The organism is Segeticoccus rhizosphaerae, from assembly GCF_005222685.1.
Lineage (GTDB): Bacteria > Actinomycetota > Actinomycetes > Actinomycetales > Dermatophilaceae > Segeticoccus > Segeticoccus rhizosphaerae.
Genome location: NZ_SWMA01000010.1, coordinates 1 through 54,636 on the forward strand (window position 1 = coordinate 1; position 54,636 = coordinate 54,636).

Annotated in this window: 62 protein-coding genes, 2 pseudogenes and 1 riboswitch (1 of these 65 only partly in view); of the genes and pseudogenes, 39 read left to right on the top strand and 25 right to left on the bottom strand. The window is 70.0% G+C overall.

Annotation, left to right across the window (positions count from 1 at the left end):
- Positions 1-75: 75 nt before the first annotated feature.
- A pseudogene (locus FCN22_RS09100) lies at positions 76-1,132 on the top strand (IS630 family transposase).
- Positions 1,133-1,416: 284 nt separating this feature from the next.
- On the top strand, positions 1,417-2,538 hold the full coding sequence (locus tag FCN22_RS09105; protein ID WP_137121238.1) for a tyrosine-type recombinase/integrase: 1,122 nt from the start codon (positions 1,417-1,419) through the stop codon (positions 2,536-2,538).
- 346 nt (positions 2,539-2,884) lie between these two features.
- Here FCN22_RS09105 and FCN22_RS09110 read toward each other — a convergent pair whose 3' ends face one another.
- The 7 genes and pseudogenes from FCN22_RS09110 to FCN22_RS09135 all read right to left on the bottom strand — a co-directional run bounded on the left by FCN22_RS09110 (position 2,885) and on the right by FCN22_RS09135 (position 8,145).
- Complete coding sequence (locus FCN22_RS09110) at positions 2,885-3,871, bottom strand: alkaline phosphatase family protein (RefSeq protein WP_137121239.1); 987 nt, start codon at positions 3,869-3,871, stop codon at positions 2,885-2,887.
- Between the two features lie 191 nt (positions 3,872-4,062).
- Complete coding sequence (locus FCN22_RS09115; RefSeq protein WP_137121240.1) at positions 4,063-4,590, bottom strand: hypothetical protein; 528 nt, start codon at positions 4,588-4,590, stop codon at positions 4,063-4,065.
- Positions 4,578-5,840 (bottom strand): DUF58 domain-containing protein, encoded by a 1,263-nt coding sequence (locus FCN22_RS09120; protein ID WP_137121241.1) that lies wholly within the window; start codon positions 5,838-5,840, stop codon positions 4,578-4,580. Before FCN22_RS09120 ends, FCN22_RS09115 begins: the two co-directional genes overlap by 13 nt.
- Positions 5,837-6,247 carry an AAA family ATPase gene (locus tag FCN22_RS22680; protein WP_338016643.1) on the bottom strand — a complete coding sequence of 137 codons (411 nt, stop codon included), beginning with the start codon at positions 6,245-6,247 and terminating at the stop codon, positions 5,837-5,839. The genes FCN22_RS09120 and FCN22_RS22680 overlap by 4 nt, the downstream gene beginning before the upstream one ends.
- Positions 6,248-6,350: 103 nt before the next feature.
- Positions 6,351-6,629 (bottom strand): annotated as a pseudogene (locus tag FCN22_RS22685) (AAA family ATPase); the annotation flags it as partial.
- Between the two features lie 173 nt (positions 6,630-6,802).
- On the bottom strand, positions 6,803-7,273 hold the full coding sequence (locus tag FCN22_RS09130; RefSeq protein WP_137121242.1) for a hypothetical protein: 471 nt from the start codon (positions 7,271-7,273) through the stop codon (positions 6,803-6,805).
- The gene (locus tag FCN22_RS09135; protein ID WP_137121243.1) at positions 7,270-8,145 is read right to left on the bottom strand and encodes a DUF4129 domain-containing protein; all 876 of its coding nucleotides are present in this window, start codon (positions 8,143-8,145) and stop codon (positions 7,270-7,272) included. The genes FCN22_RS09130 and FCN22_RS09135 overlap by 4 nt, the downstream gene beginning before the upstream one ends.
- A 246-nt stretch (positions 8,146-8,391) precedes the next feature.
- Between FCN22_RS09135 and FCN22_RS09140 the strand changes: the two genes are divergently transcribed.
- The 3 genes from FCN22_RS09140 (at position 8,392) to eno (ending at position 10,795) form a co-directional block, all read left to right on the top strand.
- The gene (locus FCN22_RS09140) at positions 8,392-8,973 is read left to right on the top strand and encodes a phosphatase PAP2 family protein (protein ID WP_162308171.1); all 582 of its coding nucleotides are present in this window, start codon (positions 8,392-8,394) and stop codon (positions 8,971-8,973) included.
- Positions 8,974-9,119: 146 nt separating this feature from the next.
- Complete coding sequence (locus FCN22_RS09145) at positions 9,120-9,509, top strand: hypothetical protein (protein ID WP_137121245.1); 390 nt, start codon at positions 9,120-9,122, stop codon at positions 9,507-9,509.
- Entirely contained in the window at positions 9,506-10,795 is a 1,290-nt protein-coding gene (gene eno / locus FCN22_RS09150) for a phosphopyruvate hydratase (RefSeq protein WP_137121246.1), read from the top strand. Before FCN22_RS09145 ends, eno begins: the two co-directional genes overlap by 4 nt.
- Positions 10,796-10,814: 19 nt before the next feature.
- On the opposite strand, the gene FCN22_RS09155 is transcribed toward eno, so the two are convergent.
- Positions 10,815-12,521: a dynamin family protein gene (locus FCN22_RS09155; RefSeq protein WP_162308172.1), complete on the bottom strand. Its 1,707-nt coding sequence runs from the start codon at positions 12,519-12,521 to the stop codon at positions 10,815-10,817.
- A 154-nt stretch (positions 12,522-12,675) separates the two neighbouring features.
- Positions 12,676-12,735: riboswitch (Fluoride riboswitch) on the top strand.
- A 16-nt stretch (positions 12,736-12,751) separates the two neighbouring features.
- Here FCN22_RS09155 and FCN22_RS09160 point away from each other — a divergent pair.
- The 16 genes from FCN22_RS09160 to FCN22_RS09235 all read left to right on the top strand — a co-directional run bounded on the left by FCN22_RS09160 (position 12,752) and on the right by FCN22_RS09235 (position 28,726).
- Positions 12,752-14,323: a MutS-related protein gene (locus FCN22_RS09160; protein ID WP_202911490.1), complete on the top strand. Its 1,572-nt coding sequence runs from the start codon at positions 12,752-12,754 to the stop codon at positions 14,321-14,323.
- Entirely contained in the window at positions 14,320-15,888 is a 1,569-nt protein-coding gene (locus tag FCN22_RS09165) for a MutS-related protein (protein WP_137121248.1), read from the top strand. The genes FCN22_RS09160 and FCN22_RS09165 overlap by 4 nt, the downstream gene beginning before the upstream one ends.
- 237 nt (positions 15,889-16,125) lie before the next feature.
- A complete protein-coding gene (gene crcB, locus FCN22_RS09170) occupies positions 16,126-16,608 on the top strand; it encodes a fluoride efflux transporter CrcB (RefSeq protein ID WP_202911491.1) in 483 nt (160 codons plus the stop codon).
- Positions 16,605-16,979 carry a DUF190 domain-containing protein gene (locus tag FCN22_RS09175; protein ID WP_137121249.1) on the top strand — a complete coding sequence of 125 codons (375 nt, stop codon included), beginning with the start codon at positions 16,605-16,607 and terminating at the stop codon, positions 16,977-16,979. Before crcB (FCN22_RS09170) ends, FCN22_RS09175 begins: the two co-directional genes overlap by 4 nt.
- Positions 16,976-17,350: a fluoride efflux transporter CrcB gene (gene crcB / locus FCN22_RS09180; RefSeq protein WP_137121250.1), complete on the top strand. Its 375-nt coding sequence runs from the start codon at positions 16,976-16,978 to the stop codon at positions 17,348-17,350. Before FCN22_RS09175 ends, crcB (FCN22_RS09180) begins: the two co-directional genes overlap by 4 nt.
- Complete coding sequence (locus tag FCN22_RS09185) at positions 17,347-18,663, top strand: MFS transporter (protein WP_137121251.1); 1,317 nt, start codon at positions 17,347-17,349, stop codon at positions 18,661-18,663. The genes crcB (FCN22_RS09180) and FCN22_RS09185 overlap by 4 nt, the downstream gene beginning before the upstream one ends.
- 127 nt (positions 18,664-18,790) lie before the next feature.
- Entirely contained in the window at positions 18,791-19,744 is a 954-nt protein-coding gene (locus FCN22_RS09190) for a respiratory chain complex I subunit 1 family protein (protein WP_137121252.1), read from the top strand.
- Between the two features lies 1 nt (position 19,745).
- A complete protein-coding gene (locus tag FCN22_RS09195) occupies positions 19,746-20,420 on the top strand; it encodes a hypothetical protein (protein ID WP_137121253.1) in 675 nt (224 codons plus the stop codon).
- A complete protein-coding gene (locus FCN22_RS09200) occupies positions 20,417-21,889 on the top strand; it encodes a proton-conducting transporter transmembrane domain-containing protein (protein ID WP_137121254.1) in 1,473 nt (490 codons plus the stop codon). The genes FCN22_RS09195 and FCN22_RS09200 overlap by 4 nt, the downstream gene beginning before the upstream one ends.
- Positions 21,890-21,968: 79 nt before the next feature.
- Positions 21,969-23,531 carry a hydrogenase large subunit gene (locus FCN22_RS09205; RefSeq protein WP_137121255.1) on the top strand — a complete coding sequence of 521 codons (1,563 nt, stop codon included), beginning with the start codon at positions 21,969-21,971 and terminating at the stop codon, positions 23,529-23,531.
- Complete coding sequence (locus FCN22_RS09210; protein WP_137121256.1) at positions 23,531-23,872, top strand: hypothetical protein; 342 nt, start codon at positions 23,531-23,533, stop codon at positions 23,870-23,872. Before FCN22_RS09205 ends, FCN22_RS09210 begins: the two co-directional genes overlap by 1 nt.
- A complete protein-coding gene (locus FCN22_RS09215; RefSeq protein WP_137121257.1) occupies positions 23,869-24,390 on the top strand; it encodes an NADH-quinone oxidoreductase subunit B family protein in 522 nt (173 codons plus the stop codon). Before FCN22_RS09210 ends, FCN22_RS09215 begins: the two co-directional genes overlap by 4 nt.
- The gene (locus FCN22_RS09220; protein WP_137121258.1) at positions 24,387-26,399 is read left to right on the top strand and encodes a proton-conducting transporter transmembrane domain-containing protein; all 2,013 of its coding nucleotides are present in this window, start codon (positions 24,387-24,389) and stop codon (positions 26,397-26,399) included. The genes FCN22_RS09215 and FCN22_RS09220 overlap by 4 nt, the downstream gene beginning before the upstream one ends.
- 96 nt (positions 26,400-26,495) lie before the next feature.
- Positions 26,496-26,840 (top strand): hypothetical protein, encoded by a 345-nt coding sequence (locus tag FCN22_RS09225; RefSeq protein ID WP_137121259.1) that lies wholly within the window; start codon positions 26,496-26,498, stop codon positions 26,838-26,840.
- Between the two features lie 107 nt (positions 26,841-26,947).
- Complete coding sequence (locus FCN22_RS09230) at positions 26,948-28,207, top strand: IS256 family transposase (RefSeq protein ID WP_137121260.1); 1,260 nt, start codon at positions 26,948-26,950, stop codon at positions 28,205-28,207.
- A 111-nt stretch (positions 28,208-28,318) separates the two neighbouring features.
- Positions 28,319-28,726, top strand: a complete 408-nt coding sequence (locus FCN22_RS09235) for a hypothetical protein (RefSeq protein ID WP_137121261.1) — start codon at positions 28,319-28,321, stop codon at positions 28,724-28,726.
- 243 nt (positions 28,727-28,969) lie between these two features.
- Here the strand turns inward: FCN22_RS09235 and FCN22_RS09240 are convergent, their stop codons facing one another.
- Both FCN22_RS09240 and FCN22_RS09245 read right to left on the bottom strand, forming a co-directional pair.
- Positions 28,970-29,170 carry a hypothetical protein gene (locus tag FCN22_RS09240; protein WP_137121262.1) on the bottom strand — a complete coding sequence of 67 codons (201 nt, stop codon included), beginning with the start codon at positions 29,168-29,170 and terminating at the stop codon, positions 28,970-28,972.
- 35 nt (positions 29,171-29,205) lie between these two features.
- On the bottom strand, positions 29,206-29,643 hold the full coding sequence (locus tag FCN22_RS09245; protein WP_137121263.1) for an ArsI/CadI family heavy metal resistance metalloenzyme: 438 nt from the start codon (positions 29,641-29,643) through the stop codon (positions 29,206-29,208).
- 79 nt (positions 29,644-29,722) lie between these two features.
- On the opposite strand from FCN22_RS09245, the gene FCN22_RS09250 reads away from it, so the two are divergent.
- The 4 genes from FCN22_RS09250 (at position 29,723) to FCN22_RS09265 (ending at position 32,543) form a co-directional block, all read left to right on the top strand.
- Complete coding sequence (locus tag FCN22_RS09250) at positions 29,723-30,094, top strand: ArsR/SmtB family transcription factor (RefSeq protein ID WP_137121264.1); 372 nt, start codon at positions 29,723-29,725, stop codon at positions 30,092-30,094.
- Positions 30,091-31,224 (top strand): ACR3 family arsenite efflux transporter, encoded by a 1,134-nt coding sequence (gene arsB, locus FCN22_RS09255; protein WP_137121265.1) that lies wholly within the window; start codon positions 30,091-30,093, stop codon positions 31,222-31,224. Before FCN22_RS09250 ends, arsB begins: the two co-directional genes overlap by 4 nt.
- A complete protein-coding gene (locus FCN22_RS09260) occupies positions 31,221-31,661 on the top strand; it encodes an arsenate reductase ArsC (protein WP_137121266.1) in 441 nt (146 codons plus the stop codon). The genes arsB and FCN22_RS09260 overlap by 4 nt, the downstream gene beginning before the upstream one ends.
- A 330-nt stretch (positions 31,662-31,991) precedes the next feature.
- Positions 31,992-32,543 (top strand): DinB family protein, encoded by a 552-nt coding sequence (locus FCN22_RS09265; protein WP_137121267.1) that lies wholly within the window; start codon positions 31,992-31,994, stop codon positions 32,541-32,543.
- Positions 32,544-32,763: 220 nt separating this feature from the next.
- On the opposite strand, the gene FCN22_RS09270 is transcribed toward FCN22_RS09265, so the two are convergent.
- The 4 genes from FCN22_RS09270 to FCN22_RS09285 all read right to left on the bottom strand — a co-directional run bounded on the left by FCN22_RS09270 (position 32,764) and on the right by FCN22_RS09285 (position 35,219).
- A complete protein-coding gene (locus FCN22_RS09270; protein WP_137121268.1) occupies positions 32,764-33,513 on the bottom strand; it encodes a cation efflux transmembrane domain-containing protein in 750 nt (249 codons plus the stop codon).
- Positions 33,510-33,842, bottom strand: a complete 333-nt coding sequence (locus FCN22_RS09275; RefSeq protein ID WP_137121269.1) for an ArsR/SmtB family transcription factor — start codon at positions 33,840-33,842, stop codon at positions 33,510-33,512. The genes FCN22_RS09270 and FCN22_RS09275 overlap by 4 nt, the downstream gene beginning before the upstream one ends.
- 112 nt (positions 33,843-33,954) lie before the next feature.
- Entirely contained in the window at positions 33,955-34,212 is a 258-nt protein-coding gene (locus FCN22_RS09280) for an SHOCT domain-containing protein (RefSeq protein WP_202911493.1), read from the bottom strand.
- Between the two features lie 299 nt (positions 34,213-34,511).
- A complete protein-coding gene (locus FCN22_RS09285) occupies positions 34,512-35,219 on the bottom strand; it encodes a class I SAM-dependent methyltransferase (protein ID WP_162308173.1) in 708 nt (235 codons plus the stop codon).
- 79 nt (positions 35,220-35,298) lie between these two features.
- Between FCN22_RS09285 and FCN22_RS09290 the strand changes: the two genes are divergently transcribed.
- Genes FCN22_RS09290 through FCN22_RS09305 form a run of 4 tightly spaced genes read left to right on the top strand, consistent with a single transcriptional unit; the run spans position 35,299 to position 37,742 of the window.
- The gene (locus FCN22_RS09290; RefSeq protein WP_162308174.1) at positions 35,299-35,808 is read left to right on the top strand and encodes an iron transporter; all 510 of its coding nucleotides are present in this window, start codon (positions 35,299-35,301) and stop codon (positions 35,806-35,808) included.
- Positions 35,801-36,124 carry an Rv3488 family transcriptional regulator gene (locus FCN22_RS09295; protein WP_137121342.1) on the top strand — a complete coding sequence of 108 codons (324 nt, stop codon included), beginning with the start codon at positions 35,801-35,803 and terminating at the stop codon, positions 36,122-36,124. Before FCN22_RS09290 ends, FCN22_RS09295 begins: the two co-directional genes overlap by 8 nt.
- Positions 36,121-37,392, top strand: a complete 1,272-nt coding sequence (locus tag FCN22_RS09300) for an APC family permease (protein ID WP_137121273.1) — start codon at positions 36,121-36,123, stop codon at positions 37,390-37,392. Before FCN22_RS09295 ends, FCN22_RS09300 begins: the two co-directional genes overlap by 4 nt.
- 11 nt (positions 37,393-37,403) lie before the next feature.
- On the top strand, positions 37,404-37,742 hold the full coding sequence (locus FCN22_RS09305) for a YnfA family protein (RefSeq protein WP_137121274.1): 339 nt from the start codon (positions 37,404-37,406) through the stop codon (positions 37,740-37,742).
- Positions 37,743-38,302: 560 nt separating this feature from the next.
- Here the strand turns inward: FCN22_RS09305 and FCN22_RS09310 are convergent.
- The gene (locus tag FCN22_RS09310) at positions 38,303-38,746 is read right to left on the bottom strand and encodes a MerR family DNA-binding transcriptional regulator (RefSeq protein WP_202911494.1); all 444 of its coding nucleotides are present in this window, start codon (positions 38,744-38,746) and stop codon (positions 38,303-38,305) included.
- Positions 38,721-39,200: a heavy metal-responsive transcriptional regulator gene (locus FCN22_RS09315; protein WP_137121275.1), complete on the bottom strand. Its 480-nt coding sequence runs from the start codon at positions 39,198-39,200 to the stop codon at positions 38,721-38,723. The genes FCN22_RS09310 and FCN22_RS09315 overlap by 26 nt, the downstream gene beginning before the upstream one ends.
- 82 nt (positions 39,201-39,282) lie before the next feature.
- Between FCN22_RS09315 and merA the strand changes: the two genes are divergently transcribed.
- On the top strand, positions 39,283-40,653 hold the full coding sequence (gene merA / locus FCN22_RS09320) for a mercury(II) reductase (RefSeq protein WP_137121276.1): 1,371 nt from the start codon (positions 39,283-39,285) through the stop codon (positions 40,651-40,653).
- Between the two features lie 142 nt (positions 40,654-40,795).
- Here merA and FCN22_RS09325 read toward each other — a convergent pair whose 3' ends face one another.
- The gene (locus tag FCN22_RS09325; protein ID WP_238384631.1) at positions 40,796-41,881 is read right to left on the bottom strand and encodes a cation diffusion facilitator family transporter; all 1,086 of its coding nucleotides are present in this window, start codon (positions 41,879-41,881) and stop codon (positions 40,796-40,798) included.
- Positions 41,882-41,937: 56 nt separating this feature from the next.
- Between FCN22_RS09325 and FCN22_RS09330 the strand changes: the two genes are divergently transcribed.
- Positions 41,938-42,306 (top strand): ArsR/SmtB family transcription factor, encoded by a 369-nt coding sequence (locus FCN22_RS09330; RefSeq protein WP_137121278.1) that lies wholly within the window; start codon positions 41,938-41,940, stop codon positions 42,304-42,306.
- Positions 42,303-43,397: a flavin-containing monooxygenase gene (locus tag FCN22_RS09335; RefSeq protein WP_137121279.1), complete on the top strand. Its 1,095-nt coding sequence runs from the start codon at positions 42,303-42,305 to the stop codon at positions 43,395-43,397. Before FCN22_RS09330 ends, FCN22_RS09335 begins: the two co-directional genes overlap by 4 nt.
- Positions 43,398-43,418: 21 nt before the next feature.
- Here the strand turns inward: FCN22_RS09335 and FCN22_RS09340 are convergent, their stop codons facing one another.
- The 4 genes from FCN22_RS09340 to FCN22_RS09355 all read right to left on the bottom strand — a co-directional run bounded on the left by FCN22_RS09340 (position 43,419) and on the right by FCN22_RS09355 (position 45,409).
- A complete protein-coding gene (locus FCN22_RS09340) occupies positions 43,419-44,081 on the bottom strand; it encodes a class I SAM-dependent methyltransferase (protein ID WP_202911495.1) in 663 nt (220 codons plus the stop codon).
- 60 nt (positions 44,082-44,141) lie between these two features.
- Positions 44,142-44,390 carry an SHOCT domain-containing protein gene (locus FCN22_RS09345; protein ID WP_137121281.1) on the bottom strand — a complete coding sequence of 83 codons (249 nt, stop codon included), beginning with the start codon at positions 44,388-44,390 and terminating at the stop codon, positions 44,142-44,144.
- A 268-nt stretch (positions 44,391-44,658) separates the two neighbouring features.
- The gene (locus tag FCN22_RS09350) at positions 44,659-44,859 is read right to left on the bottom strand and encodes a hypothetical protein (RefSeq protein WP_137121282.1); all 201 of its coding nucleotides are present in this window, start codon (positions 44,857-44,859) and stop codon (positions 44,659-44,661) included.
- Positions 44,860-45,115: 256 nt separating this feature from the next.
- Positions 45,116-45,409, bottom strand: coding sequence for a TFIIB-type zinc ribbon-containing protein (locus FCN22_RS09355; RefSeq protein WP_137121283.1), 294 nt, complete (start codon positions 45,407-45,409; stop codon positions 45,116-45,118).
- Between the two features lie 84 nt (positions 45,410-45,493).
- On the opposite strand from FCN22_RS09355, the gene FCN22_RS09360 reads away from it, so the two are divergent.
- Genes FCN22_RS09360 through FCN22_RS09385 form a run of 6 tightly spaced genes read left to right on the top strand, consistent with a single transcriptional unit; the run spans position 45,494 to position 49,789 of the window.
- Positions 45,494-45,895, top strand: coding sequence for an ArsR/SmtB family transcription factor (locus FCN22_RS09360; RefSeq protein WP_137121284.1), 402 nt, complete (start codon positions 45,494-45,496; stop codon positions 45,893-45,895).
- Positions 45,895-46,803, top strand: coding sequence for a cation diffusion facilitator family transporter (locus FCN22_RS09365; RefSeq protein WP_137121285.1), 909 nt, complete (start codon positions 45,895-45,897; stop codon positions 46,801-46,803). The genes FCN22_RS09360 and FCN22_RS09365 overlap by 1 nt, the downstream gene beginning before the upstream one ends.
- 42 nt (positions 46,804-46,845) lie before the next feature.
- Positions 46,846-47,616, top strand: coding sequence for a ZIP family metal transporter (locus tag FCN22_RS09370; protein ID WP_137121286.1), 771 nt, complete (start codon positions 46,846-46,848; stop codon positions 47,614-47,616).
- A gap of 58 nt (positions 47,617-47,674) precedes the next feature.
- Positions 47,675-48,301 carry a thioredoxin-like domain-containing protein gene (locus FCN22_RS09375; protein ID WP_137121287.1) on the top strand — a complete coding sequence of 209 codons (627 nt, stop codon included), beginning with the start codon at positions 47,675-47,677 and terminating at the stop codon, positions 48,299-48,301.
- Positions 48,298-49,029 (top strand): DUF305 domain-containing protein, encoded by a 732-nt coding sequence (locus FCN22_RS09380; protein ID WP_137121288.1) that lies wholly within the window; start codon positions 48,298-48,300, stop codon positions 49,027-49,029. The genes FCN22_RS09375 and FCN22_RS09380 overlap by 4 nt, the downstream gene beginning before the upstream one ends.
- A 40-nt stretch (positions 49,030-49,069) precedes the next feature.
- Positions 49,070-49,789: a copper resistance CopC family protein gene (locus FCN22_RS09385; RefSeq protein WP_137121289.1), complete on the top strand. Its 720-nt coding sequence runs from the start codon at positions 49,070-49,072 to the stop codon at positions 49,787-49,789.
- 49 nt (positions 49,790-49,838) lie between these two features.
- Here FCN22_RS09385 and ccsB read toward each other — a convergent pair whose 3' ends face one another.
- The 4 genes from ccsB to FCN22_RS09405 all read right to left on the bottom strand — a co-directional run bounded on the left by ccsB (position 49,839) and on the right by FCN22_RS09405 (position 53,763).
- The gene (ccsB, locus tag FCN22_RS09390) at positions 49,839-50,819 is read right to left on the bottom strand and encodes a c-type cytochrome biogenesis protein CcsB (RefSeq protein ID WP_137121290.1); all 981 of its coding nucleotides are present in this window, start codon (positions 50,817-50,819) and stop codon (positions 49,839-49,841) included.
- 90 nt (positions 50,820-50,909) lie between these two features.
- Positions 50,910-51,413 carry a signal peptidase II gene (locus FCN22_RS09395; RefSeq protein WP_137121291.1) on the bottom strand — a complete coding sequence of 168 codons (504 nt, stop codon included), beginning with the start codon at positions 51,411-51,413 and terminating at the stop codon, positions 50,910-50,912.
- On the bottom strand, positions 51,410-53,365 hold the full coding sequence (locus FCN22_RS09400) for a heavy metal translocating P-type ATPase (RefSeq protein ID WP_137121292.1): 1,956 nt from the start codon (positions 53,363-53,365) through the stop codon (positions 51,410-51,412). Before FCN22_RS09400 ends, FCN22_RS09395 begins: the two co-directional genes overlap by 4 nt.
- A complete protein-coding gene (locus tag FCN22_RS09405; RefSeq protein WP_137121293.1) occupies positions 53,362-53,763 on the bottom strand; it encodes an ArsR/SmtB family transcription factor in 402 nt (133 codons plus the stop codon). Before FCN22_RS09405 ends, FCN22_RS09400 begins: the two co-directional genes overlap by 4 nt.
- Positions 53,764-53,965: 202 nt before the next feature.
- Between FCN22_RS09405 and FCN22_RS09410 the strand changes: the two genes are divergently transcribed.
- A protein-coding gene (locus tag FCN22_RS09410; protein ID WP_137121294.1) for a cytochrome ubiquinol oxidase subunit I crosses the window boundary here: on the top strand, positions 53,966-54,636 show its 5' portion. The gene runs 766 nt beyond the window's last position; 671 of the gene's 1,437 nt are visible here — the first part of the coding sequence; it begins with the start codon at positions 53,966-53,968; its stop codon lies off the right edge, out of view.

Sequence of the window (54,636 nt, forward strand, 5' to 3'; positions counted from 1 at the left end):
AGATCCCGCCGATGGCCGCCTACTTCACGAAGCCCCGCCGTTGGACCTCAAACCCCACCACCCCAAGGGACTCTCCTGTCATCTGCACTGGAACTGAGCGATGAAGACCGCGCGACTTTGACGTCGTGGACCAGGTCCCGCACGCTTGCGGCCGGTAGTGCCGAGCGGGCCCGGATCGTGCTGGCCGTCGCCGACGGCGCCGGCACCTCGGCGGTGGCTCGGCAGGTCGGGGTCTCGCGGCCCACGGTGATCAAGTGGCGCGACCGGTTCGTCGCCCATGGCCTGGCCGGCCTGGAGGACGAGGAACGCTCGGGGCGACCCAAGACCGTCGATGATGCCGCGATCATCGCGGCCACGCTGGAACCGCCGCCGAAGCAGCTGGGCGTGACGCATTGGTCCTCCCGTCTGCTGGGCAAACAGCTGGGCATCGGCGATGCGACCGTCGCCCGGGCCTGGCGCAAGTACGCGGTCAAACCCTGGCGGCGCGAGACCTTCAAGTTCTCCACCGACCCCGAGCTGGAGGGCAAGGTCCGCGACGTGGTCGGGCTCTACCTCAACCCGCCGGAGAAGGCCGTGGTGCTGTGCGTCGATGAGAAGTCCCAGATCCAAGCCCTCAACCGCACCGCGCCGATCCTGCCGCTGCGCCCCGGGCTGCCGGAGAAAGCGACCCACGACTACAAACGCAACGGCACCACCACCCTGTTCGCCGCCCTCGAGGTCGCCACCGGCAAGGTGACCGACCAGTGCTACCACAGGCACGGCAAGGCCGAGTTCCTCGACTTCCTCAAGAAGGTCGCCAAGACCTACCCGCGCCGGGAACTGCACGTGGTGCTGGACAACTACCACACCCACAAGCACGACGACATCAACCGCTGGCTCGCCAAGAACCCGCAAATCACGCTGCACTTCACCCCGACCAGCGGCTCCTGGCTGAACCTGGTCGAAGTCTTCTTCGGGATCATCACCCGCCAGGCCATCAGGCGTGGATCCTTCGACAGCGTCAAACAGCTCGTCGGCGCGATCAGCACCTTCATCGACGGCTGGAACGACCGCTGCCACCCATTCACCTGGACCAAGACCGCCGACGAAGATCCTGCCCCACGCAACCCGTAAACCAACTTCAGACGCGTGACACTAGTTACTCAGTTTGTTACTCAGGGGCGCCCGACGGCGTCCCGTGGCGGCGAAAGGGAAGGCCCCGGACCGTGCGTTTGCGCGGGTCAGGGGCCCTATTCGAACTGGTGGGCGATACTGGGATCGAACCAGTTTCCATCGAATCGACCGATACTGGAACTACCTGCCCAAATGCCCTCTCACCTGCGCGAATTCGGCACAGTATCGCGTGCCAAGGATAGACATGACAAGACATATATGTACGATGGGATCGCACGCAGATAGCACGAAGAGAGGCGCCACATGGCAGGCAGGACGGGTCGACGTGGGTTCGGCTACCTCCGCAAGCTCCCCTCCAAGCGGTGGCAGGCGAGTTACATCGGTCCTGACACCCAGCGGTACACGGCACCGCACACATTTCCAGCCAAGATCGACGCCGAGGCGTGGCTCACCCGTGAACACGATCTCATGGCCGCTGACACCTGGACCTCACCCGCTGTTCGCGCAGAAGCGGCTCGCGACCCCCGGGCACTGTTCGGTGCCTACTCCGAGCGGTGGCTACAGGCCCGAGACCTCAAACCCCGTACCCAGGCCCACTACCGCTCGCTACTCGACAAGCAGATCCTCCCGACCTTCGCCGGCCTGCGGCTAAAGGCAATCACACCCGAGGTGATCGGCGACTGGTACGACAAGCTCGACCGCTCTCGCCCGACGCTGCGGGCTCACGCATACGCGCTACTACGCACCATCCTCGGGGCCGCGGTGCACGATCGGCGGATCGAGACGAACCCGTGCCACATCCGGGGCGCCGGCAGCACCAAGCGTGCGCGAAGGATTGAACCCGCCACCCTCCCCCAGCTCGAGACGCTAGTGAGTGCGATGCCGCAGAGGTATCGCCTCATGCCGTTGCTGGCAGGTTGGTGCGCGCTGCGGTTCGGAGAGCTCATCGAACTGCGCCGACGTGATGTGGATCTGGCCAACGGCGTAATCCACATCCGACGCGCTGCTGTACGCGCTGGGGGCCAGGTCCTGATCGGAGACCCCAAGAGTGACGCTGGCAGTCGCGACGTGGCAATCCCGCCACACCTGCTGCCGCTGGTCAAGGAACATCTGTCTCAGCCGATCACCGGCGGCAGGGACGGCCTGCTCTTCCCCGCCGCGGACGGCAAGAGCACACTGGCGCCGTCGACGTTTTACCGCGTGTTCTACCCCGCGCGCGAGGCGGCGGGGAGACCAGATCTGCGGTTCCACGACCTGCGGCACACAGGCGCGGTCCTGGCTGCTCACACCGGTGCCACGCTCGCCGAGCTCATGGCCAGGCTCGGTCACTCGACACCCGCCGCCGCGATGAGATACCAGCATGCCGCCGAGGGCAGGGACGCCGAGATCGCCCGGCGCCTGTCGGAATTGGCAGGCAAGTCCTAAGTTCCTCACTGCCCGAGGCCCCGTTGCAGGGACAGCCCGGTCAAGATTCACATGCCGCCGCCCGAGCTCTCGTGTCCCACTCCTACGACCGTCTCCGTCTGCCGTCTCCTCCGAAACCCACCGGGCGAACCCAGCACATCCACCGCAGCAAAGCGTCGGCGAGCCCAGGGCGGCCCGGCCAACTGTGTGACCAGACATCCCCACGGGGCCGTGACTCAGGCGCACCGACCCGATGGATTGCTCTCGTCGGCTCGACGATCGACCTGCTGAGCAGCGCTCGACAAATCGTCCTTCATCGAGAACCTCCCGTCGTCAGCACGAGCGATCGCCTTGGCAGGTCGCAGCCTCAGAATCCGAGGCCGGGCCTGAGGCTGACCTGGTCAACGGCGTGGCCCAGTCGGGGATAGCCCAGGATGTCCTCAAGATCGCCGAGAAGTCCGTAGAGGTTGTGGTCCGCGCCGTCCTTGGCGCCGGGCGACACGTACGGCGACACGACGTACGTCGGGATATGACACGACGGTTGAGCGCGGTAGACGGCCGGCGCAGTGCAGGCGGAGCCATTGATCTCTTTGCCGTCCCCTTCGTCCCAGGTGACGAAGATCAGCGTCTGGCCGGCTTGGTAGCTCGACATCGCGGTGAGCTGGGGGACGAGCTGGGCGAGCCAGTCGTCGCCGTCCGCGATCCGCTGGCTCTTGGCGTGTGGACAGCTCGCGAGCCAATGCATGTCGTTACAGGCGTTGGGCGTGATCCAGGCCAACGTCGGCAACGTGTCGTTCGCGATGGTGTCATCGAGAGCCGGCTTGAGTGCCACGTCATACCTCTTGCAGGTGTTCGTGGGCGTCTTGAGGTCGGTATACCAGAACGGCGGGTTGTGCCCGCTCTGGTAGACACCGGAGTTGGGCGAGCATGGCCTGGGCGCCGATTCCTCGTAGGCGCGCCACGTGTCGCCGTGCACCTGGACCTGATGGAACACGTTGTCGTTGGTAGTATGCACGCCGACTCCGGTGGCGTACCCGCTGGTTGCCGCCATGTAGTCGGTCTGTGAGGGATGGGTGGCCGCGTGCATAGAGAGCTCGGAGCCGCACTGCTCCGCGAGGGTGTGCAGGTACCTCGCCTGGCTCGACTTGATGAGCGTGGAGTAGCCGACGTTCTCGTCCATGATCACCACGACGTGCTGGTAGCGAGGAGTTCCGGTGAGCGTGCCGCAGGGCCCGGATGCTGCCGCTCCGCGCAGGGGGGTGGCCCCACCAGACGCCGAGGCGGCGACCGTGAGCGAGATGGACATCGCCGCGACGAGTCCGGCCAAGAGGAGCCGTCCTCGGGTGCGCGCCATCTCGGCCTCCTCAGCGGACGTACGGCCTCTTCCGAGCAGTAAAGCACCGCCCTCGCGACGGCGAGACCGTTTCCCCGTTCCGACGGCGGCCCGCCCTGTCCCGCGACGGTTGGCGTTTCAGGATGACCGCCAACGCCCACAGATCCACTCACCTGCAGGGTGCTACGTCGGCTCGCATGGTGGGCCTGGGCTCACGGTGTCTGGTGATCGACCGACGCGCCAGCGCTATCGGACATGTGCGGCGAGGAAGGTTGTACCCGGCTCCGGATCCACCAGAAGAGGATCGTGATGCTGAGGCCGCCGACAGCGACGGCGACCGTCGGCACGCGTGCCGGAAGCAGCTCGCCGAGCGGGACCATGGCCACTACGAGTGCCAGCAGTGCCGCCTGGGGCAGCTGGTGGGTCAGCCAAGCACGCAGGCTCGGCCCGTCGGGCGCGGCGCGGGCACTCAGAGAGATGAGGTACAGGCCGAGCAGCAGTCCGGCACCGGCGAGGACGACGGTGGCTGGGTTGTCTTGCAGCCCAGCGAGAGCCACCGTCACGAGGCCGAACGCGGTCGCGGCCGGCCAGCGCTCGGTGGCGATGGACATCCCGAGCGCGACGAGTGCAGTGACCAGGAGCGGCCACAGGCGGGTCGGTAGGCCGGTCGAGAGCAGTGCGAGGCATGCCAGGCCGGGCGCCGCCGGAAGGAGTCGCGCTGGGGTGGTCAGGCCGGCCATCGGGCACCTCCCGGCAGGGCCGGATGCGGTGCGAGCAGCACCTCGTCGAGCGATCGTCGCCCGTCCCACGCGAACACGGGAATCCCGCTGTCCCGCAGGCGGTAGGCGGTCGCTTGTCGGTCGAGCCGCCACATCCGCAGGGCCAGGTCGTCCTCGTCCGCGGCACGTGGGGGCTTGGTGGTCAGCACGTCGACGACAAGGACCTGCGTGCCTCGGTCGTGCAGGTCGTGAAGGAGCGTGAAGATTCGCTCGTCGAGCAGGGGCGTGAACACGACGATCAGCGCTGCGGGTGGCAGAGACCGCCGTGGCAACCGACCGACGTCGGGCGTGACCACGCTGATGTCGCGCTGGACGGTCAGGATCTCATCGGCGATCCGGTAGAGGGTCCGCTGGCCCGACTCCGGGGGAAGCCAGTGCAGGCCGCCGCCCAGCACGATCAGGCCGGCCCGGTCTCCCGAACGCAGGTAGGGCGCCGCGACGCCGGTGGCGCCGCGCACCGAGCGGGACAGCGTGCCACCGACGTCGGTGAACGCGTCAATCGCCACGATGACGTCGGCGCTCTCCTCGGCGAGGTGCTGGACCACGTGCAGGCTGCCGTGGCGCAGGGTTGAGGGCCAGTGGACGTCGCGGGGCAGGTCTCCGGGGACGTAGGGCCGGATGCGGGCGAACTCGGAGCCGTGCCCGGGTCGCCCGGACAGGTGCTGGCCCAGCCGAGCGGGCAGGTGATGGGGCACTGCTACGTGGCTGAAGGCGGCGGGCTGGGGGTAGCTGATGACCTCGCCGACCGGGCAGGCTCCCCGGCCTTCCCACAGGCCCAGGCCGTCCCGTGCCACGACGGTCAGCTCGCCGACGGTGCGCCGTCCCCACCGGTCCACCCGCACCGCCCAGGTGCCGCTGATGCGGTTGGACAGCACGGCGGTGGGCGTTTCGCGGTCGAGACGGCGCAGCTGGCGGCTCGACGTAAGCTCGAGTCGCAGCATCCCGAGCCGCTCGCGGGCCTCGACCTCGACGTCGAGGGTGATCGTCTCGCCCTCGACGCAGTGGTCGGGACTCACGCCGGCGAGGAGGCGCACCGCCCGCGGCCTGTTGGTGGAGCCGAGCGGGGCCAGCAGCAGCAGCAGTGGCGCGGCGGCCAGTGCCAGGATTCCCGTCCTTCCGGTGACCAGCAGCACGGCGACCGCGACTGCTGCCACGGTCAGCAGCCGGCGCGCGTGCGCGGACGGGCCCCAGTGCAGCTCGAGGGTGGTCACGGGCGCCGCTCCGTGCGCGGCACGGGGACTTGGTCGAGTACCTCGGCGATGATGGCCTCGGGGTCGACGCGCCGCACCCACACTTCGGGTCGCAGCCCGATGCGGTGGGCGAGCACGGCCGGTGCGAGTGCCTTGACGTCCTCGGGGATGGCGAAGCCGCGCCCATCGAGTAGCGCTGCGGCCCGGGCGAGTTGGACGAGGGCGAGGGTGCCGCGTGGGCTCGCGCCGACCGTGACCTTGGGGTGGACTCTGGTCGCGGCGACGATGGCTGCGGCATACCCGATGACCTCGTCGGAGACCTCGACCTGCTCGAGGTTCTTGCGCATCAGCAGCAGCTCGGTGACATCGCACACCTGGTTGACGGTGGGCAGGCCGGGGTCGCCGCGGGCGATCCTGCGTCGCACCATGTCCGCCTCGCCCCTCGGGCGTGAGGTAACCGAGGTGGACGCGCAGCATGAATCGGTCCAGCTGGGCCTCGGGTAGGGGGTAGGTGCCTTCGTACTCGATGGGGTTGTCGGTGGCCAGCACGATGAAGGGGTCGGGTAGTGGCATCGTCTGGCCGTCCGCGCTGACCTGTCCCTCGGCCATCGCCTCGAGCATCGCCGCCTGCGTCTTGGGTGGGGTGCGGTTGACCTCGTCGGCGAGCAGCAGGTTGGTGAAGACCGGCCCCTGGCGGAAGACGAACTCGCCGGTGCCCTGGTGGTAGATGGAGGCGCCGGTCAGGTCCGAGGGCAGCAGGTCGGGGGTGAACTGCACGCGGGTGAAGCGCAGGCCCAGGGCTGCGGCCATGCCGCGGGCTAGGAGAGTTTTGCCGACGCCCGGGAGGTCCTCGATCAGGACGTGCCCGCTGCTCAGGATGCCCAGCAGGACCAGCCGGCGGGCCGCTCGCTTGCCGACCAGTGCCTGGTCGAGCTGGTCCAGGATGCTCTGGCACCGGTCGGCTGTGGCGGTCACGGGTTGGTTCACAGTTGTTCCAGCCTGTCGATGACGCGTGCCAACTCGTCCCTGGCCAGCGGTGCGGGGTCGGGCCGCGCACCGTCCGGGTCGATGAGGTTCCACACGTGCGTGCCGAGCAGGTCGCGGGCAGACGCAGGGTCGGTTTGGAGGTCCACGCGGTGCCGCTCGGCCAACAGCGCCCCGGCTGTGGCGGCCAGGAAGGGGCGGGTGACCGACTCGTAGTAGTGATGGTTCTCGGTGGTCCAGCCGATCATCGACGAGATGCGTCGGTATGACGCGAAGGCCAGTGGTCCTTCACCGGCACCACGAGCGCGGTGACGGGCACGGTGGTGCGGCGGCAGCGAGCCCCGGGCGGCGGCCACCACCACCAGCGCGCCGCACACGCTCGCGGTCAGGACTCCCCACGCGCCCAGTGCGACGTAGCCCAGGACGTCCAGGGCGACGGCAAGAGCGGTCACGGTCAGGATCGGTCTCATTGGGTGCTCCGCATTTGTTGGCGCAACGTCTCGAGCAGACGCAGCGCGTCGGCCTGATCCTGGGCCGGGACGGGTGCGCGGCTGTAGCGGGCGCGGTGGAACAGTCGGGTGAGCTCCTGCACGTCCGCGAGAGTGGCGAGTTTGGCTCCGACGGCGCCGGCACTGATCTCCTGGGCGGTCTCGGGCGGTTCGACCGAGATGCCTCGTCGGGCGGCCTCTTGCTCGAAGGCGCGGTAGGCCGTGATGACCGCGGCACGCGCGTCGTCATCGGCCTGATGCCGGATCGAGGTACTGCTCGATGCCACCTGCGGTGCCGCTGAGCGGATCGGCTTGTCTGCCACGCGGCTTCGCCGGCGCAGCAGTGCCGTGGTCGCGGCCACCACGAGGACGAACCCGATGACACCAAGCAGGATCCAGACTCCTTGGCCACCGAGGGTCGCCGACGGGTGTGCAGCGGTCGTGGACGGCTGCCCCGATGGGGTGGCCCGGACCGTCGGGCTGGTCAGACCGGATGCCGAGCTGCCGCCGAAACGGGTCGCCAGCAACCCGACGACGACCACCGTCGCCGCGGTCACCAGCACGGCGGCCGCGACCAGCTGGAGCCGCTCCCCCGGCGACATCGGGATCTGGATGACGTGCTCGCGTTGGTCGCCCTCCTTGCTGCGTCGGCGAAGGAACCCACCGCTGAGGAGGCGCACCACCAAGGAAGCGGCGGCCAGGCACACCACCGCGAGGGCGCCGAGTTGGGCGACTGCGCTGAGGTGGAGGTGGTCCCAGCGAAGACCGGCTCGCGCTTGAGTTCCCCAGGCGGACGCGAGGATCAGCAGGCACACCGTGCCGATCCGGACCCCGCGAGACCTGGCCACGGACACGGCACCTCCCTGACTTGCTCAGTCAGGGACCGTCAGCCTGTCGCGGCGCTTCGGTGAGCCCCATCACCGTGGATCTGCCTCCAGTATGCGCTCCGCCGTAGTCCTGCCCAACCGGACCGACACAGCAGCAGGCCCTCTGCAGCGCGGAGCACAATGGCCGGAGTTGGCCAGCCGAGATCACTGGTACGCGAAACACCGTGTGCCCCGTTCACGTTCGAGGTGCGGGCCCACGACGAGGGAGACGACATGGCAGGTTCGAGGCGTCGTGACCGCTCGCTGGCAATGGGGCTGGGGCTCGCGCTGGCGGCGCTCACCGCCGACGTCGCCGCCGGGGGACGGATCGACGGTTGGGAGCGCAGCCGTCTTCGGGCGCCTGGTCGGGCACCGGCCGGTTGGCACACGGTCACGGCCGCTGGTGACGCACCGTCGTTGTTCGTCGGGGTGGCAGCCGCCAGCCTGCTGGCCGCTGCGCGGCGCCGCCCGGTGCTGCGCCCCGGCCTGACGGTGCTCGGCGGCGTGCTCGTCCGCGCCGCCCTGTGCCGTGCCGTCGCCCGGCCACGGCCACCTCGGGACTGGTGGCAGGCCGAACCGACCGGCCCGAGCTTCCCCTCGCGACACACCACCTGGGCCAGTCTCGCCGCCGGTGTGGTCGTCGACGAGCTGCCGTGCGCCGGGCGCCCCGTCGGTGGTGCCGCGGCGGCCGGCCTGGTCGCTGCCGTCGGGATGAGCCGGGTCCGGCTGGGCATGCACTGGCCCACCGACGTGGGCGGCGGCGTGCTGACGGCCCTGCTGTGCCGCGCGGTCAGCCGGCTGGTCAGCGGTGCCTGACCGGTCCGGCGGCCTACCATGGTGAGGTACGACGCTGGGCCCGGACACGATCTTGGGCGCAGCCCGGCGGTGGATCCCGCCGGGTCGGTTCGCCGACCGCATGCCGCTGGCCGATGGGTCCTACCTCGAGAAGCGGAGGTGGCATCGTGTCCTCGTCCCAGGAGCGGCCGGTGGCCGATCTGTCTGCACGAGATCGCCTGTGGTGGCTACCGGCCGACGGGTTCGGCAACGGGCTGGACTGCGACGCCTGGGCGCCCATCCTGGAGGTCGACTCCCGGATGACCTCCCCGGTGCTGAACGCCCTGCGCGAGGCGGGCGTGCCGGCATACGCCTGCCCGACCACGCCACCGGCCCACCGAGCCGCCAACTGCGAGGTGCCGCCGACCGACCGGCTCTGGGTCGGCAGCCACCGCTACGCACGCGCCGAAGACACGCTGCGGCGCGTCATCCCCACCCTGCGGTGGATCTGCACCGACCCCGAAGGCACGCCCGCAGCCCACGCCTCCACCGAACCGTCTACTGGAAGGGCCCCATGAGCTCGACCATCGCCTCGCTGGAGGCACGCGAGATCCTCGACTCCCGTTCGCGGCCCACGCTGGAGGTCACCCTCGTGCTGGACGATGGCACCCGCGCCGCCGCTGGCGTGCCGTCCGGCGCCTCCACCGGAGCCCAGGAGCCGGTTGAGCTCCGGGACGGGGACCCCGAACGTTACGCCGGTGCCGGCGTGCTGCAGGCGGCGCGGAACGTCGGCGACGTCATCGCCCCCGAGCTGCGAGGACGACCCGTGGGGAGGCTGTCCGACCTCGCGTCGATCGATCAGGCGCTGTGGGAGCTGGACGGGACCGCCAACCTGTCCCGGCTCGGCGCGAACGCGGTGGTCGGGGTGTCGATGGCGGCGGCCCGGGCCGCGGCGGCACACGCCGGAACACCCTTGTGGCGGTTCCTGTCCGAGGAGTACCAGGACGGCCGGGCCAGGATGCCGGTCCCCCACTTCAACGTGGTCAACGGTGGCGCCCACGCCAGCAACGACCTCGACTTCCAGGAATTCATGGTCGCACCGGTCGGCGCGCCGTCCTACACCGAGGCGCTGCGGGCCGGCTCGGAGATCTACGGGTCGCTGCGGGGGCTGCTGCGTGGCGCGGGCCAGAGCACCGGGCTAGGGGACGAGGGCGGGTTCGCGCCCGCGGTCAGCAAGCCGGAGCAGGTCCTGGCCCTGCTGGTCGAGGCCATCGAGGTGGCTGGCTATCACACCGGGCCCCACGGGGTGATGATCGCGATCGACCCGGCTGCCAACGGCTTCCACGATTCCAAGCAGGGCATCTACCGGGTGGCCGGGGCGGACCTGGACGCCGCGGCGCTGGTGGACCGTTATGCCCAGATGGTGGAACGCTTCCCGATCTGGAGCATCGAGGACGGCCACGCCGAGACCGACCTGTCCGGATGGTCGTTGATGACGCAGCGACTGGGTGGCCGGGTGCAGGTGGTGGGTGACGACCTGCTGGTGACCAACCCGGCCAGGATCAGCATGGGGGTACGCGACCACTGGGCCACCGCGGCGCTGATCAAGGTCAACCAGGTCGGCACGGTCACCCAGACCTTGGAGGCGTTGCGGCGCTGCCGGGACGCCGGTTGGGGCGCGATGATCTCGCACCGCTCCGGGGAGACCACCGACGACTTCATCGCCGACCTGGCGGTGGCGTCTGGGTGCGGCCAGATCAAGTCCGGCGCGCCGGCACGGGGTGAGCGGTTGGCCAAGTACAACCGGCTGCTGGCGATCGACGCGTCGGCCAGCCTGCCGTTCGGCATCCCCACCGACTGGTGACCGCTCACTCACACCCGGGTCAGGTGGCCTGGTCGAGCAGCTGCTCGATGCCGCGGACCCGGACGGCGAGCTCAGCCGCGAGGTCATCAGTCTCGGTTGACGACGGGCTGTCCTGGAGCACCTCGTCCATGACGGCCAGGAGCCGATCGATGGTGTCGTGCAGCTCCGCGTCGAGGGCGATCCCGAGCTCCTGGCCGGCCTCGACCAGGCGACGCTGCAGGTCGGAGCGGGCCCGGCCGAGCTGACGGTCGGCCATGGCCGGCACTTCGGCGAGCAGGTCGGCACGAATCTTCTGGCGTCGGTACGCCGCCGACCGCAGGTGCGACCAGGACGAGTGGAGCGGCGCCTGCCAGCCGACGGGCCGCGTGTAGTCATACCGGAACCCGGGATCGACCGCGAGCGTCGACGACGCCGACTCCAAGGTGAGGTTGAGGTCCAAGGTCTGGCGCACCGCCGCACGGGCCAGTTCCAGCTGCGCCGAGACCGCCTGCCGGGTCTGCTCGATCAGGTCTTGCAGCCCCTCCTCCAGGCGCTGGGTCGCCCGGGCTCGCCAATCCTCCACCGCCGTGGTGATGATGCTCGCCATGACCCACCTGGCCGCAGCTTCCAGCTGGTCCACCGGGACGGTGTCCAGCCGGGCCCAGCCTGCGGCCAACTGCTGCCGGCAGGAGCTGGCCAGTGCCGGACCGACCTCCTGAGCCGCGGTGTCCAGCTCTCGGCGCAGCCTGAGGATGGAGCCGCTGCAGCCGTCGCGGATGACCTCCCGGTGCGAGGCGATGCCCGCCAGTCTGGCCCGCAGCTGACGGGCCCTGTCCCGGCTGCCGGTTCGGGCCAACTGGAAAGAGCGCTGCCGGATCCTGGCGTCATCCAGCATCGCCACCAGCGTCCGGCGCAGGTGACCGGCCAGCGCCCGCCGCAGATCGGTGACGCCGTGGGTGACCAGGTAACCCTGCAGCGACTCGTGGAAGCGGGCGAACCCAGGATCGGCGCGGCCGGCGCGGGCCGAACAGGCCAGCACGTCCATGGGAGCACCGACGGTCTGCGAGCAGACCTGCTCGGTGAAGGCGACCGCCTCGGTCAGTTCGTCCCCGTCCAGCCGGTCGCTCTTGTTCAATAGCACGAACGTGTGCACCGACGTGGTCGAGATCCGTTGCAGCAGCTGTCGTTCGGCGGCCGAGATCGGCGGGTCCGCGGTCAGGACCAGGATGGCCGCGTCCAGGGTGGCCAGGGCGGCATCGGCGTCGGTGGTGTTGTGCGTGTACACCGACCCGGTGCCTGGCGTGTCGACCAGGTCGACGGCATACTCGGTGAGCAGCACCTCGTGGATCCTGACCACGACGTCGGCGACCTCGGCGACGTTGCCCGGATTGCCCGCCTCGGTCACGAACCGGGGCAGGTCCCCCAGAGCGATGTCCTGCCGGTGGCCGTCGTGGAAGACCACAGTGGCGTGCTCGTTCTCGCGGGGCCCGGCCGCGGTCACCGTGGTGGCCACCGAGGTCAGCGGGGTCACGCCGGTGGGCAGCAGCTGGCGCTGCAGCAGGGCGTTGACCAGCGTGCTCTTGCCGCGCTTGGCCTCACCGGCCACCAGCACCCGCAGCCGCTGGTCGGCCAGCCGACCGGCGAGACGGTCGAGACGCTCCCGCTCCGGGCCGGTGGCCAGCAGCCGCGCGCGCGTCAGCACCTGAGAAGCGTCGAGCCGGTCGTGTGCGGCGGTGTCGATCGACATGGGCACACCCTTCCTACGGTCATCCGTAGGAGCCATAGGCCGATGCGGTTCGGGACGCAACATCCCGGGTGGGCTCCACCACCCGATGACACCAGTCAACCGCATCAAGTCAACCGCGCCCCAAGGCCACCGGTCAAGCAGCAGGGGTGCTACCGTCAAAGGCAGGGATGGAGCTCCCTGCAACCGCCTACCGGCTGATGGCTCCTCCAGCATGCTGGAGGTGAGACGCCGTGACCCAACATCTGACCGCTGCCGCCGTCGCTGGCCGCCCGTTGGGCTTTTCAAGCATCCTGTTCCCTGGTGGCGAGGACCCCGACTCCCCCCGCCCACCCGAACCCGACTTCTTCGACGACCTCAACCTCGACCACGTCGTCGAGGCCGTGATCGCCGGCCGCGACGACTACGACCTGGCACCGCTGTTCCACCACCCCCTGGGGACGGTGGAGGAGATCACCTACCGCCACGAGGTCTTCCGCGACCTGGAGCACCCCGACCTGTTCGGCTGGGTGCGGCACTGGGCTGAGCAGTGGTCCTCGATGGGCAAGGCCCTCGCGCTGGCAGCCAAACTGCGGCACCGACACCAGAAGGCGTGGTGGTTCCTGGAGTCCGTCGACCGGTACTGCCAGACGGTGCAGGACGCGGCGGCCGGGATCGCCGAGTTGGACCCGCAGTCCGCAGGCCTGATCGCCTTCGCGGATCACCTTGCCGGGTATGCCGGCTCGGCCGAGTTCGCGCGGCTGCGGCAAGACACCGCACGGGTCCGCAAGGCCCTGTCCGAGGTCTCCTACTGCCTGCACATCCAGGCCAACCACATCCGGGTCAGTCCCGCCCGCGACGAGCCCGACTACAGCACACAGGTCCTGGCGACCTTCGAGCGGTTCAAGCGCAACGCGGCCAAGGACTACCGAGAGAGCTTCAAGAACTACGCGGAGATGAACCACGTCGAGGAGTGGATCCTCGACCTGGTGGCCAAACTCCACCCTGACACGTTCGCAGCGCTGGATGAGTTCAGCCAGCAGCACCGTGATTTCGCCGAGCCGACCCTCCTGCGGTTCGACCGCGAGATCCAGTTCTACGCCGCCTACCTGCACTACCTGGAGCCGCTGCGCGCCGCGGGTCTGTCATTCTGCTACCCGACCGTGTCGACGACCTCCAGGGCGGTGCACGCCGTGGCGACCTTCGACCTGGCCCTGGCTCACCACCTCGCCGGTCGAACCACTGTCGTGGTCAACGAATTCCACCTCGAGGGGAACGAGCGGGTCTTCGTCGTCTCCGGCCCCAACCAGGGGGGCAAGACCACCTTCGCCCGGACCTTCGGACAGCTCCACTACCTGGCCAGACTCGGGTGCCCGGTGCCCGGCAAGGCCGCGCACCTGTTCCTCTATGACTCGATGTTCACCCACTTCGAGAAGCGCGAGGACCTGGAGACTCTCAGCGGCAAACTGCAGGACGACCTGATCCGGATCAAATCGATCCTGCAGTGGGCCACCGCAGACAGCATAATCATCCTCAACGAGATCTTCACTTCGACCACCCTGGACGACGCCACCTTCCTCGGCCGCAAGGTGATGGATCAGGTCCTTGCGCTGGGCACCCTCGGCGTCTGCGTCACCTTCGTGGACGAGCTCGCCAGACTGGGCTCGGCGACGGTCAGCATGGTCAGCACTGTCGACCCCGACAACCCCGCGACCCGCACCTACAAGGTGGTGCGCAAACCCGCGGACGGGCTCGCCTACGCCGCGGCCATCGCGGCGAAGCACGGACTCACCCACGACGAGATCCGGAGGCGACTGACGTCATGAAGGTACGGTTGATGCACTCCCGCGCGGACTTCGAGATCGACGCCCCGTTGCCCGCCAACGTCGACGACCTGATCGACGACCTGGAGCTCGACCGGCTGCTGGGCACGATGGCGGCCGGCGACACGTTCCTGTTCGACGTGGCGAGGACCGGACTGTTCACCGGCCCCACCGACCCCGACGAGATCCGCTACCGGCAGGACATCGTGCAGGACTGCCTGGGCCACGCACACGTCGCGCGCGGCATCTACGCTCTCGCGGTCGAGGCCCTGGAGGGCGAGCGCAAGATCTACCGGAGCATCCTGCACCACCCCAGCTACGCTGTGAGCCGGTCGGTCGAGGTGCTCCAGCTGTTCGTCGACGTGCTGCACCGGCTGCGCGACATCGCCGACCACGAGGGCCCCGGTTTCCGATCTCGAGGATTCACCACTCTCTTCGCGACCCTGCAGGAGCAGCTGGACGACGCCTACTTCGCAACCGTCGAGGCCCACCTGAAGCGGTTGCGGTTCCAGGGCGGCATCCTGGTCAGCGCCGACCTGGGCCGCGGCAACAAAGGCAGCCACTACACCCTGCGGATGCCGGCCGACGACGACCGACACTGGTTCGAGAAGCTGTTCGGGCTGCACCACTCCACCTTCACGATCACCATCCCCGAACGCGACCAGGCCGGATTCTCCGCCTTGACCGAGCTGAAGGACCGGGGCCTGAACGACGTGGCCAACGCGCTGTCCCAGTCCACCGACCACATCCTCAGCTTCTTCGACCTGCTCCGCTGCGAACTCGGCTTCTACCTCGGCTGCCTCAACCTGCACGATGCCCTCGACCAGGCGCAGCGGCCGACCTGCTTCCCCCAAGTCCAAGGCGAAGGCCAAGTGGGGTTCTCCTGCCGGGGCCTGTATGACGTGTGCCTGGCGCTGAGCATCGACGGGCCCGTCGTCGGCAACGACGTCGACGCAAGCGGCAAGCACCTGGTCATGATCACCGGAGCCAATCAGGGCGGCAAGTCAACCTTCCTGCGCAGTCTCGGGCTGGCCCAGCTGATGATGCAAAGCGGCATGTTCGTCGCAGCCGAAACCTTCACGGCACCGGTGACCAGTGGACTCTTCACGCACTACAAGCGCGAGGAGGACAAGAGCATGTCCAGCGGCAAGCTCGACGAAGAGCTCAACCGGATGAGCACCATCGTCGACCAGCTGTCCCCCGGGTGCCTGGTCCTGTGCAACGAGTCGTTCGCCGCCACCAACGAACGCGAAGGATCCCAGATCGCCCGACAGATCCTCAGGGCGCTGCTGGAGTCCGGCGTCCGCGTCCTCTACGTCACCCACCTGTACGACCTGGCCCACGGACTCCACCAGCAAGGCAACGACCACGCACTTTTCCTGCGCGCCGAACGCCGGGAAGACGGTCAGCGCACCTACCGCCTCGTGGCAGGCGAGCCACTGCCCACCAGCTTCGGCCAGGACGTCTACCAGCGCATCTTCTCCGCACCCCCCAACGGGCGGCAGACCGCAGACTTGCGCGGCGACGTGGTTCAGGGCGGCGGGGTTCAGCCAGGACCATCTCCCTGACAGAACGCGCGCCCGAAGGATCGGAACCGAAGTTCCGCGTCCGATGGCTCCAGTGTCGCCGATCCGCAATGCGGTCCGGACACGGGTCGGCTGTGTAGACTGCGGCGCGTATCACCGGCGGTGGGGCTCGCCGGACCCGAACCGTCACCAGCGTGCTGGTGGCCAACAGTCCCTACCTGAAATGCCTCGCCCTGCCACGCGCTGGGCGAGTTCGCTCACCAGGTAGGGAGGACCTCGTTGCCCCAGCGACCCCACATCGCGGCGCGCGAACCGACCGACTCCGACGTCGACCTGCAGTCGGCGCCCCGGCCTCGGCATCGCCTCGATGACGCGCAGCTGCTCGCTGTGATCGCCCTGGGCGGAGCGCTCGGTGCGGCCGCCCGTTACCTGGCCGGGCTGGCTTGGCCCACCGCTTCCGGGGCGTTTCCCAACGCCACGTTCATGATCAATGTGGTCGGCTGCGGGCTGATCGGCGCCTTGATGGTCCTGGTCACCGACGTGTGGACCCGACACCGGCTGTTGCGGCCCTTTCTGGGCACCGGCGTGCTCGGCGGGTTCACCACGTTCTCGACCTACACGGTCGACATCCAACAGCTGACCAGAGCCGGCCACGCGGCCACCGCCCTGCTCTACCTCGCCCTCACCGTGGTCGCGGCGCTGCTCGCCGTGTGGACCACGGCCACCCTCACCCGACGCCTCATCATCAGGAGCCTGACATGACGCTCGCCGGCACCGCGCTTCGCCTGACCATCATGATCGGCGAGTCCGACCACTGGCACCACAAACCCCTGTTCACCGAGATCGTCCACCGGGCGCACAAGGCCGGTCTGGCCGGCGCCACCGTGCTGCATGGGATCGAAGGCTACGGGGCGGCCAGCCGCATCCACACCACCCGCATCCTCAGCCTGAGCGAAGACCTGCCGGTGGTCATCATCATCGTGGACACCCACGAACGCATCCACGAGTTCCTGCACGAGCTGGACGAACTGGTCACCTCCGGACTGATCATCATGGACGACTGCGAGGTCGTGCGCTACGTCGGCGACACCCCCTCTCCCCAGCCCCACGACGACGCGAGGCCACAGCAGTGACCCTGCTCCTGGTCATGGTCGGCGCCGCGATCGGAGCACCGCTGCGCTACGTCACCGACCGCAGCGTCCAGTCCAGACACGACACCGTCTTCCCGTGGGGCACCTTCACCGTCAACGTGATCGGTTCCCTGCTGCTGGGAGCCCTGACCGGCGCGGTGCTCGCGGGCGCCGTCCCGGCTACCGTGCAGTGGCTGGTCGGCACCGGCCTGTGCGGGGCGCTGACGACCTACTCGACCTTCTCCTACGAGACCATCCGCCTGATCGAGCAGGACGCCTACTTCTTCGCCGTCGCCAACGTCGCCGCCAGCATCATCGCCGGACTGGGCGCCGCATCCCTGGGCCTGGAGATCAGCCAGGCGATCTGGACATGAACCCTCCCGCCGATCCGCAACCGCCCGAGGCTCACGAGCCGGGACCGGTCCCGAGCCACCGCGACGAAACCGCCGGCCAGCCTGGCGCACCTGACCGCCAACACTGGCTGTCACCAGGGGTCGCCGGCGTCGGCGCCGCCTCCCTGTTCAGCGACTCGGGCCACGAGATGGTCACCAGCGTCCTGCCCACCTTCGTCACCTCCACCCTGCACGCAGGCCCCGCCGCCCTCGGCGCCATCGAAGGTGTCTCCGACGCGCTGATCGGACTGAGCAAACTGGCCGGCGGACCGCTGTCAAACGAGCCACGACGGCGCGCACGACTGGCCTCCAGCGGCTACCTGGGCACCGCCGTGGCCACCGCCGCCATCGGCCTGACCACCGCGATCTGGCAGGTCGCGATCCTGCGTGCCGCCGCCTGGGTCTCCCGGGGCATCCGCTCCCCCGCCCGCGACACCCTGCTGACCAGCCTGGTCCCGCCAGCCGCCTACGGCCGCGCCTTCGGCGTCGAGCGCGCCGGGGACAACGCGGGCGCCATCATCGGACCGCTGCTGGCCGCGCTGCTGGTCTCGCTGCTGGGAATTCGCCACGTCATCCTGCTCGCCATCGCGCCCGGCGTGCTCGCCGCTGCCAGCATCACCCTCGCCGCTCGTGAAGCACGCCGCACCGCCGGCACCGCACAGGGACGTCGCACGCTGACCTTCAACCTGCGCGAACTTCGGCAAGCGGGCATCGTGCGGGCCCTGACACCGGCGGCCCTGTTCGAGCTCGGCAACCTGGCCACCACACTGCTGATCCTGCGCGCCACCGACCTGCTGCACGCCAGCGGCACCGCCGGACGCAGCCTGACCGCCGCCACCACACTGGCGATCCTGCTGTATGCCGCACACAACGCCGCCGCGACCCTCGCCGCCATCGCCGGGGGCCACCTGGCCGACCGGGCCGGGCCACGCGTCGTGTTCGGCGCCGGAGCCGGCGTCTACGTCCTGGGCTACCTCGTCTTCGCGTGGCCGCAACACCACTGGGGCGTGCTGCTGGCAGGCTTCCTGCTCGCCGGGATCGGCATCGGCTTCGCCGAGACCGCGCAGTCCACGGTGGTAGCCCAACTGCTGCCGGACCGCCTGCGCGGCAACGGCTTCGGCGTCCTCGGCCTGGTCCAGTCCTTCGGGGACCTCGGCGCGACCCTGGTCGCCGGAGTCCTGTGGTCGTTCGTGTCACCGTCGGTCGCGTTCGGTTACGCCGCCGCCTGGATGGCCGCCTCGACCCTCGCGTCCGGGATGCTGCGGACGCGCGCTCCTCGTGACGTGAGCCATTGACGGACCGGGTCGGTGTCGGGCATTCTGAGGGCAGTACGCGATGAAGCTCGCGCCCGCAGCACCGTAGTTCGAGTGCCGCTGATGGCTTCTACCCCGTTGTTCTCGCGACAACCGGTAGGAGCTGGCCATGGGCGTCGGTGTCACCCTTCAGGTGCTGCAGGGCCTGGTCGTGATGGGCTTCGCGCCGCTGTATGCCGGCGTGATGACCCGTGCCGAGGCGATCGTCGCCTCCAAACGAGGACCCAGCATCCTGCAGCCCTACCGCGACCTGGCCAAGTGGTTGCGCAAGTCCACCGTCATCAGCGACCAGGCCTCGTTCATCTTCCGCGCCGCGCCCTACGTCGCGTTCGGCTGCTACCTGGCCGTGGTGGCCATCATCCCCATCATCACCAGCGAACCGCTGCCGCTCGCCTTCATGGGCGACCTGATCGGCGGCGCCTTCGTGCTCAGCCTGGCCAGCTTCGCGATGGCGCTCGCCGGTCTGGACACCGCCAGCCCCCTGGGAGGCATGGGCTCCAGCCGGGCAAGCTGGATCGGGAGCCTGGCCGAGCCGGCGCTGATCCTGGTCTTCTTCACCGTCGGATCCGTGTCGGCCTCCGACAACCCCTACCTGATGAACCACGCCGTCGCCAGCTCGCCGTACGTCATCGTCTTGCCCACCCACCTGCTCGGGTTGGTCGCCTTCTTCCTGCTCGTGCTGGTGGAAGGCGCCCGCATCCCGATCGACAACCCGACCGGGTCGATCGAGATCTCGATGATCGAGGAGACCAGGCTGCTGGAGTACTCCGGGCGCGAGTACGCCCTGGTCAAGTGGGCCAGCTGGATGAAGCTCTTCTTGTTGTCGGCGCTGCTGATGAACATCTTCGTCATCCCCTGGGGTCTGGGCGACGCGACCAGCATCGCCGGTGGGCTGCTGGCCATCCCGGTGCTGCTGGGCAAGCTCGCGATCTGCGGGCTGTTCATCGTGGTGATCGACAGCTCGTTCGCCAAGCTGCGGTTCTTCCGGATCGCCGAATTCCTCGGCGCCTCCTTCCTGCTCGCACTGGTCGGCGTCATCACCTCCTACGTGATCGGGGCCTGAGATGGAGTCCCTGACCGCGACCTCAGGCGCCGGAGTGCTGCTCGACCTGTGCGCGGTCATCATGCTGTTGTGCGCGTTCGCGTGCCTCGGCTCCAAGCTGTTCAACCGCTACGTCACCTACTACGGTCTGCAGTCGGTGGTGCTGTCCGTCGCCACCGGGGTGGTGGCCTTCCACTTCGACCGGGTCGAGTTGTGGCTGCTGTGCGTGCTCACCTTGGCCATCAAGGGAATCGGCATCCCGCTGGCGACCAGGAGGCTGTTGATCGAACGGTTGGAGCTGCGCCGGGACGCAGCAGTGTCGATTGGGTTGTCCACCACGCTGATCATTGCCGGCGGGCTGACCGCCTTCTCCTACCTGGTAACCCGCCCGCAGCTGCTGCCCCACGGCCTGGTGGCCGCCGCTGTCGTGCCGCTGTCTACGGCCATCATCTTGCTGGGCGCCTTGGAGATGGTGGTGCGCCGTCACACCGTCGCCCAGCTCATCGGCTGGTTGATCGTGGAGAACGGGGTCTTCCTGGCCGCGATCACCCTGGCCGCCACTTTCCCCTTCATCGTCGAGGCCGGCATCTTCCTGGACCTGGTCGCAGCCGTCCTGATCATGGTCGTGTTCGTGTCCGGGCTGACCCACCAGCTGGCGCACGCCAGCGCCGGTGAGCTCAAGGAGCTGAGCGGATGACAGCCCTGGTGCTGGTGCTGGTGTGCCTGCCGCTGAGCGGAACGGTGGCCGCCCTGACCGGAGCACGCGCCCGCGACTGCGGGTACGCCGCCGTCGCCGGCGCGGTCGGCGCGTTCGTCCTGGCCGTCGCCGACCTGGTCCGGGTCACCCGCTCCGGCTCGTTCACCACCGTCGGCGGCTTCGTCTACGTCGATGAGCTCAGCGCCTTCTTCCTGTTCACCGTCGCCCTGGTCGTGCTGCTTTCCTCGCTGGCCGCGGCCGCCTACCTGCAGGTCGAGGAACAGCGACGCGCGCTGACCCCCTTCCAGATCCGGCTCTTCTTCGTCTTCTTCGGCCTGTTCGCCACCTTGATGTTGGCGTCCTTGAGCACCGGGAACCTGGGCATGTTGTTCGTGCTCATCGAGGCCAGCACCCTGTCCAGCGCGGCGCTGGTGGGGCTGGAGGCCAAGTCGGCTTCCCTGGAGGCAGCATGGAAGTACGTCATCATCAGCTCGTTGGGCGTCACGGTCGCGCTGGTCGGCACGCTGTTCATCTTCTACTCCGCGACCGGGCTGAACCTGACCTCCAACCTCGGACTGACCTGGCCCTACCTGTACGCGCACGCCGCCCAGCTGTCCCACTCCAGCCTGCGGCTCGGGTTCCTGCTCGCTGTCGTCGGATACGGCACCAAGGTGGGCCTGGCGCCGATGCACACCTGGCTGCCCGATGCCCACTCCGAGGCCCCCAGCCCGGCCAGCGCGATGCTGTCCGCGGCCCTGCTCAACACCGGGATGTATGCCATCATCCGCTTCCTGGCGCTGGCGCGCGTGGGGCTGGGCCCGACATACCCACAGAACGTGATGCTCGTCTTCGGGTTCCTTTCGGTGGTCATCGGCGTGCTGTTCATGGTCCGCCGCGGCAACGTCAAGCGCCTGTTCGCCTACTCCTCGGTCGAACACATGGGAATCATCGCGATCGCGCTCGGCTTCGGCGGCACCCTAGGCCTCTACGGCGCGCTGCTGCACACCCTGACCCACGCCGTCGGCAAGACCGTGCTGTTCCTGACCAGCGGGGACGTGGTGCTGAGCCAGCACACCCGCGAGGCCGCCCAGGTGCGAGGGCTGCTGACCAGCCAACCGGTCACCGGGGCGGTCCTGCTGCTCGGCTCGCTGGCGATCCTCGGCTCGCCGCCCTTCGGCCTGTTCCTGTCCGAGCTGACCATCGTCCGCGCCGGATTCGCCACCGGCAGCTGGGCCCTGCCCGCCGCCCTGCTCGTACTCCTGGTCATCGCGTTCATCGCGTTCGCGCGGACCACCACCGGGATGGCCCTGGGCGAACCCACGCCGGCGACCGCCCCGTACCAGGGCGCCACCAAGGTGCTGGCCGCGCTGCCCCTGCTGGCGGGGATGACTGTCCTGCTGCTGCTCGGTCTGTGGATCCCCAGCGGCCTGGACACGGCCATCCTCACCTCGATCGGAGCGGTCACATGAGTCACCCCACAAGTTCTCCGCTCCCCTGCCACCCCACGAAGTTCTCCGCTTCGCTCCGATACTTCGCGGGGACCCCGACATGAGCACGCCGGTGGTCCCCGCGGTCAACGCCGACACCGCGCAACGCCTCGTTGACACCGTCGCCTCGGCGCGGCTGCTGTCGCGCGAAGCGGGCCTGATCCGGATCCGGGTCGATGTCAGCGACCTCGAGGAAGCCGTCCACCACCTCGCGACAGTCCCCGCCTCCAGGCTGGCCGACCTGTTCGGCGCGGCCGGAGCCGACGGCGGGACGGTGCTGCACCTGCTGTGGGCCCTGGACGGCGAAGGCTCCTACCTGATGCTCGAGTCCCCGGTGACCGGCCCGCGGTACCCGTCGCTGTCCGACATCGCCCCCGCGGCCTTCCTCGAGGAGTGCGAGATCTACGAACAGTTCGGGTTGCGGCCCACCGGAGACAAACCAATGAACCGCGTCGCGATCCCACCACAGACCGACCACGACGTACCACGGCTGGGGCGAGCACCCACCGCTCCCCCTCGGGAGACCCACGCGCCGCACACCGTCGCCGGGCACGCGTTCGAGTTCCCGGTCGGCCCGGTCCGCAGCACCGGCGCGGAATCCCTCTACTACGGGCTGGTCACCAGCGGCGAGGAGGTCGTCGACCTCTACCTTCTGACCTGGCACAAGCACCGCGGCCTGGAGTGGCGGATGACGGGAATGACCCCACAGCAGGCCCTGTTCCTGGTCGAACGCGTCGAGGGCCTGTCCGCCGTCGCCCAAGGATGGGCCTTCGCCGCCGCGGTCGAACACGCCCTGCACCTGACCCCGCCCGCCGCCGCGACCCGGACCCGCGCGATCGCCCTGGAGCTTGAGCGCCTCTACAACCACGCCGCCGCGATCGCCGCACTGTGCCAGTCCACCGGCCTATCCGTCGGCCAGGCCAACACCGAGGTCGCCCTCGAGCAACTGCTGCGGCTCAACGCCGCCGTCTTCGGCCACCGCTACCTGTTCGGCGTCATCGACATCGGCGGCGCCCGCCGCGCGGCCGACCTGCGCGCGCTGCGAACGGGCCTGCCGGAGGTCGTCGACGACCTCCGGCAGACCACCGAGGCACTGTCGCGCACCAACTCCTTCCTGGACCGGCTCGAGTCCACCGGCGTGCTGGACCCCCAACAAGCCCACCGTCTCGGCCTGGTGGGACCCATCGCCAAGGCGACCGGACTCGACCTGGACACCCGGGCCCAGCACCCGCAGCCACCCGACGACGGCCCGCCGCTCGACCCGGTCGTGCGCCACACCGGCGACGTCCTCGCCCGCTACGAAGTGTTCTGCGCCGAGATCGAACAGTCCACCCAACTCCTGCACCACCTGGCCGCGGCAGAGTGTGCGGCCACGACCGTCCCCGTGCCGAGCGGGCAGGCCGAACCGGGTGTCGGGTTGGGGTGGGCCGAGTCGCCGCGCGGGGAGTCGCTCGCCTTCGTACACCTGGACCAGGACGGGCTGATCTCGCGAGCCCGGATCCGGCCGGCGGCGGTGCGCAACTGGCGTGGCTTCGACGACGCGTGCCGGTCCCAGAACGTCTTCACCGATATCCCCATCATCGAGGCGAGCTTCTGGCTCACCGCTGCCGGAACGGCACGCTGATGGCCCTGTGGTTTCTGCGAGGTCTGCGCCGGGGAGTGGTCACCACCGGCTACCCCGCCACGCCCCTGGACCCGTGGGCCGCCGACCTGCCCAGCCCGCCCGAGTTTCGCACCGACCTGCTGACCGACGAGCTGGCCGAGCAGCTGACCCAGATCTGTCCCAGCCACGCGCTGCGCCACCGACTGGGGTTCCTGGGGTATGACGTCGGCGCCTGCACCGCGTGCGGCCGTTGCCTGGCCGCGGCCGGGCCGGCCGCCCGCCCCAGCGGCGAGGTCGAGCTCGCGACCCGCGAGCGGACCGACCTGGTCAAGACCATCCCGATCCGTGGAGGCCGAGCATGACTCCTTCCCCGCCCGAGGACGTGGGCCCGGTCGCCGACGAGTTGGCCGCACGGATCCGCCACCTGTTCGGCCGCAGCCTGCACATCCGCACCCTGGACACCGGGTCCTGTGCCGCCTGCGAGTCGGAGATCCGGCTCCTGTCCGCCCCGCACTACGACCTGCACCGCCTCGGTCTGTTCTTCACCCCGTCGCCCCGACACGCCGACCTGCTGCTGGTCACCGGCCCGGCCCTGCGGGTCATGGACGAGGCGGTCGCCAAGACCTGGACCGCCATGCCCGACCCCAAGGTGGTCGTCGCGGTCGGCGCCTGCGCGCTGGGCGGGGTCTACCCCCGAGACCCCTTCGCGCACGGGCAGGTCGACGACATACTGCCTGTCGACGTGTACGTACCGGGCTGCCCACCAAGCCCGCTCGCGCTGCTGCACGGTCTCCTGGTGGCCGTCGGCAAACTCTCCGACAAGGCCGGTGCCCTGACCTTCGTCAGCGACGACTCCCCCGAAGGGAGCGACCCGCGATGAACGTGCTACTCCCCCTGGGCCTGGCCGGAGCCCTGTGGATCACGGCCGCCGGATGCCCCCTCGCGGTGCGTGGCGCCGTCGGGCTGCGGTTGGGGTGCCTGGCCAGCGGCGTGGGCGGACTGGCCTGCCTGGTCGGCGGCGTGGCCCTCCTGGTTGCCGGACGGCCACGCGAAGCCGGCTGGGGTGGGTCCAGCACCGTCGGAGGTGTCACACTGCGGGCGATCCCACTGGCGGCGATCTTCATCGCGCTGCTCGGGCTGGTGGCGCTGGCCATCGGCCTCTACGGCCCGCGCTACCACCGGGCCGGGCCCGGCACCTCGAGCTACCTGGCCGTGTACAATCTCGCCCTGGTCGCCTCGCTGGGCGTGCTCGTGGCCGGCACCGTGACCACCTTCCTGGTCGCGTGGGAGTCCATGGCCCTGCTGTCCTACCTGGTGGTGCTGCGCCACCACCGCCGAGACGGGGTACCAGAGGGCGGGTTCTGGTTCCTGGCCCTGTCCGAAGCCGGATTCGCCCTCATCGTCGCCGCCTTCGTGCTGCTGGCCGTGCACACCGGCAGCATGGACCTGGCCACCATCGCCGCGCGCGCCCCGCACCTGTCCGAGGGGCTGCGCGGCACCGTCTTCGTCCTGGCCCTGGTCGGGTTCGGCTTCAAGGCCGGCGTCGTCCCACTGCACGTGTGGCTGCCCGAAGCCCACCCCGTCGCGCCGGCCGACGGCTCGGCATTCCTGTCCGGAATGATCGTCAAGCTCGGCATCTACGGCATCGTCCTGTTCGCCTTCGAGCTGCTCGGCACCGGACCGGCCTGGTGGGGACTGCTCACCGCCGGCCTCGGCGCCGCCTCGGCCGTCCTGGGCATCCTCTACGCCCTCACCGAACGCGAGCTCAAACGGTTCCTGGCCTACTCCACCATCGAGAACATCGGCGTGATCCTCATCGGCGTCGGCGTCGCGATGACCTTCCAGTCCTACGGCAAGTCGACCATCGGGACCTTCCTCCTGCTGGCCGCGCTCTACCACTGCGCCAACCACGGCACCTACAAGACGTTGCTGTTCCTGGAAGCCGGCGTGATCGAGCACGCCACCGGCACCCGCGAGATGGACCGGCTCGGGGGCCTGGCCCGGCGGATGCCGCGCACCGGGACCATCACCCTGATCGGCACTCTCGGGATCTCCGCGTTGCCGCCGCTGGGCGGCTTCGTCTCCGAATGGCTCATCTTCTCAGGCCTGTTCCAAGGCTTCCGCATCCCCAGCCATCTGGTCGGGGTCCTGATCGTGACCGCGGCCGCGTGCCTCGGCCTGACCGGCGGACTCGCGATCAACGCGTTCGTCCGCGCCTTCGGCATCCCGTTCCTGGGCATGCCCCGCACCGCGGCAGCCGCCGACGCGACCGAGACCGGCCAGCCGATCTGTGGACCGGCGCTGCTGGCGATCGCCGGGGTGTTCCTCGGCGTCGGTGCTCCCCTGGTGGTCACCGGCCTGGCTCGGGCCCTGGCTGCGACCACCGGCACCGACGTGCTGCCCCAGGTGCTGACCACGCGCCTGACCATCCTGCCCGCACACACGAACTTCTCCGCGTTCTCGCCCACCTACCTGGCCGTGTTCCTGATCGCCATCCTCACCGTGCCCGCCCTGGTCTACCTGACCGGCCGGCATGCACCCCCGACCAGACGAGCGCCTGTCTGGGACGGCGGCATCGTCAAGTTCAAACCGCGAATGCAGTACTCCGCCATGACGTTCGCCGCGCCGGTCCGGGTCACCTTCGACACTCTCTACCAACCATCCGTGACCATCAGCCGCGCCTCGGACGACCCCGCCGGGCGCACCGGACCCGTGCACTACGAGACCCACGTCACCCCCCTGTTCCACCGCTGGCTCTACCGGCCCATCGTCCGGCTCGTCGAGGCCATCGCCGACCTCATCCGCCCGATCCAGTCCGGCGACGTGAACCTCTACCTGCTCTACGTCTTCCTGACCGTCCTTGTCGCCTACCTCCTCGGCGCCCTGTGAGACTCCATGTCACCACCTCGCCCACGGACCCGCACCGATCGCCGAGCCACCGGCCCTGTGCCCGGATCCCAAGCCAGTGATCCGAACGGCCACGCGATGATCGACTCCTACCAGCAAGGGCTGTCCATCCGGCAGATCGCCGCTCAGACCCGGTTCCCGCGCGTCCGCGTCACCGACACGCTCCGACGCGCCGGCGTCAGCATCGCACCACGAGGACGAGGACGGCCTCGCCCAACCACCCGCACCACACCACCAGCAGACATCCAGGCAGTTCTCGAGCAGCTGTACCTCACCCGGCGGCTGACCCGTGCCCACATCGCCGCAGAACTGGGCGTGCCCGAACATCGAGTGCGAACCTGGCTGCGCGACTGCGGAATCCAGCCACGCACCCGCGGCCGGAGCAATCGCGAGGACCGCGACCGGCCGGAGTTGCGTCCATAGAGTTGGTGTACGACCGATCCGGTGAGCGTGTCGCATGACGTGAGCGCGGCCACCGGGTGGATCCTTCGAGAGAACTTCCACATCCCACTCGAAAGGAACACACCACGATGACCGCTTCGCCCAGTATCGACCCTGAAGAGTTTCTGCACGAGCAGCTGGCGCAGGCGAGTCCTGACCTCATGCGCGAGTTGTTGCAGATGTTCGTCAACGGCTTGTTGTCGGGCCAGGCCGACAGTGTCTGCGGCGCCGATTACGGCAGCCGCACCAGCGAGCGGACCAACCGGCGCAACGGGTACCGGCACCGCGACCTGGACACCCGGATCGGCACCCTTGATGTCGCGATCCCCAAGCTGCGTGAGGGCACCTTCTTCCCCGAGTGGCTGCTGCAACGGCGCAAGCGGGCCGAGGCGGCGCTGACCAGCGTGGTGGCCACCTGCTACCTGCTCGGCGTGTCCACCCGGCGGATGGACAAGCTGGTGCAGACGCTGGGGATCACCGGCCTGTCCAAGTCGCAGGTCTCGGTGATGGCCAAGGACCTGGACGAGCAGGTCGCGGCGTTCCGGACCCGGCCGCTGACCGAGGGGCCGTACCCGTTCGTGGCCGCCGACGCGCTGATGATGAAGGTCCGTGAGGACGGCCGGGTGGTCAAGGTCGCGGTCATGGTCGCCACCGGCGTCAACGCCGACGGACACCGCGAAGTCCTTGGCATCCAAGCCAGTTCGTCCGAGTCCGGCGCCGGCTGGCTGACGTTTTTCCGGGACCTGGTCGCCCGCGGCCTGACCGGAGTGGCGATGGTCACCTCCGACGCGCACGCCGGCCTCGTGGACGCGATCGGCGCCACCTTGCCGAACGCCTCCTGGCAGCGGTGCCGCACCCACTACTCCAAGAACCTGTCCGACACCACCCCCAAGACGTTCTGGCCGTGGGTCAAGGCGCTGCTGCACAGCGTCTACGACCAACCCAACGCCGAGGCCGTGCACGCCCAGTTCGACCGGGTCCTCGACGCGTTGGTCGAGAAGCTGCCCGCCGTGGCCGAGCACCTCGAGTCCGCCCGAGCCGACATCCTCGCGTTCGCCGCGCTCCCGCGCGAGATCTGGCGCCAGATCTGGTCCAACAACCCCAACGAACGCCTCAACCGCGAGATCAGGCGCAGGACTGACGTGGTCGGCATCTTCCCCAACCGTGACGCGGTCATTCGGCTCGTCGGCGCGGTGCTGGCCGAGCAACACGACGAATGGGCCGAACAACGCCGCTACCTCGGCCTGGAAGCCCTCACCAAGGCCCACGCCGTCCTCACCCGCACCACCCCAGACCAGGCCGAGGAGGTGACCACCCAGCCCGCCATCGCCGGCGAACTCACCGCCTAACCACAACCGAAGGATTCACCCCTTCGTACACCACGCCGAAGGACTTGACCCCGGCCGGCCAAACCAGACCTACAGGACCTCTACACCCGACAGCTGCTCCCGGCCCGCGATGTGAGCTCACATCTGTCCAGCAGCCCCGCCCGCGTCCTGTCCGGACTGCACGAGGACGGCATACCCGTGCGCGCCGGCGGCAACGCGACACCAGACTCGGCGATCTGCCTGCTCGACGCCCTCTACGCCGACCCCAGCGTGCAGGACGCCCTGGCACGACACCACGTGCCCATTGTCCGTGGGCCCGGCCCACTGGCCCAGCGCTTCCCGACGCCCCACCAGCTCACCAAGGCGCTCCTGGTCGACTTCTATACCGAATGCGGCCTGTCCACGGTCCACATCGAGCTACTCACCGGACAACCCTCCAGCACCGTCCGTCGCGCGATGATCGACGACGGCATCCCGCTGCGCGCCCCCGGAGGCCGGTCACCCTTCGTTCACCGCCTTCGAGACCCGTCCGAGCCGTGAGCGCGGAGCGATAGCCCGGCGGGACGATGGCGTGTCGATCCGGCGCCCTTGCCCGAAGCGAACCCGCCGACTACGGCGCCGATGCAGAGTGACGCGGTCGCGAGGCCCTGTGTGCGGCGAATGCGGGTGGACCAACTGCCCCGTTCCCTTCGCTCATGGACGTTCGACCGCTCAGTGTCCCGGAACTGCGCTGGCGGAGAGGGCCGCGGCCCCAGACCTGCCTGTTTGGCGGGTCAGCCGTGCTCAGCATGTGGGGCAGGGCGTGCAGGTCGAGCTGCTGCGCTGGGTGGCGACTCGCCAGGAGAATGGGTGCGCCAGCCGCGTGAGCCGGCCGACGTGCTCTGGGCGCCGCGTCCGCTGTGGCCGGCGTGGTCGCGCCGTTCTCCTGCGCTCGACCATGCGCGGGTCGATGTAGGCCTGGGCCAGGTAGGGATTGGTGTACATGACGTGCTCCTTGGTCGTGACCGTCGTGGCGCGCCTCAGCCGGCGCAGCAGGCGGACTCGCTCTCGGGCTTGCTCTCCGTTGCTGGGGACGGCTGGCTGCCGAAGGTGGCGCTGTCGGCCAGCACGGTGTAGTGCTCCCAGCGTTCCCCGTCCGGTCCGGTGACCCAGAACTTGTCCTGGGTGGCGTAGCAACAGGTGGTGCCGCGCTCCTGGTCGGCGAAGAACCCCTCCTGCATCAGCCGTGCCTGCTGGGCGTCGACCTGCTGCGTGGAGTCCACCTCCACGCCGAGGTGGTTCAGGGTGCCGCCCCCCTCGGGGTTTTCCATGAGCACCAGTTTCAGCGGCGGCTCGGCGACCGCGAAGTTCGCGTAGCCGGGGCGCCGCTTGGCCGGCTCCACCCCGAACAGCTTGCTGTAGAAGGCGATCGCGGCGTCGAGGTCGGTGACGTTGAGCGCGAGCTGGATGCGGGACAATGACCACTCCTTGTATCGATGGATATCTATATGACAGGTCGATGTTGCACCTTGGATCAACGTTTGTCAATATAGATGTATGCCGAAGTTGCTTCCCGTCGCCGAACCGCTGAGCCTGTGTTGCACGCCACTGACCAGCCAGCCGCTGACCGCCCCCGAGGCGGAGACGGTCGCGCCGCTGCTGAAGGCGCTGGCCGACCCGGTCCGATTGCGGCTGATGTCGATGATCGCCTCGCACGCCGAGGGCGAGGCGTGCGTGTGCGACCTGACCCCGGCGTTCGAGCTGTCCCAGCCGACGATCTCCCACCACCTGAAGGTGCTGCACGAGGCCGGTCTGGTCGACCGGGAACGGCGCGGCACCTGGGTCTACTACCGGACCCGGCCGCAGGCGCTGGCGGCGCTGGCCACCCTGCTGACCGCCGCCGGAGCCACCCCGGTTGGCGCGTCGTGAGCGACACCGTCACCGACGCGCCGGCCCGCGACCTCGACGCGCCGGTCGTCGCCCGGCTCTCCCGGCTGGACCGGTTCCTGCCGGTGTGGATCCTGGCCGCGATGGCCCTCGGACTGCTGCTGGGCCGGTTCGTGCCCGGTATCGCCGGGGTGCTGGACTCCGCGCACGTCACCACGGGCGTCTCCGCGCCGATCTTCGTCGGACTGCTGGTGATGATGTACCCCGTCCTGGCCAAAGTCCGCTACGGCCAGCTCGATCGAGTCACCCGCGACACCCGCCTGCTGGTCGCGTCCCTGCTGCTGAACTGGCTGGTGGGCCCGGCGCTGATGTTCACCCTGGCCTGGCTGCTGCTACCGGGCCACCCGGCATACCGCACCGGGCTGATCATCGTCGGCCTGGCGCGGTGCATTGCGATGGTGCTGATCTGGAACGACCTGTCCCGCGGCGACCGCGAGGCCGCCGCGGTGCTGGTCGCGCTGAACTCGCTGTTCCAGGTCGTCGCGTTCGCCGCGCTGGGCTGGTTCTACCTGCAGGTCCTGCCGGGCTGGCTCGGCCTGGACACCGCCGGCCTGCACGTCTCGATGACCACCATCGCGGCCAGCGTGGCGATCTTCCTCGGCATCCCCCTGGTCGCCGGGTTCCTCACCCGCGTCCTGGGCGAACGCGCCCGCGGACGGGACTGGTACGAACAGAGGTTCCTGCCCAGAATCGGGCCGTGGGCCCTGGTCGGGCTGCTGTTCACCATCGTGGTCCTGTTCGCCCTGCAAGGCGACACCATCACCCGGCAACCCGGCGACGTCGCCCGGATCGCGCTGCCCCTGCTGGCCTACTTCGCCCTCATGTGGACCGGCGGGTTCGCCCTCGGGCGCGGCCTCGGCCTGCCCTACCCACGCACTGCCACGCTGGCGTTCACCGCCGCCGGCAACAACTTCGAACTCGCCATCGCCGTGGCCATCGGCGTCTTCGGCGTCACCTCCGGCCAGGCCCTCGCCGGCGTCGTCGGCCCCCTCATCGAGGTCCCCGTCCTGGTCGCCCTGGTCTACGTCGCGCTCTGGGCCCGCCGACGGTTCTACCCCGCGCCCACCGACCCAGGCAACCACGCCGACACCGCGCTGAAGAGCACGGCATGACCAACCGCGAGGCAGCCGTCCCCGAGGTGCTCTTCGTCTGCGTGCACAACGCCGGCCGCTCCCAGATGGCCGCCGCCCTGCTGACCCAGCACGCCTGCGGTGCGGTCACGGTCCGCTCGGCCGGCTCCGCCCCCACCGACCAGATCAACCCAGCCGTGGTAACGGCCATGGCCGAGGTCGGCATCGACCTGTCCGACCAGGTCCCCACCAAGCTGAACACCGAGGACGTTGTGGCCTGCGACGTGGTGATCACCATGGGCTGCGGCGACGCCTGCCCCATCTACCCGGGTAAGCGCTACCTCGACTGGGACCTGCCCGATCCCGCCGGGCTGCCTCTGGAACGGGTCCGTCCCATCCGCGACCAGATCGACGCCAAGGTCACCGCGCTGTTGGCCGAGCTGAACCAGCCCGACCCGTCATCGAGCGGTCATCGGTGAGCGCGGGGAGGGCTTGATGGGGGTGACTATGCCCGTGACGATGGTTTCGTTCCGGGACTGCCCGCACGCCCCGGTCATGTGTTGAAACGGCTGGGCCAGGTACTCGGCGACCGCCGCGACGTGCGCCGCCTGGCAGGTCGTTCCCGACGCCGCCGGCGCTGCGGCATCCGGGATGGCGGGCTCACCGCGCACTGCGGAGGGGAGTTCCGCCTCAGGTCCACGGACCGAACAGCGCCACCGCTTTTTCCCGCAGCGGGCGGCCATCAGCCGACAAGCAGGCCCGCGGCGGTACCGTGGAACCTCGCGGAAACATCGATCCGGAGGCCCCCGGTGACGCCAGACGAGATCGCTGCCGAACTCGACCGGGTCCGAGGCGACTTCCAGACCCTGCTGGACACCGCCACCGTGGCCGAACTGCGCCAGCCCACCGAGGGCACCAAGTGGAACAACGGGCAGCTGCTGTTCCACATGCTCTTCGGCTACCTGCTGGTGCGGAACCTGCGCCATGTGGTCCGCGGGTTCTCCCGGCTGCCGGACACAGCCTCCAGAGGGTACGCCGCGGGCCTGAACGCGGGCACGCGTCCCTTTCACGTCATCAACTACGCCGGCTCGCTCGGTGGCCCGCGGGCACTGGGCTACCCCGGCATGATCCGGCTGATGGACCACGTCGCCGGCGCCCTGCAGGCCGCGGTTCGGGGCGAGTCAGACGCCGCCCTGAACCAGGGCATGTACTTCCCGGTCGGCTGGGACCCCTACTTCAAGCACTACATGACGTTGCGCGAGGTCTACCACTACCCCACCCAGCACTATGAGCACCACCGCCGGCAGCTCACCCTCCCCAGCACCCGCGAGCAGACAGGTGGCGAACCCACACAACCGTGACGCTCGCCACCCTCCTCAGTTCCGGATCCCCGGTGCGTGTGCCTGTTCGCGTAGGACTGCTGTTTCCCCTTCTTCCGGGCAGAACGTCAGCACGGCGAGGTGCGCGGCTCCCGCGGCGTCACGCACACAGAGTGCAGCGGCGCCCGAAGGTGATCCGGCCCAGGTATGGGTCGACGTTCCCGGCGGTGTCGCCGCGCTGGTGCCTCGTCGCCAAGGTAGCTCACTCGCGGCCCGCCTCATCCCGCTGCGGGGCGTTGTCCGACGTGGCGCAACAGTCGTCGTCACCACCACATGCCGCCCCCTCGGTGGTGCCGCCGGCCAGCAACAGGCCGACTCCATCGGCGCAGCAGTCCTGCCCCTTCAGGGCCTGGCGCCCCTCATTGACGGCCAGACCGGCGATCACCAGGGCCGCGAGGGGGTCTGCCCAGGACCAACCCAACGCCATGTTGAGGAGCAGCCCAACCAGCAGCACCGCGGCCAGGTAGGTGCACAGCAGGGTCTGCTTGGAGTCGGCCACCGCCGAGCGCGACCCGAGCTCACCCCCGGTGCGGCGCTGCACGAACGACAGGACAGGCATCACCGCCAGACTCAGCGCGGCGATCACCACCCCGACCGTGGAGTGCTCCGCGGCCCCGCCACCGGCCATGGACCGGATCGACTCGACGGTCACGTAGGCGGCCAGGGCGAAGAAGGAGCCCGCGATCACCTTCAAGGCGACCCGCTCGCGAGCCTGCGGATCGTCCCCGGCGAACTGCCATGCCACGGCCAGAGCCGAGGAGACCTCGATCACCGAGTCCAGCCCGAACCCGATCAACGCCGTCGAGGACGCCGCGCTGCCGGCGGCGATGGCCACTACCGCCTCAACGACATTCCAGCTGATCGTCGCCCCGACGAGCAGCCGGATCCGCCGGGTCAGCACCGCCCGCCGCTCCACGGAGGCCGACAACCCTGACAGCGGCAGCTGACTCACGCCAGCGCCCGATCGCACACGTCCACGGGAGTGCACGTCGGATCCACCAGCAGCACCACGCTCAACAGGTCACCGAGAGCGTGGCCGAGGCCGGGGTCGGCCAACTCGTACCGCATCCGCCGCCCCTCCGGAACCGCGATGACCAGCCCGCAGCCCCGCAGACACGTCAGGTGGTTGGACACTCCCTGCCGTGACACGCCCAGCAGATCCGCCAAATCGCTGGGGTAGGCAGGTGATTCACGCAGTGCCAGCAGCAACCGCGCCCGGGTCGCGTCCGACAGGGCGTGGCCGAACCGGGCCAGCACCGAAGCGTCCGTCGCGATATCCACGACCCGACAGTACATACGATGTTGTATACACGCAAAGCTGTATCAGTTTGCCCGCCCGGGGTTTGCTTGCCGCAGTGGCGTCGGCGCGCTGCTCAAGCAGAATCCGGCACAGTCACTCCCATGGATTCAAGACCGTCAGCCGCCGTGCGTACTCGCCGCCGTCGATCTCACCGGCTGCGTAGCGTCGCTTCAGGATCTGCACCGCGTCCGAGTCGACGCTGCCCCGACCGATTCCGGCGGTAGCAGTGCGGTGGACCAGCCACACGATCCCAGCGGCCAGGGCAGCGAGCACGGCGACTCCCGCCAAGGCCCACAACAGCATCCAGAACCCCATGGCGCCCATCAATCCGCCGCCCATCATGCCGCCCACGATGTGTTCACCTCCGTCTACCGCGTTCTGTCTTCAGACTACCGCCGCCGGCACGCTGCTGGGCGACGTCCGCGACGGTGACACCCTCCCGACGTTCCGGGTTCACGGTGATCAGCGAAGGTGCCCGCGAGGCGCGTCGCCACGAGCGTCGCGACACGTGGCCGATCGCCGCCCCCAGATGCCCAGGTGTGCGAACGGGTTTGTGCCTACCGCGCACCACGTGCCGGGGGCTTGGTGGCCCAGGCCGCGAAGATGCCGATAGTTGCGGTGACCCCGACCGAGGTCTTGGAGGCGATGCATCATTGCATGCCCAGGGAGGAGTACCCGTACTCGACGAGTCGGGACTGAGCGAAGTATCCGGCGACCTGGTCGGCGGTGAAACCAAGCCATAGGTCGGCTTGTTCGACGCGCATCCATTCGTAGTCGTGCGCGACCTCATCGGTGATCGCGATTCGCCCACCCGGGCGGACCACCCGGACCATCTCGGCAATCATGGCCGCGGGGTCCGGGGCGTGGTGCAAAACCATGTTCGCGACCGCGACGTCGAGGCTGTCGTCCTCCAGCGGCAAAGAGTCGACCTCCCCGGCGACGAGGGTGACGTTGTCGACGCCGAGTCGGTCCAAATTCTGCCGGGCAACGGCCATCATCGCCGGCGAGTTGTCCACCCCGATCACCGAAGCTGCTTTTCCAGCGAGCCCGGCCGCGACGAAGCCGGTTCCCGTCCCGACGTCCACAGCCCAGGAGCGCCGGGTCACGCCGGCACGGTCGGCGAGCGCGTCGATGATGTCGGCGTTGTAGAAGCTGGAACGCATCTCGTCCCACTCGGTCGACACCTGCTCGAAGAACACCTTGACCTCGCGACTGTCCACACACCAAGCCTTGCACAGGATCGTTGGTCTGGGTTCATGCACCGCCGCGATCTCGACGACCGACTGAACTCGCCAAGGGCTCCCGGTGGGGCATTCCAACTGGTCCAGCGGCAGCCAAACACTCACGAGAGTCGACAAGCCCGGTGGACGGGCTGACCGACGCGCAGTAGTATCGGTCCTCGATATCTGATTGCGTTACTACTGGATGGTGGTGGGCGTGGTGAAGGTGCTGGGTGACCCCGCGGTGCGAGAGGTGGGTCGGCTGCGGGTGGATGTGGCGGCTGGGCCGATCGCCCGGATGTTCGCCGCCGAGGAGTGGCAACGGCCGGAGAACGCTGGCGGCGGGGCGGTGTTCGCCGGGCGGGTCACCAAGGTGGTCGAAAACGTTGAGGTGGAGCCGGATCCGGCGGACCGCCCGCTCGGGCTGTTCAACCTGGACGCGCACATTCACGACACCGGCAGCGGATATCCCGTGCCCTACCTGCGGGTGCGTGCCGACGTGACGCGGGACGGCGCCCCGGTGTTGACCGGCCTTCCGCTGCTGCCGGTCGCCCGCCCCAGCAAGGGGGCCGCCGGGCTGCACTACGGCAACAACGTCGCTCTCGACCCTCACGGGGTCTACCAGGTGATGGTCCAGCTGGCGCCGTCGGCCCTGACCGGCACCGAGCGGCCGGCCCTGCTGGAATTCGCTCTTGACTTCGACCGGGGCGACGGGGCTCGTGCGTGAGTTCATCCGCGGCGCGGTGCGCTTGCACATCCTGCACCATGCCGCCGAGGGGGAGATCCACGGCGCGTGGATGGCCGACGAGCTGGCCCACCACGGATACCAGATCAGTCCGGGCACCCTGTACCCGACGCTGCATCGCCTCCAGGAACGCAGGTTGCTGACGTCGCGGCAGGTGGTCGTGGCCGGTCGGGCCCGGCGGGTGTACACCATCACCGACACGGGCCGCGCGGTGCTGGCCCAGGAACGGCGCGCGCTGGCAGAGCTGGCCCGGGAGGTCCTCGGGCCAGACGTCGGCCAGTGGCCGGAGACTCGATGAGCACGGCGCCGCCCCCGCCCCTGGCGCGGCGGCTGGGCACCGGCGACGCGGTCTTCATCGGCTTGGGTTCGATGATCGGGGCCGGGGTGTTCGCCGCATTCGGGCCGGCCGCGGCCGCGGCCGGCACCGGCCTGTTGATCGGGTTGGGCATCGCGGCGGCGATCGCCTACTGCAACGCCGTCGCCTCCGCCCAGTTGGCGGCGGTCTACCCGACCTCGGGCGGCACCTACACCTACGGTCGCGAGCGGCTCGGGCCATGGTGGGGCTTCACCGCGGGCTGGGGCTTCGTCGTCGGCAAGACCGCGTCCTCGGCGGCCATGGCCCTGACCTTCGCCTCCTACGCCGTACCCGATCCGTGGTGGGCCAGGCGTCTGGTCGCCGCGGCCGGCGTGGTCGGGCTGACCGCGCTGAACTACCGGGGCATCACCAAGACCCTGGCACTGACCCGCGTGCTGGTCGGCGCCACGTTGATCGCGCTGGCGGTGGTGGTGGTCGGCATCGCGGTCGGCGGGCAGGCCGACCCTGCTCACCTGGGTGGCATCAGCGCACTCGGCGTCGGAGGGGTGTACGGAGTGCTGCAGTCCGCGGGGCTGCTGTTCTTCGCCTTCGCCGGGTACGCGCGCATCGCGACCCTCGGTGAGGAGGTCCGGGACCCGGCGCGCACCATCCCCCGGGCCATCCCGATCGCGCTGTTCCTGGTGATCGGCATCTACCTGCTGGTCGGGGTCGCCGCGCTGCTGGCCGCCGGCCCCGAGCGGCTCGCCGCCGCGACCGCGCCGCTGGCCACAGCCGTGGACGCCGCCGGTGCGGCCACGGTCACGCCGGTGGTGCGCATCGGAGGCGCCCTGGCCGCGTTGGGCGCGCTGCTGGCCCTGATCGCCGGGATCGGACGCACCAGCTTGGCCATGGCACGCCACCGGGACCTGCCCCGCTGGCTGTCGGCGGTGCATCCCCGTCACCGGGTACCCCACCACGCCGAGGTCGCTCTCGCGGTGGTCGTGTGCGCGCTGGTCTTCACCACCGACCTGCGCGGCGTGATCGGATTCTCCTCCTTCGGGGTGCTGATCTACTACGGCATCGCGAACGTCTCCGCGTTCACCCAACCGGCCACCGACCGGCGCTGGCCACGGGCGTTGAACCTGCTCGGCGTGGCCGGCTGCGCCCTCCTGGTGGCAACCCTGCCGCCCGCCTCCGTGGTCGCCGGGGCGGTGATGTTCACCATCGGCCTGGGCGGTCGCGCGCTCATTTCGCGGCGCGGCGGCCACTAGTGTTGCCGGCTGTGACCGTATTGCGTTCGATCGGCTTGTTCGTGGTCGCTGCCTTCTTCGAGATCGGCGGCGCCTGGCTGGTCTGGCAGGGCGTGCGCGAGCATCGCGGATGGATGTGGATCGTGGGCGGCGTCGCGGCCCTGGGCGCCTACGGCTTCGTGGCCACCTGGCAGCCCGACGCTCACTTCGGGCGCATCCTGGCTGCCTACGGAGGGATCTTCGTGGCCGGTTCCCTGGTGTGGGGCATGGTCGCCGATGGTTACCGCCCGGACCGCTACGACATCCTGGGAGCCCTGATCTGTCTGGCCGGGGTCGCGGTGATCATGTACATCCCGCGCGTCCGCAGTTGAGCTGCGCTGCACCGTTTCGAGGCTGGCTCGGCCGTCGGCCTGGTCGAAGCATGACAGCACGATGCAACCGAGCTGGTCCTCGCGGCGCAGCAGCGTGTTGGCCACCGCGAGGACCTCGCAGCCGGGGTACCCGCGGGCGGCGGCCAGCAACATGGAGGCGCCGACGAACACCATGCCCGCATCCCAGACGACCCCCAGCCCGGGCACGACGAACTGGGGCAGCAGGAAGGCCAAGAAGAGGGCCACGTTCACGGCATACCCGCGGACACCGAGCAGGTCGAGGCGTTGCGGGTGCCGGCGGGACCGCACCCACAGCGCCAGAGTCGTGGCGGCGGGCAGGACCACCAGCCCCAGGCCCCAGACGGCCCCGCTGAGGCCGGAACCGGCGGCTTGCCCGATCAGCACGCCCAGGACGAGCGCGAGTCCGAGCAGGATCCGAGCCGTGGTCCCTCGGATCCCGATGGCGCGGTCGGCGCCATCGGTGCCGGGGGTGCAGCAGGGTTGGTTGGTCATCGATCTCACCTCGCTGGCGAGGCTAGAGTCTGCCCCTGGGGGGAGAGTCAAGCCCGCCTGCGAAAGCGCGGGTCATTGTCGCGGAAGTCGAACGTGGATCGGCCCGCGAGCACCTCGGCGTGTTCCTGCTCGAAGTCGGCGACGCGCCCCAGCAATGTCTGCAACTCGAGGATGCGTGCCTGGGTCCGGGACCTGACAGCCCCCAACGCCGTGGCGAGCAGCGGGCCGGCCCGCAGGGACGGGTCGCGCAGGTACTCGTGGGTGATGTCGGTGACCTCGGCCAGGGTCAGGCCCAGGCTGCGCATACCGGTGACGGCCTGCACACACCACAAGGCCTCCTCACCGAACAGGCGGTAGTTGCCGGGGCTTCGGCCAAGGCTGTAGATCAACCCGGCGTCCTCGTACTCACGCAACGCCTTGACCGAGATACGGGTGCGCCGTGACAGCACCCCGATCGTCATCGGCTCACCCGGCCGCGCCGCTGCGGACATCGGCGAGCACCTCCCTTCGGGTTGGCAACCTCCCCCGCGGTGACGGGAGAAGGTCTCCGCCGGGTGGGATCAGCTGGCAGACCGCCGTGGCCTCGCAGGAGGCCGGGTCCATCTGGGAGGCCCGCTCCAGCAACCCGCGCACCTCTTCGCGCAGGGCACTGAGTCCGGAGATGCGGCCGTCCAGGTCCACCACGTGCGCGCGCAGCAGGTTCCTGACGTGCTCGCACGGCGGTCCGGTGTCCTCGCGGACGACGATCACCTGCCGGACCTCGGCCAGCGACAGGCCTGCCGCCTGGGCCGCCCGAACGAACCGTAGCCGGTCCACGGCCGTGTGGTCGTAGCGGCGGTAGCCCGAAGGTTCTCGCTCCGGCGGGGGCAGTAGCCCGGCGTGTTCGTAGAACCTGATGGTCTTCGCGGTCAGGCCGGTCCTGCTGGCCAGCTCACCGATGCGCACCACCGGAGCCTACGCCTTGACCTTCCAGCCCACTGGAAGGCCTAGGGTGCGTCGCAGAAGGCACCGGAATGGGAGGCACGGGATGGACAACGTCGACCTGGTGGTCATCGGGACCGGCGCGGCGGCCATGGCGGCCGGGATCGAGGCCCGCTCCCGCGGACGGTCCGTCGTGCTTGTCGAACACGGACCGCTGGGGGGCACCTGTTTGAACGTCGGGTGCGTGCCCAGCAAGAACCTGCTCGCCGCGGCCGGGCAGCGACACCGGGCCCTGAGCAACCCGTTCGAGATGGTGCCAACCACTGCGGGAGCGGTGGACCTGCCTGGCCTGCTCGCGCAAAAACAGGACCTGATCGAGCGGCTTCGGCAGACCAAGTACGCCGACGTCGCCCAGGCCCACGGCTTTCCGATCCGTTACGGCCATGCCCGCTTCGCCGACGAGCACACCCTGCTGGTCGATGGCGAGCCGCTGGTGGCGCCCGCCTACGTGGTGGCCACCGGTGTCGCTCCGCACATCCCGGACCTGCCCGGCATCCAGCAGGTGGACTACCTGACCTCGACGAGTGCCATGGAACAGCAGCAGCTGCCGGCCTCGCTGGTGGTGCTCGGCGGCGGGTACGTCGGCCTGGAACAAGCCCAGCTGTTTGCCCACCTCGGGGTCGCGGTCAGCGTCGTGGGACCGTTCGCCGCGCACACCGAGCCCGAGGTCGCCCAGGTGTTGCGCTCGGCCTTCGCCGACGACGGCATCGCCGTGGTCGAGGAGCACGGGGTGGCCATCACCGGTACCGCCACCGGTCAGGTGGGGGTCCGGACCGCCAGCGGCGATCAGGTCGTCGGCCAGCGGCTGCTGGTGGCGACCGGACGGTACGCCGACACTGCCGACCTGGGCCTGGCGGCGGCCGGCGTCAGCACCGGCGAGCGTGGGTTCGTGGTCGTGGACAGCCAGCAGCGCACCACCAACCCGCGAGTATTTGCGGCCGGAGACGTCACCGGCGCCCCTCAGCACGTCTATGTCGCCGCCCGGACGGGTCACGCCGCCGCCAGCGGCGCCCTCGGCGAGCCGACCACCGTCGACTACGGTGGCCTGCCCACGGTCACCTTCACCACGCCGCAGGTCGCCGGAGCCGGCCTGACCGAGCAACAGGCACTCCGGCGCGGGTATCGCTGCGCCTGCCGCGTCCTGGATGCTCGGGACATCCCCCGGGCACTGGCCAACCGGGACACCCGCGGTGCGCTGAAGCTGGTCATCGACGCCGACACCCGCCGGGTGCTCGGGGTGCACGCCGCGCTCGATGCCGCGGGCGAGGTCATCCTGGCCGCCACCTATGCGATCAGGTTCGGGCTCACCGTCGACGACCTCGCCGACACCTGGACGCCCTACCTGACGATGAGTGAGGCGTTGCGCCTGGCCGCGGGGCTGTTCCGCTCGGACCTACCGACCAGCTGCTGCGCGTAGACGCGCTCCCCCAGGATCCGTGGGACTACGGCCGGCGTGGGCCCACGAAAGCTACTGGCCGCGCCGTCCGCGGGGGTGAGATGGCCGCGGCGTCGGCTACTGACGAATCCTGGGCAGCAAGGCCAGGCGCCCCGCGACACCCTCAACCGATCGGAGCGTCGTGGTGTGGGTGGCGGCCGATGTGGCCGGCGGGATCGACGTGGACGACCACCCCGGTCAGGCGGGGGACCGCCGCGCACAGTTGCTGCTCGGCCCTGACGCTGGCCGCGTGCGCCCGGGTCAGGGACAGGTCCGCCGACAGGGCGAGGTCGACGTCGGCGTGCAGCTCGTGCCCGACCCAGCGCATCCGCAGTCGCCCGACCGCGAGCACGCCCGGCACCTGTTCCAGGGCACGGCGCGCGTCCTCCAGCAGGTTCGGGTCGACGGCGTCCATCAGCCGGTAGTAGACCTGTCGGGCGGCGTCCTTGAGCACCATGGCGATCGCGGCCGTGATCAACAAGCCGACAGCAGGATCGGCCCAGGACCAGCCCAGCGCGACCCCGCCGGCTCCGACCACCACGGCCAGGGAGGTGAACCCGTCGGTGCGGGCGTGCAGCCCGTCGGCGACCAGCGCGGCCGAGCCGATCCGGCGACCGACCCGGATGCGGTAGCGGGCCACCCACTCGTTGCCGACGAACCCGATGACGCCGGCGAGGGCGACGGCCCACACCAGCCCGACCGGCCGCGGGTCGGCCAGCCGCCGAATCGCCTCGTAGGCGGTCAGCACTGCCGACGCCGCGATGATGACCACGATCAGCAGTCCGGCCAAGTCCTCGGCCCGGCCGTACCCGTAGGTGTACCGGCTGTTGGCCACCCGGCGCCCCAGGGTGAACGCCACGGCGAGGGGCAGCGCGGTCAGCGCGTCGGCCGCGTTGTGCAAGGTGTCTCCCAAGAGCGCGACGCTGTGGCTGGCCAGGACGACCACCGCCTGCAACACCGCTGTGACACCCAGCACCGCGAGCGAGATCCACAGCGCGCGCATCCCCTGCTGGGAGGCCTCCAAGGCCGAGTCGATCCGATCGGTGGACTCGTGGCTGTGTCCCCCGAACAGCTCCCGTATGCCGTGCAGCGCGCCTCGCCAGCCGCCTGGGTGGTCGTGGCCGTGCCGGTGGGCGTGCGCATGGGCCGACTGGTCCCCGTTGCCGCGCCGCGGGTGGGCGGCAGCGTTGCGGTCGGGTGGCTCGCTCACACCCGCCAGCATACCTGCATAGTCACGCAAGCACGCAGCCACGTAGCATGAGCCGTATGCACGACCAGTTGCCGGACCTGACCGTGCCCGATGACGCGCAGGCGCAGGTGGCCGCGGAGAGCTTCCGCATGCTGGCCGACCCCACCCGGATCAAGATCCTGTGGGCGCTGATGCAAGGTGAGTCCTCGGTCACCTGCCTGGCAGATCTGGTGGGTGCCGCGCCGGCTGCGGTCAGCCAGCACCTGGCCAAGCTGCGGCTCGCACACCTGGTCCGCACCCGCCGGGAAGGCACCTTCGTCTACTACTCCGCCGCCGACTCCCACGTCCAGCCACTGCTGGCCGAGGCGCTCTCGCACGCCGAGCACGCCGGCGGCCAGGTGGAGGGCGCCAGTCACCGGCACCGGCTACCGCGCGACGTACGATGAGCGCACCCGAAAGCCCGCAGGTCCACACCCTCATCGTCGGGGGCGGGCAAGCGGGACTGGCCACGGCCAGGGCGTTGCAGCGGCGTGGCCGCGTGACCCTGGTCCTGGACGCAGGACCGGGGCCCGGCTCGGCTTGGCGCAACCGGTGGGACTCGCTGCAGTTGTTCACCCCGGCACGCTTCAGTGCGCTGCCGGATGCCCCGTTTCCCGCCGACCCGGATCACCTGCCGACCAAGGACGAGGTCGCGGAATACCTTGCCGGCTACGTCGACCGCTTCGCCCTGGCCGTCCAGTGGGGCACCCGGGTCACCGGCGTCGACAGGGCAGAAGACGGTCCGGAGTTCCGGGTGGACACCACGCACGGGATGGTGCGGGCGCGGCAGGTGGTGCTGGCCGCCGGTGCCCAGCAGGTCCCGTGGGTCCCGGCGCTGGACTCCCTGCTGGCGGACGACCTGCCACGGCTGCACACCGCCACCTACCGCAACCCCGATCAGGTACCCGGCCCGAGGGTCCTGGTGGTTGGTGGCGGCAACAGCGGCCTGCAGATCGCCCGGGAACTTGCCGAAGCCGGCCGCCGGGTGACCCTCAGCCTCGGGGCGCGGCTCCCGGTCGCTCCCACCACACTCGCCGGCCGCAGCATCTTCACCTACCTGGACCGGCTCGGCCTGCTGCGCCTGCGCCCCGACAGCACCCTGGGACGCCGAGCGCAACGCACCGGCGACCTGGTCATCGGCCCCTCCCCCGCGGCCCTGCGGCGACGTCTGGGGATCCGACTGGTCGGGAGGGCGCTTGCCGTGACCGGCGACGCCGTAGCGTGCGCCGACGGCGAACACGTGGGCCCGGACGCCGTCGTGTGGGCCACCGGCTTCCGCCCTGACCACCGCTGGATCAACCTGCCGGTCCTGCACGAGAGCGGCGCCATCCGGCAGCACCGCGGCCTCACCGGCGTACCGGGCCTGGTCACGATCGGCCTGCCCTGGCAGGCCACCAGCACCTCCGGGATCTTCTACGGGCTCGGCGCCGACGCCGATCGCCTCGCCCACCACCTGGCCTCGCTGCGGCCCGAAGAACCGGCGATGACCGGTCGCTGATACGCGCACAGACCCGGGTCGTCACCGCGGCAGGGTCTGGGTGACCCGCCACAACCGGCGCGGCAGCTCGCCCTCCTCAAAGGAGTGGACCTCGTCCAGAACCCAGCCGTCCGCCAAGTCGTCGACCAGCACCCGGTCGAAGAAGTGCACCGCGAAACCGCCATGTTCATAGATGTGGTCACCGTGGCCCGCGCCCGCCCCGTAGTGCGCGTCACCCACGTGGCGGACGGTGTAGACAAACACCCCAGCGGGGCGAAGGACCCGTCCGACCTCGGCCACCAAGGCGTGAATCTCGCTGGTGGACAAGGCCATGCACAGCAACATGTGCGCGAAGACGGCATCGACGCAGCTGTCCGGTAGAGGCAGCGGGTCGCGGACGTCGTGCAGCCTCGTGGTGATCTGCCCGGCCAGGCCCTGCTCGCGGGCCCGGTCCTGGAGCTGTCCCAAACCCGCGGCGCTGAAGTCAGTGGCCTGGACCGTGAATCCCTCGCGAGCCAAGTACAGCGCGTCACGGCCGTGCCCAGCGCCCATCTCCAGTACCACCCCGGCCCCCGCCGCGCGAAAGAAGCTCGCGGCGTGACGTGCCGGTGCGGAGGGCTCCTGGCCGTACATGCCAGGGTGCGCTTCGTAGGTGGACTGCCACTGCGCACGCTGAGCCCGGCCCAACTGCTCACCCGCCGTCACGGACTCAGACTCCCTCAACATCGCACCTGGCGGCGCGGTCCGCCGCGCACGCACGAGTGGCTATCGGCTCAGTACCGCGAGCCGCCGTTCGAACTCGCCCTCATCGATCTCCCCCGCCGCGTAGCGCCCCTTCAGGATCTGGACCGGATCGGTCCGCGACTCGCCGGGCCCGGATCCGGCGTGCGGTTCCCGGCGGATCAACCACACACTCCCGATCGCCAGGACGGCTAGAACCGCCACGACGGCCGCCGTCCACAGCAAGGCCCAGAGCCCCATGGAACCCATGTGCGCCATCATGCCGCCGCCCATGTCCTGTCACCTCCAACTCCATACGTCCTTTCAGACTACGCCCCGACTCGAGCGCCTCATGGCGTTCATCAGGTCCGGTTTCCCGGTGGGTGGGCAGGCCCGGGCGGGCTGCCGGTCATCCCTACGCCGCGACAGGCGGGCGGCATGATGGGGTCCGCGGTGTGGGCCGCTGGCTGGTGGGGTCAAGCAGAAGGGTCGACCACGCCACCGGGGTGGGGGTCATGACCTGCACGACTCGCGCCAGCCAGGTATCCGGCCGGGGCCGGTCTCATGCGACCGTCCTCGGCGCGTGTTCCAGGGCTCGGACGTGGCCGTCGCGCAGCGCGTAGAACACCAGCTCCACCTGTCTGCGGGCGGCGGCCACCGAGCCGATGTTGCGTCCGCGGCGGTCGGCGACCCGTTCGCGCAGGATCCCGACGTGGCTGTGCACCGAGATCCGCTTGACCGACTCGATCGCGGCCCAGCGCACCAGCCGCGAGCCCTGCTTGGTGACGGGCGAGTTGACCTCAACGCATGGCAGACGACGTGCCTGATCTTAGGTCGAAGGTCTCGCCCAATCAGCGTGGTGGGCCTGGGGCGCAGGGGCTGCCCTGTATGTCGTCGCACCAATGAGGCTGCTCTCCTTTAACGCGAGCGACCCGAGCGAACCCAGCCGGCGGAGTACGGATCGCTGTCGTCACCGCCGGCCCGCGCGTCCGCCGTCTGGCGACGCGCGATCAGGCGAGTCAGTCGAAGAGCTCGCCGAGGAAGCCCTTGCGTCGCTTCTGGTGGCCGCCGTAGCCCGACCCGTGGTGGCCGGAACCGTGGTGGCCGCCGCCGTATCCATAGCCCGCCGGTGGTGGTGGGCCGGCGGGTGGGGCGGCCTGGTTGTAGGCGGCTTCGGCGTCCATCAACTGCTCGAGTTCGCCGCGGTCGAGGAAGATGCCGCGGCAGTCGGTGCACTGCTCGATGGTGACGCGGTTGCGCTCGTAGGTGCGCATCGCGGCTCGGCATTTGGGGCAGGTCAGGTCGTTGGCCATCGGTCATTCCTTCCTGGCCGGTCGCGCCGGCGATCGGTGAACTACTGTACGTATGACAACTCGCTCAACTGTTCAGGAGTTCCTATGTCGGAGGGTCAGCGGGTGATCGGCCTGGATGCGTGCACCGCCACCCAGGTGGATGACGCCCGGGTCGCCGCGACTCGCCCCTTGGTGGTGACGGCCGGGGAGTCGGTCCAGATCGCGGATGTCTTCGCGCTGCTGTCTGACCCCAGTCGGGTCCGGATCTTGTTCGCGCTGCTGGAGGCGGGCGAGATGTGCGTGTGCGACCTGGCCGAGATGGTGCAGATGTCGTCCTCGGCGCTGTCGCATGCGTTGCGGTTGTTGCGGACTGCTGGGGTGGTGACCCATCGTCGCGATGGGCGGATGATGCGCTATCGGCTGGCCGACAGTCACGTCCGGCTGTTGCTGGACGTGGCCCGGGAGCACCTGGACCACGCCCCGGTGCCGACGGGACGACGCGGCTGATGGGTCACGACCACGTGCACTCGCATGCTTCGGCGGCTACGGCCGGGGGGCGGCACCGCACTCCGCTGCTGATCGCGTTCGGGCTGACCGCTTCATACATGCTGGTGGAGCTGGGGGCCGGGATCTGGACCGGATCGCTGGCGCTGCTGTCGGACGCCGCGCACATGGGCACCGACGTCCTCGGGCTGGGCATGGCGCTGGCCGCGATCACGTTGGCGCAGCGGGCTGGGTCCGCCCAGCGGACCTATGGCACCTACCGGTTGGAGGTCCTGGCCGCGCTGGCCAACGGCCTGCTGCTGTTCGGTGTTGCCGGGTATGTGCTGTATGAGGCGTGGCACCGCTTCTCGGACCCGCCTGCGGTGCCGGGGCTGCCGCTGCTGGTGGTGGCCTGCGTCGGTCTGGTGATCAACCTGATCAGCTTCCGGCTGCTGGCCGCGGGGGCCAAGGAGAGCCTCAACCTCAAAGGCGCCTGCTTGGAGGTGTTCGCCGACATGCTCGGCTCGGTCGGGGTGATCGTCGCCGCGGTCATCATCTACACCACCGGGTGGCGCTACGCCGACCCGCTGATCGGTGCCGGCATCGGCCTGTTCATCCTGCCGCGCACGTTCCGGCTGACCGCGCAGGCGGTCCGCATCCTGATGGAGGTCGCGCCGACCGGGTTGGACGTCGAGGCGGTCCGGGCCGCGATCCTGGCGCTGCCTGGGGTGGACGAGGTGCATGACCTGCACATCTGGACGGTGACCTCGGGCCTGGAGAGCGCCAGCGGGCACGTGGTGCTGGCCCAGGGTGCTGACCTGCACGAGGTGCTCGACCGGGTCACCGCACTGCTGGCCAAGGAGTATGACGTCGCCCATGCCACGATCCAGTGCGAGCCGGCCGACCACCAAGACCATGCCAGCCCGTTCTGACGGTGGCTCGCACCGCGGCGCGGCCAGCGGGCCGGGCGCGAAGTGAGCCTGGTCGGGCAGGCCGCGGTCCTGGTGGCCTTTCCGGTCGGCGCCTCCGCGGTGGGGTCCGTGACGGCGGTGCTGCGACCGCCGGGACCCCGGCTGGTCAGCGGCATCCAGCACTTTGCTGCCGGCGTGGTGATGGCCGCGCTGGTCGGAGAGGTGCTGCCCGGGCTACGCCGGGAAGGCAACCTGGCCTGGGCCGTGATCGGCTTCGCCGGCGGGGCGGCGCTGGTGCTGTCCCTGGCAGCCTACGGTCGTCGCCGCGATGCCGCCTCCGAGGCCGGCCGAGCCGCGGCCGAGACCACGCGGGCCGGGGCGAGCCGGCCGGCGGTCGTGTTGCCGTTGGGCCTGCTGGTGGCTGTGGGCATCGACCTGCTGCTGGATGGCCTGTTGGTCGGGCTCGGCGTGACCCTGGGCTCGACCCAGGCGCTGATCCTGACGGTCGCGCTGACCATCGAGGTCCTGTTCCTGGGGCTGTCGGTGGCCACCGAGCTGACCGGGGCCGGGCTGTCCCGGCCACTGGCCGCGGCGACGTGTACCGGGCTGGGCCTGGTCACCGCCGTCGGGGCGATCGGGGGCGCGGCGGTGCTGGGCGGGGCCAGCGCAGCGGTGCTGGCGGCTGCCTTGGCGTTCGGAGCTGCCGCGTTGCTCTACCTGGCCGTGGAGGAGCTGCTCGTCGAGGCCCACGAGCAGGCGGAGACCGCGCTGCTGGGGGCCTCGTTCTTCGCTGGCTTCCTGGCCATCTACGTGCTGGCCGAACTGGGCGGGTAGTTCGCACGTTGCCCCTTCAGTGACCCTTCCCGCACATCCCGCATCCGAGTTGGAGACCATGAGCCGATCGAAGCGTTCCCGCAACAACGAGTCCACCCGCACCGAGCGGCTGGCCCAGGTGCGCCGCGCCCAGGCCCGGCAGGAGCGGCGCCGCAAGATCGCGATCTGGGCCGGCACCGCCACGGTCCTGCTGCTGATCGCCGCCGTGGTCACGGTCAGCATCGCCCGGGAGCAGGCCAACCAGCCCACCCTGGCCGCGGTGCAGACCTACCAAGAACAGCAGGGCCACGTCACCACCCCGGTGGACTACGCCCAGACCCCGCCCGCCGGCGGGGAGCACGCACCGGTCTGGCTCAACTGCGGGATCTACGACCAGCCCGTACCCAACGAGAACGCGGTACACGCCCTGGAGCACGGCGCGGTCTGGATCACCTACCGGCCCGACCTGCCCCAGACCCAGATCCAGACACTGCGCAAGACCATCCCGGACACCTACGCGATCCTGTCCCCCTACCCCGGACTCGACTCCCCCGTGATCGCCTCCGCCTGGGGCAAACAACTCAAACTGACCGGACCCGACGACCCACGCCTGCCCGCGTTCATCCGCGCCTACCGACAGGGACCGCAGACCCCCGAGCCCGGCGCCGCGTGCACCGGCGGCACCAACGGCACCACCGCCCCATGAGCGGCCGCACCCCGGCCGAGCAGAACCAGCCCGCCAAGCGCAGTCTCGGGTCCCGGCTGGAGGCCGCCTTGATCGCCGCCGTGGTGGCAGTGCTGGCGCTGGGCACCGCCGGCCTGTTCGGGTACGGCCTGGCCGACAAGGAGTCCCCTCCTTCGGACGCCGGCGCGGAGGCCGGGTTCGCCCGGGACATGCAGACCCACCACAACCAGGCCGTCCAGATGGCCCTGATCATCCGCCCCAAGACCGGCGACCCGACCCTGAAGGCGGTGGCCTACGACATCATCACCAGCCAGCAGCAGCAGTCCGGCCAGATGTTCGCCTGGCTGAACCTGTGGGGGCTGCCGCAGACCTCGCCACGCCCGGCGATGGCCTGGATGACCGATGGCACCGGGGGGCACGACATGGGCGCCATGCCCGGCGGCACCGGCCAGACCTCGGACGGGTCCGAGGCGTCCCCCCAGTCGCCCGAGGCGACGCAGCGCATGCCCGGGATGGCCAGTCCCGCGGACCTGGCCCGGCTGAAGAGTGCCACGGGCAAGGATGCGGAGATCTTGTTCCTGCGCCTGATGATCGCCCATCACCGCGCCGGCATCGCCATGGCCCAGGCCATCCAACCGCTGACCGACCGGCCGCAGGTGCTGGACCTGGCCAGGGCCATGGCCGGCGCCCAGCAGGCCGAGATCGAGCAGATGCAACAACTGCTGCGGCAGCGCGGCGTCGCGCCGTAACCCCCACCAAGAGTGCGGCCCTCGACCCCAGGAGATCCACGTGTCACTGCCCTCCCCGCTGTCTCCGATCTCGCCGGTCACTGCCTGCGCGAGGGGCTGGTCCCGAGCCGGGCTGAGCGTGTTGGTCGGCGTCGTCGCGGCGCTGAGCCTGGCGCTGGCCGGGCCGGCCGGGCCCGCCGCGGCGCACAGCGAGCTGGTCGGCTCGACCCCGGCCACCGGTGCACAACTGAACAATCCACCCACGCAGGTCACCTTCACGTTCAACCGGGACGTGTCAACGCGGTTCGCCAGCACCGCCTTGAGCGTCGATGACGCCGCCAGTGGCCAGCTGGCCACCCGGGTCGAGGGCCGGGACCTGGTCGCCGACGTCCCGGCGGACCTTCCTGGTCTGAGCAGCTCCAGCACCTGGCAGGTCGCCTATCGGGTCGTCTCTGCGGACGGGCACCCGATCAGCGGCACGGTCTCCTTCACCGTGGCCGGTCCGACCGGGGAGCCCGGCCCGGCACCGACCGCCACAGCGCGCCAGGGCGCCACGCCCCCGGTGACGCCGACCACCAGCACGGCGACCACGGTCCCGCCTGCGTCGGCGGCCGGTCCCGGCAACGCCCAGCCCGCCTCGAAGACGTCGGTCGCGACGCTGCTGTGGCTGTCCCTCGGTGCGTTCGTCCTGGTCGTGGGGGTCGGCGCGGCGGTGTGGAGGTCGCAAGACAGGAGCACCCCGGGGCCGGAGACCAGCGGCAGGCAGCCCCCGCAGGCCTGACCGCCGTCCCGTGGTCTCCCACCGACCCGCGACGCGCTGGCCGCTACGGCTACATGCCGGAGTAGGAGTGCATGCCGACGAAGTAGATGTTGACCACCAGGTAGTTGATCAGGATGCAGCCGTAGCCAGCCAGCGCCAGGTAGTTCACCGATCGGGTGGACCAGCCGGCGGTGGCCCGGGCGTGCAGGTAGGCGGCGTAGACGATCCAGATCACGAACGTCCACACCTCCTTGGGGTCCCACTGCCAATAGGCGCCCCAGGCCTGCTCGGCCCAGATGGCGCCGGCGATCAGCGTGAACGTCCACAGCGGGAACGCCACGATGTGCAGGCCGTAGGCGGTCCGGTCCAGCGCGGCGGCGCTGGGCAGCCCCTCCATGAACGTGGCCGTGGCGGGCGGGTGCGTTTCCCGGTGCGACTTGACCAGCTGGACGATGGTCACGCTGAACGCGACGGTGAACAGGGCCACCGCGACGATCGCGAAGATGACGTGGATCACCAGCCAGAAGCTCTTCAGCGACGGCAGCAGCTGGGCGGCCTCGGTGTAGAACACGGCCACGGCCAGTCCGAGGGTCAACAGCACTGGGCCGATGATGAACAGACCCAGCCACCTCAGGTCCCGGCGCAGACTCCACACCAAGAACGCGGCCAGCACCGCGGCGCACCCGGTGGTGGCGAACTCGTACATGTTCCCCCACGGCACCCGCATGACCGACAGCCCGCGCAGCACCACCCCCAACAAGACCAGGGCGCCCGCCAGCCAGGACAGTGCCATCCCGACACCGGCGGCCGGCCTGGCCGCCACTGGAGGATCCGGCCGGTCAAGCGGCGGGTCCGGACGGTCAAAGGATGCTGGAGCTGGTGGCCTACTGGCGCCGGCAGCGGGCACCGGCTCGGCCGCCAGCGGCGCCGCCGCCGCGCGAGGCGCGCTACGGGCCAGGTCGATCGCGAATGCCAACATCGCCAGCGTCAACACCGCCATCGCCGAGTAGATGCTGAGGGTGGAGTAGCTGGCCAGGGCCACGTTGGTCATCGGGGCACCTGTTCGGTCGACGGGTCAAGACGGGACGAAGGCAACGGGGCCTGGATTCGGGGTCGCGCGGCAGGGCCGGGAGGAATGGGCTCATGGACGGCTCTGCGGCTTCGGGGCCGCCGGCGGCGGAGCGGGCGAGCCACCGAGGGTTCCCCGCCGTAGCCCGCTCAGGACGAAGACGATCGCGCCGAGGGTGATCAGCACGTCAGGCAGGTTGAACGTCGGGAACCAGCCGGTGTGCAGGTAGTCGGTGACCATCCCGTCGGGCACCCGGTCGACCAGGTTCGCGATCGCCCCCGCCAAGATCGCCGACAACCCCCACCGGCCGACCCGCGGCTGCGCCCACCCGGAGCGCCAGATCCATCCCAGCACCAACACCGTGATGGCTCCGGTGGCGGCGCTGACCAGCCAGGCGGGCAGCGCGTCGCCCAGCCCGAACGACACGCCCGGGTTGAACAGCAGTCGCAGTCCCACGGGTCCGGCATCCACGGGCGTAACCAACATGGCCTGCGCCACAACCCCGGCCAGCCAGGCCGCGGCAGCCATCGCCAGCGCGGCGCCGATCGTGGTCGCGCGGGCAGCCGCCTGGCTCATGGGCGTGCCCCAGCCACGACGCGCCCGGCCAGCGGTGAGGGGTGCAGCGACGGTAACGGCTCGACCCGCCCGGCGCGGACCCCGTTGCCGATGACCAGCACCTCGGCCAGCTCGTGGATGGCCACCACGACGGCCAGCCCCAGCACCCCGAACGCGGCCAACGGGATCAACACGGCGATCAACCCCAGTGACAGGCCGATGTTCTGCAGCATGATCGACCTGGACCGGCGGGCGTGGCCCAACGCCTGCGGCAGGTGGCGCAGGTCTTGGCCCATCAGCGCCACGTCAGCGGTCTCGATCGCGACGTCGGTGCCCATGGCCCCCATCGCGATACCGACATCGGCGGTGGCCAGGGCCGGGGCGTCGTTCACGCCGTCGCCGACCATCGCGGTCGATCGGTCCTGCCGCATTCGCGAGACCAGCGCCGCCTTGTCCGCCGGGCGCAGGTCCGCGTGGACCTGCTCGATGCCGGCGGCCTGGGCCAGCGCACGGGCAGTGCAGCCATTGTCACCGGTGAGCATGGCCACCGTGTAGCCGTCGGACTTCAACCGGGCCACCACCTCGGGGGCCTCGGCGCGCAACTCATCGCGGACCGCGATCGCGCCGATGACCTGACCGGACACCTCGACCAGGACCGCGGTCGCCCCGGCAGCCTGCATCGTGGCGACCCGGTCGCTCAGCTCGCCCGCCGGCAACCACCCGGGTCGTCCCAGGCGTACCGGGCGGCCCGCGACCCGGCCGACCAGCCCGGCGCCGGAGACGGCCTCCACCTCGCTCGCGGCCACCGGCTGCGGGACCGCCGCCAGGATGGCCCGCGACAAGGGGTGCTCGCTGCGGGCCTCCAGCGCCGCAGCAGCCCGCAGCACCTCCGCACGGTCGTGCCCACGGACTGCGGCGACCTCGACCACGACTGGGACGTTGCGGGTCAAGGTCCCGGTCTTGTCCAACGCCACCGCCCGGACACGGCCCAGGGCCTCCAACGCGGCGCCGCCCTTGATCAGCACACCGATCCGGCTGGCCGCGCCGATGGCCGCCACCACGGTGACCGGCACCGCGATCGCCAGCGCACAAGGAGAAGCGGCCACCAGGACCACCAGCGCGCGCTCGACCCACGTCCGCGGGTCACCGAACAGGCTGCCGGTCACCCCGATCAAAACCGCCAGCACCATGATGCCCGGCACCAACGGCCGCGCCACCCGGTCCGCCAGACGCTGGCCGGCCCCCTTGCGTGCCTGTTCCTGCTCGACGATGCGCACGATCCGGGCCAGCGAGTTGTCCTCGGTCGTGCTGGCGACCTCCACCTCCAGCACGCCGGACCCGTTGATCGCGCCCGCATAGACCGCGTCCCCACTGGAGACCTCGACCGGCACCGACTCACCGGTCAGGGCCGCGTTGTCCACCGCCGACCGGCCCGCCCGAACCACGCCATCGGTCGCGACCCGTTCCCCCGGCCGAACCAGCATCCAGTCCCCGGCCGCCAAGTCCGCGGCCGGTAGCGCCACCGGCACGCCACCGCGCAGCACCACGGCCTCGGCCGGCACCAAGGACAACAAGGCCCGCAACCCGCGCCGGGTCCGGGCCACCGAGTACTCCTCCAGCCCCTCACTGACCGAGAACAACAGCGCCAACATCGCCGCCTCGGCAACCTGACCCAAGATGGTCGCACCGACCGCGGCGATCGTCATCAACGTGCCGACCCCGATCCGGCCGCGCACCAACCGGGCCACGCTGGCCGGCACAAAGGTGGACGCCCCCACCAACAATGCCGCGGTGGTGCACCCCGTGCTCGCCACCCCCGGCGCGCCCGCTCTGTCGGCCACGAATCCCGCCACCAGCAACAGGCTGCCCACCGCGGCCGCCTGAATCTCCCGGACCCGCCACCACGTGATGGTCGCTTCCGCGTCGTCCTCGTCCGGTTCGGGGCCGTCACCGCATCCGCAGGCGTCGGTCATCGGGTGCCTCCGACCACCACCGCGCTAGCCTGCGCGATCGGTCTCGTTGGATCGCCGTAGTTCGGGCACAGCGACACCGCCTCTCCGGTGGCCGCCAGCAGCTGCTCGGCGGCCGCGAATAGTTCCAGCAGTTCCGGCCGGACCAAGCGGTAGAACACCTGCCTGCCCACCGGACGTCCCTCCACCAAACCGCATCCCCGAAGACACGCCACGTGCGCAGACACCGTCGACTGGGCCAAGCCCAGCTGGGCCACCAGATCGGTCACCCGCGCCTCGCCCTGGGCCAGTCGCCGCGCGATCGCCAACCGCGCCGGATCGCCCAGCGACCGGAACAAGGCCGCCGCCGAACCCAGCGCCGGACGGGAAGTGACACAGGAACCGGCCACATCAATCGACATGAGGCGATAATAGCTGTCCTTGCCGATGCGACTACGCCGGCCTCGAGGCAGCGCCGCTTTGCCCCAAGTGGTGGCCAACACCTGCGGCCGGCGGGCGAGGTGGGCTGCGCGCTCGGGGTCTGCCCGGCGCCGATCGCGGCCCTACGACATAGCGTAGTATTTACGACGTTCTGTAGTCGACATCTGCATCCGGAGGCGCGCAGTGGACGTCGTGGACCTGGCCCGTTGGCAGTTCGCCATCACCACCGTGTACCACTACTTCTTCGTGCCGGTGACGATCGGCCTGTCCGCGATCGTCGCCGGGTTCCAGACTGCCTGGCTTCGCAGCCGCAGCCCCGAGCTGCTGCGGCTGACCAAGTTCTTCGGCAAGCTGTTCACCATCAACTTCGCGCTGGGGCTGGTCACCGGCATCGTCCAGGAGTTCCAGTTCGGGATGAACTGGAGCGACTACTCGCGGTTCGTCGGCGACATCTTCGGCGCTCCGTTGGCGCTCGAGGCCCTGCTGGCGTTCTTCCTCGAGTCCACGTTCCTCGGGCTGTGGATCTTCGGCTGGGACCGGATCCCCCGCTGGCTGCACCTGGCCTCGATGTGGATCGTGCACGTCGGCACGCTGCTGTCGGCGTACTTCATCCTGGCCGCGAACTCGTGGATGCAGAACCCGGTCGGCTACCGCTACAGCCCGGTGACCGACCGGGCCGAGCTGACCGACTTCGGGGCAGTCCTGCTCAACCCCGTGCAGCTGGTGACCTTTCCGCACGTGGCCGGTGCGGCATACCTGGTCGGTGGTGCCTTCGTCATGGGCATCGGCCTGTGGCACCTTCGCCGGCGCGATGTCGGTGAGGACCGGCGGATGTATCGCCGCGCCACTCGGGC

Bases quoted from the DNA above. Each gene is read 5' to 3' on its own strand.
- FCN22_RS09405 (WP_137121293.1), bottom strand. From the start codon at position 53,763: ATGTCGATTGATGTGGCCGGTTCCTGTGTCACTTCCCGTCCGGCGCTG.
- FCN22_RS09375 (WP_137121287.1), top strand. From the start codon at position 47,675: ATGAGCCGATCGAAGCGTTCCCGCAACAACGAGTCCACCCGCACCGAG.
- FCN22_RS09155 (WP_162308172.1), bottom strand. From the start codon at position 12,521: ATGTCGATCGACACCGCCGCACACGACCGGCTCGACGCTTCTCAGGTG.
- FCN22_RS09360 (WP_137121284.1), top strand. From the start codon at position 45,494: ATGTCGGAGGGTCAGCGGGTGATCGGCCTGGATGCGTGCACCGCCACC.
- FCN22_RS09395 (WP_137121291.1), bottom strand. From the start codon at position 51,413: ATGAGCCAGGCGGCTGCCCGCGCGACCACGATCGGCGCCGCGCTGGCG.
- FCN22_RS09115 (WP_137121240.1), bottom strand. From the start codon at position 4,590: ATGGCCGGCCTGACCACCCCAGCGCGACTCCTTCCGGCGGCGCCCGGC.
- FCN22_RS09105 (WP_137121238.1), top strand. From the start codon at position 1,417: ATGGCAGGCAGGACGGGTCGACGTGGGTTCGGCTACCTCCGCAAGCTC.
- FCN22_RS09130 (WP_137121242.1), bottom strand. From the start codon at position 7,273: ATGAGACCGATCCTGACCGTGACCGCTCTTGCCGTCGCCCTGGACGTC.
- FCN22_RS22680 (WP_338016643.1), bottom strand. From the start codon at position 6,247: ATGGTGCGACGCAGGATCGCCCGCGGCGACCCCGGCCTGCCCACCGTC.
- FCN22_RS09195 (WP_137121253.1), top strand. From the start codon at position 19,746: ATGGAGTCCCTGACCGCGACCTCAGGCGCCGGAGTGCTGCTCGACCTG.
- FCN22_RS09380 (WP_137121288.1), top strand. From the start codon at position 48,298: ATGAGCGGCCGCACCCCGGCCGAGCAGAACCAGCCCGCCAAGCGCAGT.
- FCN22_RS09215 (WP_137121257.1), top strand. From the start codon at position 23,869: ATGACTCCTTCCCCGCCCGAGGACGTGGGCCCGGTCGCCGACGAGTTG.
- FCN22_RS09190 (WP_137121252.1), top strand. From the start codon at position 18,791: ATGGGCGTCGGTGTCACCCTTCAGGTGCTGCAGGGCCTGGTCGTGATG.
- FCN22_RS09220 (WP_137121258.1), top strand. From the start codon at position 24,387: ATGAACGTGCTACTCCCCCTGGGCCTGGCCGGAGCCCTGTGGATCACG.
- FCN22_RS09205 (WP_137121255.1), top strand. From the start codon at position 21,969: ATGAGCACGCCGGTGGTCCCCGCGGTCAACGCCGACACCGCGCAACGC.
- FCN22_RS09185 (WP_137121251.1), top strand. From the start codon at position 17,347: ATGAACCCTCCCGCCGATCCGCAACCGCCCGAGGCTCACGAGCCGGGA.
- FCN22_RS09310 (WP_202911494.1), bottom strand. From the start codon at position 38,746: ATGTCCGCAGCGGCGCGGCCGGGTGAGCCGATGACGATCGGGGTGCTG.
- FCN22_RS09365 (WP_137121285.1), top strand. From the start codon at position 45,895: ATGGGTCACGACCACGTGCACTCGCATGCTTCGGCGGCTACGGCCGGG.
- FCN22_RS09175 (WP_137121249.1), top strand. From the start codon at position 16,605: ATGACGCTCGCCGGCACCGCGCTTCGCCTGACCATCATGATCGGCGAG.
- FCN22_RS09230 (WP_137121260.1), top strand. From the start codon at position 26,948: ATGACCGCTTCGCCCAGTATCGACCCTGAAGAGTTTCTGCACGAGCAG.
- ccsB (WP_137121290.1), bottom strand. From the start codon at position 50,819: ATGACCAACGTGGCCCTGGCCAGCTACTCCACCCTCAGCATCTACTCG.
- FCN22_RS09250 (WP_137121264.1), top strand. From the start codon at position 29,723: ATGCCGAAGTTGCTTCCCGTCGCCGAACCGCTGAGCCTGTGTTGCACG.
- FCN22_RS09355 (WP_137121283.1), bottom strand. From the start codon at position 45,409: ATGGCCAACGACCTGACCTGCCCCAAATGCCGAGCCGCGATGCGCACC.
- FCN22_RS09400 (WP_137121292.1), bottom strand. From the start codon at position 53,365: ATGACCGACGCCTGCGGATGCGGTGACGGCCCCGAACCGGACGAGGAC.
- FCN22_RS09335 (WP_137121279.1), top strand. From the start codon at position 42,303: ATGAGCGCACCCGAAAGCCCGCAGGTCCACACCCTCATCGTCGGGGGC.
- FCN22_RS09225 (WP_137121259.1), top strand. From the start codon at position 26,496: ATGATCGACTCCTACCAGCAAGGGCTGTCCATCCGGCAGATCGCCGCT.
- FCN22_RS09200 (WP_137121254.1), top strand. From the start codon at position 20,417: ATGACAGCCCTGGTGCTGGTGCTGGTGTGCCTGCCGCTGAGCGGAACG.
- FCN22_RS09165 (WP_137121248.1), top strand. From the start codon at position 14,320: ATGAAGGTACGGTTGATGCACTCCCGCGCGGACTTCGAGATCGACGCC.
- FCN22_RS09140 (WP_162308171.1), top strand. From the start codon at position 8,392: ATGGCAGGTTCGAGGCGTCGTGACCGCTCGCTGGCAATGGGGCTGGGG.
- merA (WP_137121276.1), top strand. From the start codon at position 39,283: ATGGACAACGTCGACCTGGTGGTCATCGGGACCGGCGCGGCGGCCATG.
- FCN22_RS09260 (WP_137121266.1), top strand. From the start codon at position 31,221: ATGACCAACCGCGAGGCAGCCGTCCCCGAGGTGCTCTTCGTCTGCGTG.
- FCN22_RS09330 (WP_137121278.1), top strand. From the start codon at position 41,938: ATGCACGACCAGTTGCCGGACCTGACCGTGCCCGATGACGCGCAGGCG.
- FCN22_RS09345 (WP_137121281.1), bottom strand. From the start codon at position 44,390: ATGGGCGGCGGCATGATGGCGCACATGGGTTCCATGGGGCTCTGGGCC.
- FCN22_RS09110 (WP_137121239.1), bottom strand. From the start codon at position 3,871: ATGGCGCGCACCCGAGGACGGCTCCTCTTGGCCGGACTCGTCGCGGCG.
- FCN22_RS09210 (WP_137121256.1), top strand. From the start codon at position 23,531: ATGGCCCTGTGGTTTCTGCGAGGTCTGCGCCGGGGAGTGGTCACCACC.
- FCN22_RS09240 (WP_137121262.1), bottom strand. From the start codon at position 29,170: ATGTACACCAATCCCTACCTGGCCCAGGCCTACATCGACCCGCGCATG.
- FCN22_RS09300 (WP_137121273.1), top strand. From the start codon at position 36,121: ATGAGCACGGCGCCGCCCCCGCCCCTGGCGCGGCGGCTGGGCACCGGC.
- eno (WP_137121246.1), top strand. From the start codon at position 9,506: ATGAGCTCGACCATCGCCTCGCTGGAGGCACGCGAGATCCTCGACTCC.